The sequence below is a fragment of the Pseudoalteromonas sp. NH0006-46 genome, from assembly GCF_057547735.1.
Genome location: NZ_BAAJML010000001.1, coordinates 980,204 through 1,021,013 on the forward strand (window position 1 = coordinate 980,204; position 40,810 = coordinate 1,021,013).

The following is a 40,810-nucleotide window of genomic DNA, read 5'->3' on the forward strand; positions in this document are numbered from 1 at the left end:
TAGTCGATTTGCAAAGCCGCCAAAATACAGGGATTTTTCCTGATATGCGAAGCGGCCGCGAGTTTGTAATGGCTAATAGTAAGCATGGCAAAGTACTTAATTTATTTTCGTACACGTGCGGTTTTTCGTTAGCAGCAATGCAAGGCGGTGCCGATCATGTAATGAATATGGATATGAGTAAAGGGGTACTTAAAGTAGGTAAGCAAAACCATCAGTTAAATGGTTTTGACAAAGGGGTGAGTTACTTACCTCACGATATTTTAAAGTCGTTTGGTAAATTAAAAAAAGCAGCCCCGTTTGATTTAATTATTGTCGATCCGCCAAGTTTTCAAAAAGGCAGCTTTATTTTAACTAAAGACTACCAAAAAGTGCTTCGCAGGCTCCCAGAGTTACTTAATCAAACAACAAAATTGCTTTTATGTGCCAATAGCCCCGAGCTCTCAGAGGATGCATTTAAAGCCCTGATTGACGAGCACACACAAGGTGCGATTACATTCGTAGAACGCCTTGCACCTACCGACCGCTTTATTGAAATAGACAGTGATAAAAGTTTAAAAGCGCTCGTCTATAAAATGTCACATTCGCCTGATTAAATGAAACTCAGTAAACGACTGACTGCGATTGATGCGCTCATAACACGCCAGCAAAACACTATTTGGGATTGTTGCTGCGATCATGGCTATTTAGGTATGGCTTTGTTGAAGCGCTCAGCTGCCGATAAAGTCATGTTTGTTGATATTTTGTCTAATGTTATGAGCGATTTAGAAGCGCGATTAACCCATAATAAAAAATTTAGGGTGCCTGGTAATAAAAAGCCAGAATGGCGGGTCTTGTGTCAGGACGTTGGAAGTATAAAGCTGGATGATGTAAAAAATCAGGTCGTTGTTATAGCCGGTATTGGTGGTGAATTAGCGCTGCGTTTGGTGAAGCAGATAATAGCGAATAACTCGCCAGAGCGTTTAAAGCATGTGCGTTTTATTTTATGCCCAATTCACCATACTTATTTACTGCGCAGTGGTTTACACACGCTTAATTTGGGTTTGCATAGCGAGCAAATTATTAGTGACAAAAACCGTGTTTATGAACTCCTAGAGGTTAGCTTTAAAAGCAATCAACCGGTGAGTAAAACAGGTGATGTCATGTGGGACTTAAATGATAAACAGCATACGGCTTATATTCAACGACTACTAAATCATTATAATAAAATGCTCAATAAAGATGAGCTTTATTATCAAAAAGTTATAAGCGACTATCAAAGCCTTTACGATAGTTAAAAAAGCCCAATTTTGTCGGGCGGCTGTGATCTAATTACATAACAAAACACGTAATGTAAACACAGTTAATATCTTGCCCAGTGCGAGTTTATTTGGTTTATTTATGTCAGATAAAAATAGTCACCTAAATACGTTACTCAGTAACGACAAAAAATGGCAACATAGTTACGAGCAGCCAATCCCGTATGCGCCGCTTGTGCAATTAGCGAATAATAATTGGATAGTTCCACAGCATTTCTTACGTTACAAACATACCCTTGAAAGTGTGAACGAAGTGCTCGAAAGTATTGAGTTTTCGGCTCATTTTAGGGTGCTTGCCGCTCAAAAAGGTGATGAGATATACCTTCAAGTTGCGGTACTCAGCCCTGACAACTACAAAAAAAGTGGTCATCAAAATACCGACAAAGCAAAAAAACTGCTTTTTGGTAGACGCTGGATTGTAGAAGAAAACTTACCTACGTCAGAACTTATTCAAACGGCTTTTTTGGCTTTAAAAGTTGCGCGTGAGCACGAAGTGAGAGAGTTATTCCAGTTAAAACAAAATGGTGCAATAAGCACACCGTTTAATAACCATCACGATTTACCTGTCATGGCGCAAAACCCAGAGTTAGTTTTACACACGCACCATAGCGATAATATTAGCGATTTGGTGAGCCGCATTGTGTTTGCTGATTCGGCTGTTGAACTAACAGGGTATCAAGCCATTACTGACGAGCAACATTTGTATACAGTAAAATTGCATTGTGATGGCGCTCAGTTAAGCGAGTTTAACAATAAATCCATCGCGTTTCTGACTACGGGGTCGTCAAGTAACCATTTTTTACATGGTTTTATCACAGCCTTAGTTAACACGAGCAACGACTATGTGAGCGAGCAATTTAAATATCAAGGATTTGCCCGATTTAGTAAAAACGTGGCAGTAGAAAACATTGGTAAGTTAAGTATTGCAATGCGCTCCCCCAGTACAGTTGATTTGTGCTCAATGGGTAAGCAAGAAGCCAATCAATTAAACTTTGAAATAGACAGTGGGCGTGCACCTCAAGGGTGTGGACAAGCTATAGGTGGGTTTTTAGCAGCCCATGGAATAGAGCAACCAGAAAATGCCCATCTGTATCCAAATTACCTTTAATAAATTTAGCGAACGAGTAAGCGTTTAATAACGCTTACAGTTTATTGATTTCTTGTTTAACGTTAAAGCTTGAGTCAGTCACAATGGCTTCAAGTGTTTGTACACGTTCTCTTAGTGCAACCACTTCTGCTTTTGTTTCGGCAAGTTGTTTATGAGCGTCGCTATTATTGTTTTGCATTTTATGTTTAAACTCTAAATGCTTTTTATACATATCGTAAACCACACCCGAACCCACAGATATAAGCACAATAAGTACAATCATCGTAGTACCAGACATAACTATATTCCTTTTTAATTTTATTTATTAAAGTATACGCTTTCCCCACTTTAGTTAAAGCTGACAATTGTAACTTTATTTGTAAAGAGCTGTACGGTGAAATTAACCGCTTAATACTATGGCTAAATACGCATACACAAATACTTACGTGTGGTGTTCATACTTTATACAGTAACAGGGTTGTTTAATATGAAATTAATCGCCATATAGTTATTAACATATTATTTTATAAACTAATTTTATCAGTGAGTTATTATGCTAAATAATAAAATCCCCCCCGTTATCGTTGTTCTATTTTTTGCAGGCATTATGGCGCTCATAGCGCATTACAGTGTCATAGACTTCACTGTGTTTGTTGCCTATTTAGCGGCAAGTTTAGTTATTATTGGGTGTGTAAGTTGTGTTGCAGGTGTAGTGAGCTTTAAGTTAGCTAAAACCACGGTAAACCCAAATAAACCCGAACACGCTTCAAGGTTAGTTACCAGTGGTATTTATCGCTTTTCACGTAACCCAATGTATTTAGGGTTTGCATTTATTTTAGCTGGGTGGGGCGTGTGGTTAAGTTCGGTTTGGGCAATGCTAGGGGTTGTTGGCTTTATTGGTTATTTAACGTTGTTTCAAATACTGCCAGAAGAACGTGCGCTTACTAAATTATTTGGTGAAGAATTTACTACCTACAAAGCACGCGTAAGGCGCTGGTTGTAATTTTTAATTATACGCCGTGTAATTAAATGCTATGCAATAAAAAAGGCTATGTAACATAGCCTTTTTTATTTAAACCTAAATAACTATTTATTTGTTGCTAATTCGTATTCTAATGGGTCTGTAATATTATTAAGTGCGAATGCTTCTAAACGTTCTTGGCACGCACCGCATTTACCACAGGCCTTTTCACGGCCGTTATAGCACGTCCATGTTTGGCTGTAATCTAAACCCATTTTTATGCCATCGGTTAAAATATCAATTTTGGTGTTATTTAAATACGGGCTAAAAATTTCCACTGCATCGTAGTTTGCAATACGACATACATCATCCATTTTTTGCACAAATTCAGGACGGCAATCGGGGTAAATAGCATGATCTCCAGAATGAGCACCGTAATAAACTTGGCTTGCTTTAAGTGATACCGCGTAACCAACAGCAAGCGAGAGCAAAATCATATTACGATTTGGCACAATCGTGCTCTTCATGCTTTCTTCTTCGTAATGACCTTCTGGCACGTCAATGTTATCGGTTAACGACGAACCACCAATAAGCTGATTGATAGCCGAAATATCCACAATTTTGTGCGGAACATTAAGTTTTTCACACACTTGTGCAGCCACTTTAAGCTCTTTTACATGACGCTGACCATAGTCAAACGAAAGGGCATATACATCATGGCCTTGCTGCAGGGCTTTATTTAATACGGTAAATGAGTCCATACCGCCGGAATAAATAACAACTACTTTTTGCGTCATATCTGTTTTGCTCTTAGTTTTAATAGAGGTTTATATCAGGGCGCGATATACTACACGGCCGCAGCTTAAATAACAATTTTTGCACAGCGCTTTTTCGTCTTTAATAGTAGCAATTTGGCTACTAGGTAGTAAGTGAGATCTCTTTTGTACAAAATTAATGAAGTGTTTGAAACCATCCAAGGTGAAGCAAGTTTTACTGGCACACCCTCAATATTTTTGCGCCTGCAAGGCTGCCCAGTCGGTTGCTCGTGGTGTGATACTAAACAAACCTGGGATGTAGACAACGTATACAAAGTATCACTTGATGAAACCGTAGAAAAAAAAGCCGACTCAGATCATTGGGCTGATGCCAGCGCAGAGCAAGTACTCGCGTTATTTAAATCACGTGGTTATACCGCAAAGCACGTAGTAATTACCGGCGGCGAGCCATGCATGTTTGATTTAAACCCAGTATGTAACTTATTACACGAACATGGTTTTAGCACCCAAATAGAAACCAGCGGCACGTTTGAAATACTTGCCCCAGAGCAAACATGGGTGACCGTATCACCTAAAATAAACATGCGCGGCGGTTATGAAGTACTTACCAGCGCCATGAAGCGCGCTAACGAAATTAAGCACCCAATAGCCATGCAAAAGCATGTAGAAGAGCTAGAAGAGCTATTTGCTAAAACAGGGGTTAACCCTAAGCTTGTTTATTTGCAGCCAATAAGCCAAAAAGTATCTGCAACTAAACTCGCAATCGACACCTGTATTGCCAAAAACTGGCGCCTATCAATACAAGTGCATAAGTATTTAGGAATTAGTTAAAGCGCAAGAGCAGCTGTAAGTGCTCAAAGCGATAAGCTTCTCGGCATTAATTCGTAGGTTGGGTTGAGTGAAACGAAACCCAACACAGCAACTTCAATGCTCACTCTTTCCAAGCACTCTTTATATCAAACTCTAACAAGCTTATTTAAACACGTAGGTCGGATAAGCGAAGCGCCATCCGACAAGGCTAGTTAATTTCTTCCCCGCAGTGATAGCACTTATTTGTTGGCAAGCGATAGCTTGTAGCCGATTGCATTACTTGGTTTTTCTTACACTTTGGGCAGACGTAATTAATAACATTCACAATCAGTATGATTGCAAAAATAAAACCGCCAATATAAAACGGGTTTGCATAAAACAGATTACTTGCCGTCGAAAACTGAAACCCAATAATACATGTGATCAAAGCCACTAAATACGCTTTAAACCTAACTGCTTTTTTCAAATTTAAATCCTTATATTTTGTTCTTAATATGTTTTTATCAAATAGGTTGGTGTTTAGCCATACAAAGTTCTATTTTATATGAGCTTTTTGAAAGTGTTTCACTCAATGAATATGGAGATTATAAATGGGAAAGGAATTGCAGATAACAATTTCAAATGATGTAAATCTTACTCCTTTATTGATTGGTGATGCGAACGAGATATTGAAACTGGTGAATTCAAACCGTGCTAATTTAGCAAGGTTTCTTTATTGGGTTAAAGACGTAAATGATATCGCGTCTGCTCAAAAATACATCTCTGACAGGATAAACAGTGGGCAACATGGTGCGCGCTGGTTTAAAGTACACTTTAAGGGTGATTTTTGTGGTGTATTTGCCGTTAAATCAATTTGTTCTGACTCTGCTGTTGCAGAGTTAGGTTATTGGTTGAGTCAAAGTACTCAGGGTAATGGGGTTATTAGTCAAATTATTTCAAAAGCTTCAGAACTATTGGCGGATACTCATACTCAATTTATCGAATTTAAGTGTTTAGAGAAAAACGCGGCAAGCATAAACATTGCATTGAAGTCGGGCGCATTGATAGTGGATGTTATACCTAATTTTGCATTTGCCGATAATGTATGGCAAAACCTGAATATATACAGATCGATGTTAAAATAGAAATGTATACATAATGACTTCCATCAATAGCCTAATTATTAAGGTTGCAAAACATAATTTTTGACTAAGTATTCTTTATCCAGCCGATACTGAGTACATAACGGTTACCTTTTTCTATTTTCGATACTTGGTGCTCGCAGATATCAGGACGAAATAACTTGATTCGTTTTGTTTCAAATAGGGGGCTAGCGCAAATAAACTCTCCGCCTATATCCGCTTTTTTTAAAACAATATTTAGTCTGTAATGATGACCATCTTTAACATGATCAGTGTGCGGTGGTATTTCACTTCCTTTTGGAAACTTTAATAAATACACATCAAACTTTATGGGCCAAAATGCACCACAAAGCAGCATTTTATCATAGCCTGATTTTTGCCTGCCTCGTGACCATCGAAATAGCTTTTTTACAAAAGACATACACACTCCTTGATTTAGAAACTTTAATTCGCGCTTTTAATTGTTGCTTAAAGCATTATGCACATCGAATATGAGCACTTGGGGCTTATAAATTATCGAGCACCATTTGTTTTATTTTATGAGCTTTTACAAAGTGATCTAATTGATGGGTTTGAATCCACCAAGTAGCAGCTTCCATTAAAAGTTCAGGATTGTTGTTTTTATTAGCAAAAAAAGCATAGAAAGACAGGCCTACATTATCACCTTTACTGGCAATTTTTTTATCACACACTTCAATAATTTTAGTTCTTAATTCTGGTCTCATAAATAAGTAACCTAATAGATCGTATTGGGGAAACAAAAAGGGACAAACTGTAACTTCAAATTCAAAACTAGCAATTGTTTATTTATCTCTCGAAGATACTTTATTTAACCTGGATATTTAGTAAATAACATAAAAAAGCGCTGCTCTAGGGCAACGCTTTATGTATTTTTTTGGTCGTTATTTTCTAACTTATTCTGCCGCCAAATAATCAAGCACCACTTGATGATGATCTTTGGTTTTAAATTTATCAAATAAGTGTTTAATTTTACCGTCTTGGCCTACTAAAAATGTTAGGCGGTGAATACCATCGTATTCTTTACCCATAAATTTTTTGTAGCCCCATACACCAAATGCTTCTGCAATGGCGTGATCTTCATCGGCTAATAAATCAAAGTTAAGCTCTTTTTTAGTTTCAAAGTTTTTAAGGCGCTTAATTGGATCTGGGCTAATGCCTACAACACGCGTGTTAAATTTAGCAAGCTCGTCTTGTTGGTCGCGCAGGTTTTCTGCTTGTACGGTACAACCCGGAGTAGAAGCTTTAGGATAAAAGTACACAAGTACTTGTTGCTCTTTTAACAATTCACTTAAAGTGATTGTTTCGTCGTTTTGGTTTTGTAAGCTAAAAGCGGGTGCTGTATCACCAGCTTGTAATGGACTAATTGTGTTCATGCTATTTCCTTAACGAATGCGTTTAAAAATATAATCTACGTTTAGGGTATGAGAAAGGCTCTCAAAACTAATTTTAAATTTATCTATGTCTACATCTATTGGGATATTAAATTCTACTTCACAGCGCATTTTTGTGTCAGTTTCTTCGTTAAACGTATCTGACTTTAAGGAACAAATGCTGATGTGGTTATCGGCAAAAAAGCGTGTCACTTTGCTTAGTGTGCCCGGGGTGTCTATACCTGTGTATTCGAGCGTATAGCCGGCACAAAACTCGCCAGGGGTATGGCTTGTAGTGCGTTTCATCATGGTTAGCAGGCCAAGTTCCATTGCTTTGGTTGGTAACACGTGTTCAATGCGGCTTATGGCCGACATGTCACCATGCAATAACATTATAAAGGTAAACTCACAGCCTAAAATGGCAATGCGGCTGTCTATAATATTACAATGGCAGTCGCTGACTAATTGCGTAAGCTCACTGACAATACCCGGCCTGTCTTCGCCGATAGCGGTTAACACAATTTGATGATTTGAAAATGCAGTCATGGGTTAAAATACCTAAGTTACAAGGGTTATAACAACGCAATGGATAACACTACTAAATACACTCGAGGACGTGCTCGGCGGCGAAGTTTAACACAAAACGATGTGTAAACTATAATGCGGGCTAATTAAGCGCGTTTAAAGTACGGTGTTTCTTGTTTTTACTGGCACAGGAAAGTACCATAGCTAAAATTTGCTTATTTGCCCTTAGTTTTTTTCTAAGTTGAGGTGCTGAACTTTATTGCAATTAAGTAGCCAAATAAAAATGTAAAGTTAATATTGATTTTACACTGAACCAAATCGGCATAACCCACTCATATATTTGTTAAAACAATTAAAGGGTATGCTAAGGAGAAATATCTGTGCAGTATTGGATCCCAAAAGCACTTGCAGTAAGTGTATTGGTAAGTTTATCAGGGTGTAGTGTATTTGTTAACGATGCGCATAATGAACGTAATTACCGCGCATATGAACCAGTAAAAGCGCCAGCGTCTTTATCTCAGCCGGCTCAGGATCCAGTTTATAAAATGGAAGTAGGTCAATATAACAATAATCCAGACGCAACCAACTATCGTCCACCAGCTCAAGTACTCACTGTAGCAAAAGGCAGTTGGGTCGAAGAGGCGGATAATTTAGCACGCGTATATTTTGATAAAAACGATGGCATTGTTGATTTAGATGACTTTATTTGGGATTCAATAAATGCTGTTTTAGCTGAAAATAACACCGCTACAACCAAAGAAGACAAGTTACTTGGTATTATTGAAACCGATTGGTACGCAATTATTAAAACCGAAGAAAGCTGGTTGTGGGGCGATGAAAAGAACGATGACCTCCAACGTTTTAGATTTTCTATTGAAAAAAAATCGCATGAACGTACAGCCTCTTTACGTGCTGAATTAATAGATTTTAAAGGTGATACAACACTTACAGACTTGCTTAAGCAGCAACTAGAAGTGCGTGCACTTAACCAAGTTATTACTGAATTTGATTACCGCTATCGCCAACTTGAAGTTGATATGCGCAAGCGCCAAGGTATTATTTCTTTAGAAATGGGCTTTGACAATAAAGGCAATGCAGCACTGGTTACTGAGCAATCTTACGATGCGGTATTTGATCGTTTTTCAGGCTTTTTAGAGCGCTTGTCGTTTACTATTGTTGAAATAAATCAAGACACAGGTTTAATTACCGCCGATTATAAAGCACCAGAGAGCAGTATGTGGGATTCGATTTGGGGCGACGATGTTGCGCAATTACCAATTGATGAAGGCCAATACCAAATTTTAGTGAGTAAAACCAAGCAAGGTGGCACAAGCTTAACCTGGATGGACGATAAAGGCGAAACGCTTGAGCCAGGTACCATGAATGGTTTACAGCAAGCACTAGAAGCAGCACTTATTAAGCGCGGCATTAAAATATAAATAATAATACGTTTTACCACAAAAAGAGCGCTTAGCTCTTTTTGTGGTTTTTATAGGTTAAAAATATGTCTCAATTATCAACTTCACCTCAGTACGATTGGCGTACTTGGTTTGCGTTTCTTGTGCCTTCGCTAATTGGTGTGTTTTTGTTTATGACGCCGGTGTCAAGCGGTGAAGCAATGACCATACCTATTGCAATGATGGCTAAAGCCATGCAAGTATTTTTTGCAGATACAGCACAAGCCATTATTACTGCCATAATTTGTATAACGGGTTTATCTTCACTCATTGTCAGTGTTTTTAAGCCTCAAGTGATTTGTAAAGTACCACTGTTAAACCACTTATTTAATGTTAGTTGGATTTGGTTGCTTACACGTTTATTTGGTACTGCATTTGTATTAATGACCTTTTTGGGCGTGGGGCCGCATGCTATCACGTCTGAAAATACAGGGGCACTCGTGTTAAACGACTTACTTCCTGTGTTGTTTTCGGTGTTTATACTGGCAGGGCTTTTGCTCCCTTTGTTACTTAACTTTGGTTTGCTTGAGTTGGTAGGCACGTTATTAACTAAAGTAATGCGCCCGTTATTTGGCGTGCCAGGGCGAAGTGCCGTTAACTGTGTGGCATCGTGGTTAGGTGATGGCAGTGTAGGAATATTAATGACTGCGCGCCAATACGAAGATAAATACTACACACAACGCGAAGCCGCTGTTATTGGTACTACATTTTCTGCTGTTTCAATTACGTTTTGTTTAGTGGTTATTGGCCAAGTAAAGCTTGAGTATTTATTTGCTCCGTTTTATTTAACGGTGTGTTTAGCAGGGATTACGGCTGCTATTATTGTGCCGCGCTTGCCACCGCTTAGGTTTAAAAAAGATTTACTTATTGATGGCTCAGAGCCTGACGCAAACGCAGAGCTGGTGCCTGTAGGTAAAACATTAGTGGGTCACTCTTTAGATGTAGCGCTGGCCAAGGCAGATAAATCGCCGGGCGTAGTGGGGACATTAAAAGAAGGCGTACACAACGCACTTGATATGGTATTTGCTGTGTTACCCGTTGTTATGGCCGTGGGTACATTTGCATTAATTATTGCAGAATATACGCCGCTATTTCAATATTTGGGTATGCCGTTTATTCCATTTTTAGAGTTGTTGCAAGTACCTGAAGCTGAGGCTGCAGCACAAACAATCATGGTTGGTTTTGCCGATATGTTTATCCCTTCTATCCTTGCAGCTGGGACTATTGAGAGTGATGTAACACGCTTTATTATTGCTGCTATGAGTGTGACTCAGCTTATATACATGTCTGAAGTGGGCGCGTTGTTGTTAGGAAGCAAAATTCCAGTAAACATCGTTGAGCTGTTCGTTATATTTATTCTCAGAACGCTAATAACATTGCCGATTATTTCGTTAATGGCACATTGGCTAGTTGGTTAAGCTTATTATTTAAATTAAAAGCCCTGATTTATCAGGGCTTTTTTGTGTCTTGCTTGTTTTTTAAGTGCGTGTCTGATTTCTTAAATTCCATATTAGCACTGTGTTTTATTAGGGCAATATTACCTATCACAACGCCAAATACCATCACTACAATGAGTACTATTTGCCATGTTTGCATATTAATTTCTCATTTTTATTTTTTGGCTATTCTACTTTTTTAAACTGTAATTACCAGCAAAAACATCAGTTGGGTAGTTTACCTATTCGCTATAATATTTAATGATTGTGAGCGGCTAAACGTGTCGCTAACTGCGTTAAAAATTCTCTTTTAAAGTAACTATATAGCGACTCTTTTGTTTAGCTATCAACACATTTACCCACGGTTAAAATAGATCACTTAATTAAACGAATGGTTATTAAAAGCGCTTGGCAACCGATAAGGTCATAAAATCAAGTCCGGGGTTAGGTTTTTGAAAGCCCGCATTAGAGTAATGAATAATTCGTAAAGCAATGTGTGTATCGCCTAAGTCAGCAACGAGTCCAATACGATCTTCAAATTGATAATGGCTACTTAGGTTCTTACCACCAAATTGTGTTTCGTCAATGAGTGATACGCCAATGCCAGCTTCAACATAAAATGGGGTGTTATTAAAACTAAACGCTGGAAACTGCAATACAGGCGATACCGCTAATACTAAGTTGGATTGTGAGTGGTGGTTATGCGCAAATTCCCACAGGTTTACACTGGTTTCGATATAAAAACGGGCATCTCCAACTAAGTTTTGCATTTTTGGCATATGGTACTGATAGGCTAATTTTATGCCATTTATATTGCCAGTGCCTTTAAGTACATCGACTGCATAGCCATGGTTTGATTGTGCTAATACTGTGTTATTAATAAAAAGTGAGGCGATTAATAAAATAATTATTTTAAAGGAGGTTTTCATAGCTGCTCGCTGATAGTTGGTTTATCGAAAAAACAGATGATGAGGGTGGGTAGGTTGTAAATTCAAGGCAAGCTAAAACAGGGATGTATACTGCGTGTTAACAGGTTTTATTAACTTATTGAAATTTAGTCACTTAATTTATTGGTGCTTTTTAGGCATTAATAAGTTGCTTATTTGTGCCTGTTTTATTGAGTATAAATGACGTAAATTAGCGTTATATTAATCACACAAACAAACATATTATGAAACTTATTAAACCATTTTTAATTGCTATCGCACTTTTAAGCACATCGCTTTATGCACAAGCTCAGCAATCACCAGATATACTTTTAGAGTCTGTTGCAGACACCCTTTTTGCCGATATAGGTAAGGTGAACAGCAAAGGTAATGCCAGTAAAAGTGAAATGTCGGGAATTGTTGAAAAACGTTTAATGCCACACATTGATATTAAGTTTGTGTCTTTTAAATTATTAGGTAAACACATTAAAGGCATTGAGCGCCAACAAGCGGTTGATTTTATTGACGCGGTTGAGCATTACTTGACTGGTACATATGCCGGTGCATTAATGAAATACACAGGCCAAAAAGTGGTCTTTGAGCACAATAATGCACAAAGCGACTCAGAATATGCCACGGTTAATACGCAAATTATAGAACCTAACGCCCCCACGATTGATCTAAGTTTTAAGTTACGCCTAGGTAAAGACAATCAATGGAAAGTGTACGACATTGTTGCTGAAGGTATTTCGCTTTTAAGTGCTAAGCAAAAAGAGATCATCCAGCGCATTTCAGATGTAGGCATTGACCAAGTAATTAGTGAGTTAAAGAATAAATAATTAATCTTTTTGTGTGAAAAAGATCAAGCCCAGTTCCAACCTAAAAAGCAGCCAAGTAATTAGTTACTTGGCTGCTTTTATATTTTTGAATATTCATCTACTTTGTTCTAGCGTGGCGATCTGGGTGTGCTAGAATATTGCCTCTTTGATTAAGCGTGGTGTCAGCTGAAAGCTGTTATAACCTGACCACTTACCTAAGCTACACTGGAGTTGTGTTGTTTTAATGGAAAATGTACTGATTTGGCCAAAGGAATATCCGTTACTTATTAAAGGCCTTGTAGAGCAAAACGGTGCCTTTATTTTAGATGCATTAGAAGCTTGGCCTGCTTGTCGTTCTACCAATGAAGACGATGGTGTGTGTACCACTGTTTTGCCCCCTATTTATTATTTGGCCTGGTTAACCCCGCTTGAGCCTTTTGAAGAGTGTTATTTCCAACATATTTGTGAATACGACGAAGATGCACAAGCGTATATTGGCGCAATGAAAACTCATTTTTACGATAATGAATATACCCCAGAAAGCTTAGTGCTTTTGTTGTGCCAACGTTTAGAAAAATACGCAAGTGTTGCTGCACAAAATGCCGTTGAAACACCGCTTTCATTATTAAGCTTATTTTTTAGCAAACGCTATTTTACACTGATTGAACATGCGTTAAATAATGGCAGTAAGCTCAGCGCTGTTGATGCGTTATCACTTTGGAAAGAAGTTGATTTTAGAGATCGCTTAAGTCACTTTATACCAGAGTCAATTGCTGATCTAGCCGTGTTAAGTGAACTTGCAAGTGACAAAGTAGCAATGGGTAAAGACTATTTTACTTTATTAAAACAAGTGTCGCCTGATGTTGATTCTGTTGTTTTACTTGAGCAAGCATTACTAACACATTTGCGTAAAAAAACGGCTAAGCAAACAATGGCTATGCGTTTTATTGAGCAAGGAGCAACAGGCACATTAGCTGATGAAAACGGTAAAACTGCATTTATGTGGGCGGCAGAGCGTGGTTTTGTAAACGTGGTGCAAACCTTATTACCTCAGCAAGATAAAAAAGCGTCAGATAGCTTGGGTAACACTGCATTGCATTATGCTGTGCTCTCTAAAAATGAATCGTTAATGGTGATGCTAATTAAAGCCGGGTTTGATTTTAGAGCGCGTAATAACGAGGGGCTAAGTTGTTATAGGTTGGCTGTGAGTATCAAAGCGCAAAATCTAGTTAAATGCCTAGAGCGTGACTTTGGTATTAAAGAGTTATCGCCAGATGGGCAGTTTGATCGCATTAAAAAAGTACATGTGTTACATGCTATTGTGACGTTATTATTGCCTTTGCAGTTATTTTTCTTTTTTGACGAAGCGCTGACTATAAAAAGTGAACTTACGCTTGGTTTAACTATGGTAACGGTGATTTGTTTTTTCTTTGCTATGAGCTTAAAACGCTGCGCTTTGTATCCGCATATAAAACACCCTTGGGGTTTATTTGTATTGAGGGGCTTTTCACTTTTGAGTTTATTAGCTCAGCTTGGTTTAGCGGGTATCGTGACCTTGGCCGCACTGAGTGAATTGGTGTAAGTAGCTTATATGCAATTAAGTAATGGTTAAAAGCGCGTTTACTAGATAGTAAACGCGCTTTTTTATTTTATTTATTAAATTCGTTTGCGGCTTTTTCGTCGGCTAAATCTTCTTTCAATTTGCGAATTTTTAAGCCTAACTCTTGCCCGCGGTGTCTTGCATAATAAGTACATCCAATAAACATGAATGATGCGAATAATAACTCTAGCAACACCCAAATTAGCTCATTAGGTGCAACCCAAAGCATGGTTAAGCCATGAATAAAATAAAGCATAACAACAAAGTTTGCCCAAGCGTAGGTATATGTACTGTCTTTAATAATACCTCTAAGTGGAAGCAATAGAGGAATAATAGGTACAAATAACGACATAATATCGAGTGGGCCTTCTTGAGGCGGTACAAAATACATCCACAATGGCATTAAAATAAGTAGGCCAACATAACCAATTAAAGCAGTTCGCTGAAATTTTACGGTTATTGGCTTTTTTGCAGGATGGGGCACTGTGTTCATTGAAGTTTACTCGCAATTTTTGTCAGGCGAATGCCAACGCTTTGGCATATTTTAATCTCGTCTTTACTTAACTGAGCACTATTGTTACTACCAGCAACATGCGTAGCACCATACGGAGTACCGCCAGTTTGTGTGCCTAATAATTCAGGCACATCGTAAGGTACACCAAGTAACATCATTCCGTGGTGAAGTAAGGGTAATGATAAATTAAGCAGTGTGGCCTCATTACCCCCATGCATACTGCTTGACGATGAAAATACACACGCAGGCTTATCAATTAGTTGACCCTTTAGCCATAGCTCGCTGGTGGTTTCCCAAAATGCTTTTGCCTGAGACGCCATCATACCAAATCGGGTAGGTGTACCAAAAGCCAAGCCATCACACTGTATAAGGTCATCTTTGGTAATAACAATGTCGTGTGGGTTTTTAGCTACAAACGTTCTTAGTAGGGCTGTTGCGCCTTGTTGCTCTATTGATTCAGCTATTTCATGGGCCATTGCTTCAACTGAGCCATGGCTCGAGTGGTAAAGTACCACTATGCTTGTGCTCATTATAAAACGCTTAATACGTTTTCTGGTGGGCGGCCAATAGCGGCTTTACCATTGTGCTCAACAATAGGGCGTTCAATTAATTTTGGATGCTCAACCATTGCTTTTATAAGCGTGGTTTCGTTTGTTTCATCTTTAAGGTTGAGTGTTTTGTACTCGGTTTCTTTTGTGCGCATTAAGTCACGAGCAGAGCTAAAACCAAGTTGATCTATCAATGTGCTTATTTGGTCATGAGTTAAAGGCGTTTTTAAGTACTCAACAACGGTGGGCTCTATTGACTTGCTTTGTAAAAGGGCAAGTGTTTCACGCGACTTTGAACAACGCGAATTATGATAAATAGTAACAGACATAAAAGTTTCCATAGTGTGAATTGCCTCTATTTTAGGGCAACAGCTTGCAGACTTAAAGCCTTGCAAGCTCTTTTTGTAAACGGCGGTACTGGGTAAGTAATGCCTTTAATCGCTGCTGTTTTATTAGCTCTGTTGATTCTACGAAGTTAAGCGCTTTTTGGATTTCATCAGCGGCTTTCATGTAGGCACCGTATTGCGATAGCACGTCAGCGTTTGCCTCGTGGTAGGCTGCCAATTTATCTTGTTTTTTGTAGGCGTCAGCAAGTAGCTCCTTACCTAAGCTGTGCTCTGGTTTTTCTAATAAAAAACCTTTAAGCACGTTTTCGGCAAGTTCGTATTGCTTAGCCTCTAGTGCTGCATTTGCATAGTTGAGCGTAATTACTTGATTGTTAGGACGGTAATTATGTAGTTCAGCTAAAAATAAAACGGCGTCGTCTGCTTTTTTTTGCGCTATGAGTAAATCAGTTTGCGTATCAATATAAAATAAATTTTTAGGGTCGTTTTTTAATAGCTTACTTAAAATAGAGTCTGCTTCGTCAAGTTTTTCTTGGTCTAGTAAGCTTAACGCTAAACCATAATTAAGGGCTGTATTACTGTAGCTGTTTTCACGAAGTAATTTTCTAAATAAGGCTTCAGCGTTTTCTGGTTTGTTGTCGTAACGCGCGAGTACTCTACTTTTAGCAAGGTTAAATTCAAGGCTTGCAGGTAGGCGGCGCATTGGATACTGCTCTGCACGAAGGCGCACGTCAGACACTCGGCTTTCTGGAAGAGGGTGAGTGAGTAAGAATGCAGGTGGCTTATACTTATAACGAATTTGTGCAGCCAGCTTAGTTAAGAAGTCGCTAGATGCACGTGCATCAAATCCTGCATTGTTAAGTGTTTGCATGCCAATTCGATCAGCTTCTTGTTCAGCAGAACGGCTGTGCGTTAATTGGCTAAAAGCAGATTGTGTTTGGCTTGCTGAAATAATGGCAATACCAGCGTCTGGGGCAACAATAGTCGCTAAAATACCGGCTATCATCCCCGCTATGGTCATTGCACTGTTATCTTGCTGTTGCTGGATCCTACGTGCTAAATGGCGCTGAGTAACGTGGGCGATTTCGTGACCAAGTACAGATGCAAACTGACTTTCGCTGTCGGCTTGTGCAATTAGCCCCGTGTGAACACCTACATGTCCGCCGTAAAAGGCAAATGCGTTAATATCTGAGTTATTGATCCAAAAAAATGAAAACGGAAAACGAACATCGTTTGCGTTTGCAACGAGCTTTCTGCCAATGGTGGTTAGGTATTCATCTAATACGGGGTCGTTAATAATTGGAGAACCGCCGCGAATTTGCATCATCATTACTTCCCCAATCGCTTGTTCTTTTTCGAGGGGGAGTACTTGTAATGCAGAAGTTCCTAAATCAGGAAGATTAAAATTAGTTTGCGCCTTTAATGGCTCACTTACTAAAAGGCTAAATGTAAGGACGGCACTGCATAAAGAGATAAAGGCTGATTTTAGCTGCATCTTATTCCTTGTTTATTGGCTCGCCAATGGCAATTTTGGCTATGTCTATTTCGTCACTGCTTGCACGGCTGTCTTTTTCGCACAATTGGTAGAGTTCTTTTATTGAGACTCCATCAACCTTTATTACGTTCAACTCTCGCTGTAAAAAAGTAATAATTTTATGAACAACTTTGTGTGAGTGCAAAATAAGGGCTTTATCGGCTTTATCACCGCGTTCAAAGTAAAAACCAATAAACTTATGTAATTGATTTAACCTTAATAGTACTTTCATTGAATGCGGATCCCACACTCTAAATTCCATAAAGCGGTTATCTTTTATGTATTGGTCAACAACAATATCTTTTGCGTAGGGCAGTGCCCACAGCTCAAAGCCTCGGTCTGTAAATACCTGATGTAACGCAATTCGCGGTTTATGCTTGGTGTGGATCTCACCTAAGTCGTCCTCAAAGCCGTCGAGTATGTCTAGATTCCAGTTACGTCTGTCTATAAGTTGTTTTACGGCGTTATCAAATCCATGCTCTAAAACACCTTCAGACTCGCTAACCGAAGAGGCAACTAAATGATAAAAAGGAGGAAGCTCCCCCCAATTTATTTGTTTTTTAAACCAATTAATCTCTTTGAGTGTTGGATTACTTGGTAGATGCGCTTTATTATGCGTGCGAGACATTAACCTGTCCTTACTGCTAACTATGTATTACAGAATAAACCATTGCAGGCGTTGTTTTAAGAAAAAGTTACATTTGTTGATGTTTTTAGACTATTAACACACAGCAATGCGACTTATTATTCATTTTAATAAATCGGTAAAGCGAGTATGTTACACCAAGATTTACGAAGTTATAGATGTCCTCAACAGTTTGTTCAGTTTAAATTAGGGCTACGTGAAGCATTATCTTCACAGCAAGCCATCACTTTTAGTGTAAATAGTGATGAGAGCATGGATGATATTGAGCGATATTTAAAAAAATATGCTTACAGTTACAACTTAGATAAACAACAAGGTTTATTATTAGTGGAGCCATTACGTGTTTGAATATATAAAAACATGGTACGAAAGAAAATTTTCTGATCCTCATTCGGTCACCTTATTATTTTTACTACTCGTTTCTGTTGCCTTACTTTACTTTTTTGGCTCGTTAATTGTGCCGGTTTTAGTGGCATTAGTTATTGCTTATTTACTTGATTGGCCCGTTGTTCACTTAGAGCGTCTTGGTTTACGCCGTTTTACTGCTACGGTGTTCGTAATGCTTATATTTACAGGTATTATGCTCACTTTAATTTTAGTGATTGGTCCTGTTCTTTGGAAACAAACCAGCAATTTAGTGCAAGAAACCCCTCATATGTTAGAGCAAGGCAAGTCATATTTGATTGCCTTACCAGAGCAATACCCAAGTTTAATTAATGCCGACCAAGTACAAGGGATTGTTGCTACAGTTGAGGCTAAAGTCATTGAGTTTGGCCAAGTGGTTTTATCGTTTTCGTTAACGTCGTTAAAAGATGTTGTAGCGTGGCTAATTTACCTAGTACTTGTGCCGTTGCTGGTGTTTTTTATGCTTAAAGACAAGCTGGAATTAACGGGCAGTGTGGCTAAATTAATTCCACAACAGCGTCGTTTAATATTGCAAGTATGGAACGAAATGAACCAGCAAATTATGAATTACATTCGCGGTAAAGTGTTTGAAATTTTAATTGTAGGCGGTGTTTCGTTCATTGCGTTTACTTTTTTAGACTTACGCTACGCGGCCTTGTTAGGCGTTTTGGTTGGGTTTTCTGTGTTAATTCCGTTCGTTGGTGCTGCGCTTGTGACTATTCCGGTTGCTGCCGTGGCGTTATTCCAGTTTGGATTAGAAACCCAGTTTTGGACGGTTTTAGTTATTTATGGAATTATTCAGGCACTTGATGGAAATGTGTTAGTCCCCTTATTGTTTTCAGAAGCCGTTGACTTGAACCCGGTATTTATTATTGTGGCTGTGTTATTTTTTGGTGGCTTGTGGGGCTTTTGGGGCGTGTTTTTTGCTATTCCTTTGGCCTCTTTGGTTAAAGCATTGATTACAGCGTGGTCTTCAACGCAAGAAGAGCTAAATAATCAACTGACAGAAGGTTAGTTCAAAAAGGCATAGAAAACGCACCGTCAGTACTAATTGATTATTACTCAATACGTCTAAAGCTATGTAATATTGGTAATAAGATATATCTTTTAGTAATAAGGTGCGTTTTTAGATGTCTGACTCTTTATTAAACTCTGAGCAAGTTTACCTTGATGCAAACGCAACAACGCCTGTGTTGCCATGCATAGCCGATGTGGTTTCTCATACAATGCAAATTTGTTTTGGTAACCCTTCAAGCCCTCATATTACGGGTATTCAGGCCAAGCATTTATTAGAACAAACCCGCAAAAACGCACGTACTGTGATTGGGGCAATAGAGGGAGATATTTTATTTACCTCTGGCGCGACCGAAGGCATTCAAACCGCTGTTGTATCTACGCTTATTAACGCTAAAAATCATAATATTGCTAAACCCGTATTACTTTACGGTGCCACTGAACACAAAGCGGTTCCTAACACATTAAAGCATTGGAATAGTGTATTGGGCATTCATGCTCAAGTTTTGGCTATTCCGGTGGATTATAATGGCATTTTAGACTTAGCATTTATCGCTGAGCATATACCTAATGCGCTAATGATATGCACCATGGCGGTTAATAACGAAACGGGAGTTTATCAAGATTTAGATGCCATTGAACAAACTATTCGCTCTGGTAATACGAAAGTGTCTTGGATGGTAGATTGTGTGCAAGCGCTTGGGAAAAAACAACTCGACCTGAGCGCCACCACAATAGATTACGCGCCTTTTTCAGGCCATAAACTTTATGCCCCTAAAGGTATTGGTTTTTTATATATTCGTTCTGGCAGTGCCTATACCCCGTTTATAGCGGGTGGAGGGCAAGAAAGCGGAATGCGCTCTGGCACCGAAAACTTACCTGGTATTGCCGGTTTAAATAAATTGTTTAGTTTATTGCTAGATAAGTCAGACACCACATTTAAATCAATCGATGTGCTAAGTAATTACCGAGCTCAAATAAAAAACGCTATTGAAGAAACATTTGATGAAGTAACGTTTAATCATAGCTTTGAACACTCGGTACCAACAACATTAAACTTTGCTGTAAATGAGTTAACAAGCAAAGAAGTGATTGATTTATTTGATGCCGCTGGTATTCGTGTCAGTGGAGGCTCTGCATGCAGCACGGGCTCTTCAACGAGTTTTGTGCTTGATGCGATGGGAGTTAACCAATGGCAGAGTGAAAATGCAATTAGGCTATCATTCGGTCCCGCTGCCACTGCCGCTGAAATAGCAAATGCGTGTGCATCTATACGTGCATTAAAAGCCATTTTACAGGCTAATTGTTTAATAGTATCTGATAGTACAGCACCTCAACAAGATGTGTGCGCGCTCGGTTTAACGCAGTTTAGGCACCAAGGAGCGTGTTGTTGGTTATATGTAAATGCTAATAAACAAGCAGTTATTATAGATCCTATTGTAGAGCTCATACCGCGTATAGAAAAAATAGCCAATACACAAAACCTGACTATTAAAGGAGTACTTAATACGCACGTTCATCAAGAGCGAAGTTGTGCTGTAACTTTATTACGCAGTGTATTAGCAAGTCGATGCGACGAGATTGCAGTAGATAAACTAGGTTGGCCGAAAAATGCAGCTAATATCGACCTAAATAACGAACGACTAGAAAAAATAGCCACACCGGGGCACAGTGAAGACAGTGTAAGTTATGTTTTAAAAAGTGAAGATAACCACATTAATTATTGCTTTTGTGGTGATCTAATATTACCCGGTGGCTTGGGTAACACTTCTTTAGCTGGTGGCAATGCCAAGGCTATGGCTTATTCTATTTTAGCACTTGCTGAGCAATTAGATGAAACGAGTGTGATATGTTCAGGGCACGATTATTTGCAATGCTTTGCAATGAACTGGGCCGCAGAGCAACAACAAACACCTTTATTAAACCGATTAATAAATCGCCAAATTAGTATTGATGAATTTGTAATTAAAAAACAGCTTAATGATGAGGCAAAAGAAAAATCAAGGTTACAATTATGTGGTTATGTTACTGCGTTGCCTGAGTTAAATATTCAGCAATTAAATTTTGATAGTGCAAAAGCCATGCTCAGTGATAATGACACTTATTTGATTGATACCAGAGAGCCTTACGAACATGGTGCACATAATGTATCGCAACTTTTTCACACTAGCGAAACAAAAACACTTAACATACCGCTTAGTCGTATGGCTAACGCGTTGATGGAAGGTCAGCTAAGTAAACGCGGTAAATACATATTGTTGTGTCGTAGCGGTAATCGCTCAAGGCTTGCTGCTGCTAACCTAATGCAGCTAGGGTATCGAACAGTGTATAATTTAGAAGGTGGTTTGGCATTGAGCCTTTAAAATACAATACTTATAAGGTTTGCATAAAATCGGCTTCAGTAGCCGATTTTTTATTTATTCACATAAATGTCATAATTATTAAAAAAGTACTGAACGTTTAGTAAAATTCACGAATACACCAACTTAACCGATTAAGCTTTGTGGGTGCCTTTGAAATTGCGGGGAAAATAATTTGCAAAATATTTATGATACCGGTGTCAAAAGGTGAAAATTGGGTTATCATCTGCGTATAAAATAGTTAAAGCAGCGCTTATTTTTCGTTTATGGCTACACTATTGGCATTTTATTTTAGTGTATTTAGAACGTGTTAAGCAGTTTTACAACATAAAAAGAATATATAAATCAACCGGTTAAATTTTTTAGAGGATTTTTAAATGTCGAACCGAACGCAATTAGCAAGTTGGCAAGCCCTTGAACAAAGTGCTGCTAAGATGAAACAAACACATCTTAAAACGTTATTTGCACAAGACGGTGGCCGCTTTTCTCAGTTTTCAACTCAGATCCCTGGTGTTTTATTCGACTACTCTAAACAATTAATTGATAACGATGTTTTTGCTAATTTAGTGTCACTTGCTAAAGAGTGCGAAATTGCTTCTTGGCGAGATAAAATGTTCAGCGGCGAGAGAATTAACATCACCGAAGAGCGCTCTGTTTTGCATACTGCATTGCGTAACCGTGCGCATACTCCATTAATTGTTGATGGAGAAAATATAACGCAAGCGGTTGATAACGAGCTTGCTAAAATTAAAGTATTTGTTGAAAAAGTGCGAAGCGGCCAGTGGCTTGGTTATACGGGCAAAGCGGTAAAAGACGTTGTTAGTATTGGGGTAGGCGGGTCGAACCTAGGTCCTCAAATGGCAACTGAAGCATTAAAAGCATTCGCAGATGACACTTTAAAAGTGCACTACGTATCAAATGCCGATGGTGTACAAATTGCTTCGGTACTTAAAAATATTGATCCCGAAACAACATTATTTGTTATTTCGTCAAAAACATTTACTACATCAGAAACTATGACGAACGCTAAAACAGCGGTGGATTGGTTTTTAGAAACAACAAAAGATGAAAGCACAATTGCGAAACACTTTGTTGCAGTAAGTACAAATTTAGAAAAAACAGCTGCCTTTGGCATTGCTGATGAAAACGTATTCACTATGTGGGATTGGGTTGGTGGTCGCTTTTCATTATGGAGTGCGATAGGCTTACCCATTGCGTTGTACCTAGGCTATGATGCATTTGAAGATATACTAACAGGTGCTTTTGAAGTTGATGAACACTTTAAAAATGCGCCGCTTGAGCAGAATATTCCTTTAATAATGGCTTTGTTAAGCGTGTGGAATACCAGCTTTTTAGGGTACACGTCGCAAGCTATTTTACCTTACGACCAATCTCTTCACATGTTACCTGCGTATTTACAACAAGGTGAGATGGAAAGTAACGGTAAGCATGTTAACTTTGCAGGCGAAACAGTACCGTATACCACGGTTCCAATAATTTGGGGTATGACTGGCATTAACGGTCAGCACGCGTTTTATCAATGCCTGCACCAAGGCAACGTGATTGTTCCTGCGGACTTTATCGCATCTGTAAAACCACAAATACATGTTGATAAGCATCATGACATTTTATTATCAAACTTTTTTGCTCAAACGGAAGCAATGATGAGTGGTGTTGATGCAGAACAAGTTACAGCCGATTTAACGGCTAAAGGTAAATCGCAGGCGCAAATTGATGAATTACTAAATCACAAAATTCATCAAGGAAACCGCCCAACAACATCAATGCTGCTAGACACAGTAGATGCTAAAACGGTAGGGCGTTTAATTGCGTTATATGAACACAAGATTTTTTGCCAAGGCATAATATTAGACATTTGCTCATTTGATCAGTGGGGTGTTGAACTTGGTAAAGGGTTGGCATCTAAGATTGAAAGTGAGCTGACCGATGATAATGTAAATCACGATCACGATAGCTCAACAAGTGGATTAATGGCGTACTACAAGCAACATCGTACGCAGTAAAGATTTAGCCTACGTAATAGTAGGTAAACCGAGTACCTTTGAACGGGTAGCGCTGGAGTGCTTAGGGTCTGTATTTTTGTGAGAGGAGATACAGAATCCTAAGGCTCATTTAAAAAAGCGTAGATGATAAAAAAACAATAATACATCATCAATAAAGAACAATTCAGCAGGCTTTTTTAACACATTATAAAAGCTATCATAATCCAAGTAATAAACAGGCATACCCACGAGCTTATTTTAGGACGGGGTATCACAACGTAGAGAGTAACTATGCTTAATCCTTTTGATATCATAATTTTTGGGGGCGGTGGTGATCTTGCGTTACGCAAATTACTACCTGCAATGTATCGAGCATATCAAGAAGGGAATTTACCTGAAGGCTCACGCATCCTGCCAACAGTTCGTGAAGAAAGCAAACGTGCTGAATACATAGAAACAGCGCATAAAGCACTCCAAGAGTTTTTAAGTAAAGGTGAATTTAACGCCAAAGATTGGAAAGCATTTTCAAATTATTTAGTGCCAGTGGTGAGTAATGTTACTGAAGCTGACGATAACTGGGATGTGCTTAAAGGTATTTTAGATGAGCACGATAGCACTAAATCTCGTGTGTTTTATTTATCTTTACCACCAGCCGTTTATGGCAAGTGCTGTGAAATTCTCTCTATAAAAGATTTGATTACGCCAACATCGCGTGTAGTTGTTGAAAAACCAATTGGTTACTGTGGGGAATCTGCAGAAGTAATAAACGCTAAAATTGCTGAGTTTTTTGAAGAAGACCAAATCTTCCGTATAGACCATTACTTAGGTAAAGAAACTGTACAGAACTTAATGGCACTGCGTTTTTCAAACTCATTATTTGAAAATATGTGGGATGCTAAGTCGATTGATAATATCCAAATTAGCCTTTCAGAAACAGTAGGTCTTGAAAGCAGAGCAGGGTTTTATGACAAAGCCGGCGCACTTCGTGACATGGTTCAAAATCACTTGCTACAGCTTTTATGCCTTGTTGCAATGGAAGCGCCTAATAAGCTTAACGCTAATAGCATTCGTAATGAAAAACTAAAGGTGCTAGAAGCACTTCGACCACTTATTGACTCTGACGTTGATAGTAATATTGTGCGTGGCCAATATGTACCAGGGGATTTAAACGGTAAAATTGTACCTGGTTACTTGGAAGAGTTAAACGAGGGCGCTAGTAAAACAGAGACCTTTGTTGCTATACGTGCACACATAGATAATTGGCGTTGGGCTGGCGTACCATTTTACCTCCGTACAGGTAAACGTATGGCAAAACGCTGTGCTGAAATTGTGGTTGAGTACAAAAAAGTATCGCACAATATTTATGAAGAAAATGTTGGCAACATAGAACCAAACCGCTTAGTTATTCGCCTTCAGCCAGAAGAAACGATTCAGCTAACGCTTATGTCAAAGCGCTTAGATAACCTTGAAATGCAATTAGAGCCGGTAACTATGAACATTGAGTTATCACAAGCTTACAGCAATGGTTTTCATTCTGATGCATACAAACGTCTAATGCTTGATGCGGCTGCGAATAACCCATCGTTGTTTATTCATCGTGATGAAGTTCGCCAAGCATGGAAATGGATTGATCCGATAGTTGAACGTTGGCAAGAAAAAGGCAAGCCTGCACTTTACCGTGCTGGTACGTGGGGTCCAGATGATGCCGATGAGTTATTAGCAGAGAACAACCACCTGTGGTTTAACACAGGTGATAAGGCATAATTATGGCTAAATTAGTTGAAAAATTTTTTGATGATAAAGATGCACTAACAAAAGAGTTATCGGCAACTTTAGAGCAATCATTATTAGATGGCATTAAAGACGATGGTCGCGCTGTACTGATGGTATCGGGTGGTTCATCACCTGCTGCAGCATATAAGCATTTATCAACCCTTGATTTAGATTGGCAAAACGTTGATGTAGCCATGGTTGATGAACGCTGGGTTGAGCCAAATCACGAAAAAAGTAATGAAGCATTTATTAAAAGTACGTTGTTGCAAAACTTTGGTAATGCAGCCAACTTTATAACAATGAAAAACGACGCTTCTACTGCACAGCAAGGTGCTGAAAAGTGTGAAGCCGCATACAGTGCGCTGAAAACGCCTTACGATGTAACTATTTTAGGTATGGGGCCAGATGGTCACACTGCGTCTTTATTCCCTCATGCAGATGGGTTAGAGCATGGTTTAACAACCACTCAAACGGTTTGTGCGATTAACGCAATTCAAAGTGACGTAACGGGTAGTATTACCGAGCGAATGACGCTTACTCTAAATGCAATAGCCAACTCTAAAGTGGTTAAACTACTTATCAGCGGCGATGAAAAGCTTGCTGTGTACAAGCAGGCTAAAGCTGGTGGTGATGTTAACGATATGCCACTGCGTGCAGTACTTAATCATCCGAGCATCAATATCGAAGTTTATTGGGCCCCATAATTTAAGTAAATTTGCATTGCTTACCCCATTTTATAAAGGCAGCTAAATTAGCTGCCTTTTTATTTGCCTAAATATTCTTCACTATGAGCGTGGTTGTAGACAGAAGTCTGTTAACTTTTGTAAATAAGCCACCTCCCTTTGTATGCTAAATAACCGTGTAACGCTTTATTTTTAAGCATGTTTTAAAATTATTACTTGTATGTTTTTTGACAACATGCAGATTTATTTAAATTTTATTTTTAGATGGCTTGTGTCATAAAACTTTCCCTTCCTTTTTTACCTCAAAAGCATTAGCCTTAAGGCATTAACAATGAAACTTATAAATTTAAAAACGGAGCAGTAACATGGCGGAGCAACAAGTACAGCCTTTACACAACGAAAAACATGCCAACATTAAAATTCAAAACGGCATCAATGTAGATTTCATGAAAACTCAACATTTAGTGCCTGTAGTTGCACATGAGTTTGCACGCGTAGCAAATGAATTTCCTATGTCGTTTGTTAAAAATAACGAAGCAGGTACTTTCCAAGCAGTTGCAATGTTTGGTTTAGAGCCAGGCGAGAACTTATTTGTTGAAGGCGATAAGTGGACAGCTTCTTTTGCACCAATGGCCTCTACACGTTACCCACTTGGTTTAGTTAAACACCCAGAACAAGACCAATTTGGTATTGTTATTGATGAAGCAAGCCCGCTTGTAAGTGAAACAGATGGCAATGCATTATTTGAAAATGGTGAAGAAACAGATTACTTAAAGCGTCGCAAAGAGTCGCTAGTGTCTTTCATTGAGTTTTCTCAGGTAACCGATGCATTCACTAAATTTCTTGCTGATAAAGAGCTACTCATTGCTCAAACGTTAACAGTAGACATTAAAGGCGAGAAAAAAGACATCAACGGTATCTACCTTATCGACGAGAAAAAACTAAATGAGCTAAGCGATGAAGACTTCTTAGAACTTCGTAAGCGCGGTTATTTAGCACCAATTTATTCTTTCTTAACGTCTACTCACCAAGTAGCACGTTTAGCGCGTTTAAAAGCTAAACAAGCTTAATTTTAAACACGTTAATAATAAAAAGCGCCTTAAGGCGCTTTTTTTATGTCTTTAAACTTACTTTAGTTGAAATTTGCTTTTTAACCGTTCACATTAGTTTTAATACTTTGATGAGAAAGGCAGTCATGAAAAAAATAATCTTATTATCTATTTTAGCCAGTGCATGTATAGGATTTACTCACAGTGCATTAAGTAAAGAATCTCCGCTTGCCATTGCAATTCATGGTGGCGCAGGAACAATTGATAAAGCAAAGTTTACCCCCGAACAAGAAAAAGCTTATCGTGCTAAATTATCTGAGGCCGTTGAGGCAGGTTACAGCGTACTAGACAAAGGCGGGGAAAGCTTAGATGCGGTGACTGCTGCAATTACAGTATTAGAGCAGTCTGAGTTTTTTAATGCCGGACGCGGCGCAGTATATACATACAATGGTGGGCACGAGCTTGACGCGTCAATTATGGACGGACGTAACCGTCAAGCAGGGGCTGTTGCAGGTGTAAAACATGTAGAAAGCCCAATTAAGCTTGCCCGTTTAGTTATGGATAACTCAGTGCACGTTATGCTCAGTGGTCAAGGTGCTGAGGAGTTTGCAAAAGAGCAAGGTATTGAACTTATCGAAAATAATTTATTTGATACCAAACACCGTTACGATGCACTGCTTAAAGCAAAAGAAAAGCTTGATAAAGCCAAGGCAACAAGTAAATCATATCAAGCCGCGCACAATGCGCTTCCTAATAACTTTAAAATGGGCACCGTTGGCGCTGTTGCCCTTGATAAAAATGGTAACTTAGCCGCTGGTACATCAACCGGTGGAATGACTGCAAAGCGTTATGGTCGTGTTGGTGATGCACCCGTTATAGGTGCAGGTACGTTTGCTGAAAATGAATCATGCGCGGTATCGGCGACCGGCCACGGTGAATATTTTATTCGCTACAATGTGGCAAGTGATATTTGCGCTCGTGTTAAATACCAAGGCAGTACAATCGCGCAAGCCGGTGATGAAGTAATAAACAAAGTATTAAAGCCAATAGGTGGCACAGGCGGTGTGATTATTATCGACACGCAAGGCAACATTAGCTTACCGTTTAATACGTCGGGGATGTATCGCGCAAGTAAATCGAATACGCAAGCAACTTATGTAGGCATTTTTAAAGGAGAATAGAAATATAGCCTTGTACATGTGATTAAATGTCAAACAACTGAGCGTTTAATGATTTGTAGGATTAACCCCAGCCGTTAATTTTGATACAATTATGGCTCTTTAACATATTTTATAAGGTATGCGGGTGGTTAACCTAGGTCAGTTGTTTGGCGAGCTAAAAACGTGCTTAAAAAAAGATCAATTCATCTTTAAAAAACGCCTTCACGGCGCTAAAAAAATCGTCGACGAGACTAAACAAGCCAATGCGCTTGAAAAAATTGCCGCAGATATAACCCGCAGCCAACAATCAAAAGAAAAACGCTTAGCAAATTTGCCACAGGTAACATACCCAGAACAGCTGCCTGTAAGCCAAAAAAAACAAGCCATTAAAGACGCGATAGCAAATAATCAAGTTGTTATTATTGCTGGTGAAACAGGATCGGGAAAAACGACACAAATACCTAAAATGTGTTTAGAGCTTGGCCGCGGCGTTGATGGTTTTATTGGCCACACGCAACCGCGTAGGTTAGCCGCTCGCACCGTTGCAAACCGTATTGCCGATGAGATGAAGTGTGAACTAGGTCAACAAGTGGGTTTTAAAATCCGTTTTAGCGATCAGGTTTCTAACAATACATACATTAAACTGATGACTGACGGTATTTTACTTGCCGAAATTCAGCAAGATCGTTTTTTAAATCAATACGACACTATCATTATTGATGAGGCCCACGAGCGTAGTTTAAACATTGACTTTATTTTAGGGTACTTAAAAAACTTGCTGCCTAAGCGCCCTGATTTAAAAATTATTATTACTTCAGCAACCATTGACCCAGAGCGTTTTTCTAAACATTTTAACGATGCGCCAATTATAGAGGTATCGGGTCGTACTTTCCCCGTTGATGTTCGCTACAACCCAATTAGCGATATTAAAAAAGACGATATGGAAGCCGAAGGCGACCAGTTACAAGGTATTTTTGATGCAGTTGATGAGCTATGTGCAGAAGGCCCCGGCGACATACTCATATTTTTAAACGGTGAACGTGAAATTCGCGACACTGCAGATGCGTTGAGCAAACGTAATCTTAAGCACACCGATGTATTACCGCTGTACTCGCGTTTATCAAATGCAGAGCAAAACAGAATATTTGCGCCGCACTCTCGCCGTCACATTATTTTATCGACTAACGTGGCTGAAACGTCACTGACCGTGCCAGGCATTCGCTATGTAATAGACCCAGGGACTGCGCGCATTAGCCGCTATAGTTACCGCACAAAAGTACAGCGTTTACCCATAGAGCCTATTTCACAAGCAAGTGCTAATCAGCGGATGGGCCGTTGTGGGCGTGTTGAAGCGGGTATTTGTATCCGTTTATATTCAGAGGATGATTTTTTATCTCGCCCTGAATTTACCGACCCTGAAATACTGCGTACAAACTTAGCCTCTGTTATTTTACAAATGCTTGCTTTGGGCTTGGGCGACATGGCGCAATTTCCATTTGTTCAAGCGCCAGACAGTAGAAATATCAGCGATGGCTTAACTCTGCTTGAGGAGTTACAAGCAGTAAAGTCGGCTAAGCGTGATAATAAAACCGCGTTAACGCAATCGGGTAGAGAGTTAAGCCGATTACCCGTTGATCCGCGTTTAGCTAAAATGGTTTTAACAGCGCATAAGCTAGGTGCACTGCGTGAAGTTATTATTATTGTGGCTGCTTTATCCATTCAGGACCCACGTGAACGCCCTCAAGAAAAGCGCGCGGCAGCGAATGAAAAACACGGTCGCTTTGATGATCCAGATTCAGACTTTATTGCCTTTTTAAATTTATGGAATTACTTAGAAGAGCAACAAAGTGAGCTGACAAATAGTCAGTTTAGAAAGTTATGCCAAAAAGATTTTTTAGCTTATATGCGGCTGCGTGAATGGCAAGATATTGTTTATCAAATAAGTATTGTGTGTAACGAAATGGGCATGAAGGCATCCAGTGATGCTGCTGATGGCGAAGCAGTACATAAAGCCTTACTAAGCGGTATGCTTAGCCATATTGGTTTTAAAGACGAAAAACAAGCTTATAAAGGTGCGCGTAATAGTCAGTTTCATATTTTTCCGGGTTCGGGTTTATTTAAAAAAGCGCCTAAATGGATTATGTCAGCAGAGCTTGTTGAAACGAGTAAATTGTATGCGCGCACTAATGCAAAAATCGATATCAATTGGGTTGAATCCTTAGCCCAACACCTGGTAAAACGCAGCTATTCTGAGCCCCATTGGGAGAAAAAACCTGGAGCTGTTATTGCCTTTGAGCAACAAACTTTATACGGATTGTTAGTTGTTAATAAACGCCGCTGTGTTTATAGCAATATAGACCCTAAGGTTAGCCGAGAGCTGTTTGTGCGAACTGCACTGGTTGAACAAGAACTTGGTTTAAACGAGCGTTTTTTACAGTTTAATCGTGAGTTAATTGAAGATATACAAGTCCTTGAAAACAAGTCGCGCCGCCGTGATATTTTAGTTGATGAACAAACCTTATTTGAGTTTTACGATAAAAAAATACCAAAAGAAATTAATAATCGAGCCGCTTTTTTAAAGTGGTATAAAACCCAAAAACAACAAAACAAACACTTTCTACACATGACTCGGGATGAGTTAATGCGCCATGGCGCAAACAGTATTACAGAATTTGATTATCCAGATACGTGGCAGCAAGATAATTTAATATTACCGCTTACGTATCACTTTGACCCAGGTCAAGCGGTTGATGGTGTTGCTGTACAAATCCCTGTTGCATTATTAAACCAAGTGCAAGAAACCGGCTTTGATTGGCATATTCCTGCCTTCAGGCACGAATTAATAAGTGGTTTGATTAAATCACTGCCAAAGTCACTTCGTCGTAACTTTGTACCGGCTCCCAATTATGCAGACGCTGTACTTGCAGCGGTAGAGCCAATGCAAGGCACTTTACTTGACGCACTAACCATACGCTTATTGCGAATGACTGGTGTGCGCGTTGACCCTGAGGCGTGGGATTTAACATCACTTGCTCCTCATCTACGTTTACAATTTGAGGTGCGCGATGAGAACAATAAATTACTGGCTCGCGGTTTAGACCTTACGAAGCTCAAAGCAGAGCTTCAAGGAGAGGTAACCGAAACACTTTCAAAAGTAGCTGATGATGGCATTGAAAAAGCAGACCTAACACAATGGAACTTTGGTGAACTGCCTAAGTCTTACGTTAAAAAGCAAGGCCAGTATGAAATAAAAGCGTACCCAGCGCTGGTGGATAAAAAATCAAGTGCTGCGGTTGAGCTATTTGATAACGAAATAAAAGCACAGGTTGCTCACCAACAAGGTCTTCGCCGATTGGTACTATTAAACGTGCCTTCACCAATTAAATATTTACAACAGAATCTACCTAATAAGGCTAAGTTGGGATTGTACTTTAATCCATTTGGAAAAATAGCTGACTTAATTAACGATTGCATTGCTGCCGGCGTTGATAGTTTGTTACTTAAGTATGGTGACATTAGAACAAGCGCTGAGTTTGAAAACGTTAAAGAAGAGATACGTGGCGAGCTAGGTGATGCCGTAGTCGACATAGCAATACATGTTGAACAAGTTCTCAGTATTGCACATGCGCTGCATAAAAAAATGAAAGGGCGGGTTGATTTAACCATGATCACCGCTCATGGCGATATTAAATCGCAACTTGAGTCGTTAATTTTTAAAGGGTTTGTTAGTCAACATGGCGCGACTAAACTCACTGATTTAATTCGTTACTTAAAGGCGATTCAAAAGCGATTAGAAAAACTTCCGGTTGATCCTAATAGAGACAGGTTGTGTGTACTTGAGCTTGATAAAGTGGCCACTGAATATAAAAAACTAACGAATAAAATACCCAAAGGTATGCCGATACCCAGCGACATAGAAGCGATATTTTGGATGCAACAAGAGTTTAGAGTCTCATTATTTGCACAAACGTTAGGAACGCCTTACCCTATTTCGTCTAAACGAATTTTAAATGCTATAAAAGAAATAGAATAATGCTTGCATTTATTAAGAAGGTTAGTACCTTAAAGGTAGGATTTATTTTTGTTTTGAGAAGGAAACGACATAAGCATGTCCTCGGTGATTGAACCAAAAACAAAACGGCTGCTAGTAGTCGATGACGAGTATTTTAATTATGAAATGCTTGAATCTGCACTAGAGTCTAAATTTGACGTTAGTTATGCTGACTCTGGTCAGAATTGTCTTGCGTCTGCAATTGCCAATCCTCCTGACATTATTTTACTTGATGTATGTATGCCAGGTCTTGATGGTTATGATACATGCAGAATGCTAAAACATACGCCAGAAACTAAAAACATTCCTGTGGTTATGGTATCAGGCCTTGAATCTGAGCTTGAGAAAAAAATGGGGTTTGACGCTGGATGTGATGCTTATGTAGTGAAACCATTCGCTATAAGCGCACTGTTAGAGCAAATAAACACAATAGTTTAGAGGGAATTATGTTCACAGAAGATAAACGAAACTATAGACGCATGCAGGTAAACGCTACTGCAATGCTTACAACTATTGAGCCAGTCGCAGGCTTAACATATACCGCTGAATGCGTAGACTTAAGTGCAACGGGTTTATCGCTGCATTTAGATGATTTGCTAGAGCCTGATACACTTTTGTCTGTTGATATCGCGTCAACTCATCCAAGTATTGCTCCGTTAAAAGCGACCGCTAAGGTAATACGTGCCAGCAAAGAAGATGATGGCACAATTACAGCAGGGCTTGAGATAATAGAGTTTAATTAACCAATTAAATGTTAATTAATAAACTTTACAAATAAGCCCTTTTAAGTAAAAGCCTTCAGGGTAGCTGCCCGCAATGGGGTGGTCAGCTGCTTGGTTTAAACGTTCCATTATTAATAAGTCTTTTCCAGCATCCAGTGCTGCGTCTGCAACTACTTTTTGAAATAAATTTTGTTCCATTAAACCAGAGCAAGAGAACGTTAATAGTGTGCCGCCCGGCTTTAATATTTGCATAGCGATCATATTGATATCTTTATAGCCTCTGCATGCACCTGTTAGCTGTGCCTTGTTGTCGGCAAATTTAGGTGGGTCCATAACGATAGTATCGAATTGTTTACCTTCGTCTCTGTATTGGCGTAAAAGTTTAAATACATCTTGTTTAACAAAATCGACTTTATTTAGATCTAAATTATTATGCTCAACATTACGTTTTGCGGTATCGAGTGCCGGTTGTGATACGTCAACATTAGTAACATGCTTACAGCCACCGCGAAGCGCATAAAGTGAAAACGTACCTGTGTAGCTAAAGCAGTTAAGCACGGTTTTATCTTTTGAAAAACGTTCAAGTGCTGCTCGGCTATCGCGTTGATCTAGATAAAACCCGGTTTTATGGCCTTCTAAAATATCTACCTCGAGCTTTAAACCATTTTCTTCAATAAGTACAGGTTGTGTTGGTTCAGAGCCCCAAAGTATACCTTTAATTGGCTCCAGACCTTCTTTTGTCCGCACGTCTACGTCTGAACGTTCATAAATACTGCTGCCAGGAAATATAGCCATCAGTGCGCCTACAATTTCACCTTTATGACGCTCAGCTCCTGCACTTAAAAGTTGGCATACGAGGACATTATCAAATTTATCGATTGTCACACCCGGTAAGTAATCAGACTCAGCGGCACATAATCGGTAACCGGTTAATCCACCTTCTTCAATTACTTGACTACGAGCTTCTAATGCACGGCGTAAGCGTCGCTCAAAAAAGTGTTGATCAATGATTTCTTTTTCGTCAAAGCTCCACACACGAGCTCGAATTTGAGAGTGCGGGCTGTATGCTGCTGTTGCTAAATATTTACCTTCACTATCATGGATTGTAACTGTGTCGCCAAGCCCAGGTTTACCTTTGATCTTTTTAATGGCTTTTGAAAATAACCACGGATGTTTTCTTTTTAATGATTTATCGCGACCAGCTTGTAGGTAAACGGCAGATGACATAAGACTTCTCTGTTGTAGTAAATAAGCGCTGTATTTTAGTCAAGGCAAGGTCAACATACAATGAATGTTTTGCATGTAAACTGCAAAGCACGGTAAAGTATGGTTAATTCAATGTGTTAATAAATTTTTGGAAAATACCTTGGTTGAAACTACGTTAACTCCGTCATTACAATTACTTTCTGAGCAATGCCGTGACTTTATTAAATCGCTTATACATGCCGATGTAGCCCATGATATTACCCATATAGAGCGTGTGGTTAGAGTGGCGATACAGCTTTGCAACGCTGAAAAAGCTAATATGGCTGTTGTGCTACCCGCAGCATGGTTGCATGACTGTGTCGCTGTTGCTAAAAACCACCCTGACAGGGCCAAAGCGTCGACTATGGCAGCAGATAAAGCAATTGGGTTTTTACAAGGCTTAGGTTATGACGAAGGCTTGTTTGAAGATATTCATCATGCAATAGCAGCACATAGTTTTAGCGCCAATATTAAAATTAAAACGGTTGAGGCACAAATAGTACAAGACGCAGACAGAATGGATGCCTTAGGCGCTATTGGTATTAGCCGTTGCATGAAAGTAGGGGGATCTATTAATCGCCTACTTTATAGCCCTGATGATCCATTTTGTACAACTAGAAAGCCAGACGATAATAAATATACTCTAGATCATTTTTTTATAAAACTTTTAACTATTGCCAAGAGTATGAATACCCCCTCAGCGAAAGAGGAGGCGAATAGACGCACCCACTATATGCATGCATTTTTAGAGCAGTTAAGGTCTGAGGTAGGTGAATAGTATGAGTAACAAAACAATCCCTTTTTTGTCAGGAATTGACCATTGCCATATTAATGTAGATAACTTGCCCAGCGCAGTAGTGTGGTTTGAGCGAGTTCTTGGCTTTAAGGTTATAGAAGAACTTGCCTTTTGGGATGAAACCGGAAAAGGCCCATTAACGTTACAAGATAAAAATGCGACAACACGGTTAGCATTGTTTGAAGGTCAAGTTCGTAGCAAGGGAATAGCGTTTGCTGCAACTGGGGAGCAATTTATTGCGTGGCTTGCGCACTTTAAAGCAATGGATGTAAAAGCAGTATTGGCCGACCACGGTGTTACGTTTTCAATGTATTTTAAAGATGAAAGCGGTAATAGCCATGAAATAACATCTCATGATTATGAATACATAAAGGCGTTTTATCCAGATGTTGAACAAGGTTCGCACAGCGCTAAAAAGTTTTAACTTTCTTGATTCCTTTGTTTAATAGTGAGTATTTCGTCCAGTTTTTCAATTAATAAGTCAATAACAGCTGGGTCGAAGTGGCTACCTGCTTGCTCTTTCATATGTGAAATTGTCTTTTCTACACTCCACGCGTCTTTGTAAGGGCGCTTCGAAGTCAGTGCGTCAAATACATCTGCAACAGCAATAATTCTACCTTCAATGGATATTTCATCACCTTTTAAACCATATGGGTAACCAGACCCATCCCACTTTTCGTGATGCTCAATTGCTAACTTGTGAGCAAGTTGTAATAGCGGGGAAGATGAGTTAGCTAAAATCTTTGCGCCAATTAAGGCATGCTCTTTCATGTGTTCAAACTCTGTGACAGATAATTTTCCGGGTTTTAATAAAATTGCATCAGGAATACCTATTTTTCCAACATCATGCATAGGCGCTGCTTGATGCAAGAGCTCTGCTTGATTTTCTGACATGCCAATTCCTAAGGCAAGAACTTTACTATACTGACTCATGCGAACTATGTGTTCACCCGTATCGGTATCTTTATACTCAGCTGCACGCCCTAAACGTTGAACTAAATCTACATGTGCCTGCTTTAATTGCTCAGCTTGTACTAATGAAAGGTGTGTTTTAACACGCGCTCTTACAATAGCAGGGCTTATTGGCTTGGTTATGTAGTCAACAGCACCCAATTCAAAGCCTTTATACTCGTCACTTTCGTCACCAAGCGCAGTGACAAAAATAACGGGAATATGCGCTGTTTTTGGATTACTTTTAATGTGCTCACATACTTCAAACCCATTCATGTCTGGCATCATTATGTCGAGTAGAATAAGCTTAGGTAACTCTTTTTCAAGTAAAGTTAAGGCCGCTGTTCCAGATTTTGCAAACGACAGTCGGTACTGATCGCCTAATATTTCACGCATCACTTTTAGGTTTGCCGGCTCATCATCAACAATTAATACTCTGGGACTTTGTGCAGAAAAAATCATTTATATACTCATATATCGTTTAGCTTTTTTAGTAATTCGTTTAACTTAACCTGCGCATTATCAAAATCAAATTCATCAAAGGCATCGGTTATTGCTTTAATATTACTTACCAATGAACCATTTGAACAACTTTGAAGGCCACTAAGTGCAGTGTCATTAAATTCAGCATTTCTTGCGAATTCGATGAGTGTTTCACACAATAATTTTAGTTCAGTGTTGGAAATAACTGTTTGATTATTTTCAGGATTACTGAGTGGTTCAGTTTTTTTGACCGTTAACAACTTAGAAATAGTAACCAACTCAGCTTTTATTGCTTTTAAAATATCATCAACGCTATCACCTTGCTTAATAGCTTGCTCTAAGTTGGATAAAAGCTTCATCAACGCAATTAGGCCCAAATTGCCAGAAATGCCTTTTAGTGTATGTATTAAACTATAGCTACTTTGAGAGTTTAGCTGAGGCTCATTTAACAAAAGTTCAAATCGATTATCACTATCGTTTGTAAATTTAGTAATTTCAGTTAGTTGTTTAGATTTAGAGCCCCACAAGGCTAACCCTTTTTTAAAGTCGATATGTTTAGCATTAGGGTCAGTTTGCGCAATTTCTATCTCTTTAGAAACGCCTAAACCCAACACTTGCGCGATTTCTTGGTTTAGCTGATTAATATCAATCGGCTTATTTGCAAACCCATTCATCCCCGCTTTTTTGGCCGAAAGTTTGTCTTGCTGCAAAACACTGGCTGTTAATGCAATGATTGGGGTGTTTTTCAATTTTTTTTGCTTTTCTAGTTCTCTTATTCTCATAGATGCTTCAATCCCATCACATTCCGGCATATGGATATCCATTAAAATCACATCAAAATCGTGTTGTTGGAAAGTAGCAATGGCCTCAAAACCGTTACTCGCTTTCGTAACCGCATGGTGATCTCTTGAGAGTAATAACGAGAGAAGCTCTGTGTTTTGTTCTATATCGTCAACGACTAATACTCTTAGCGCAGGCAATTGTGTGTGAAGGCCATCAAAATGATCAATTTTATTTTCATCACCCACCTTTAGAGGAAGCGAAAAATAAAAGCAGGTGCCTTTATTTAATTCACTGACTAAATTTATAGTCCCCCCCATAAGTTCAACTAATTGTTTACTTATGGTTGTACCAAGCCCCGTTCCACCAAAGCGACGTGTTGTTGTTCCGTCGGCTTGAACAAAAGGCTGAAAAATAGCGCTTACTCTGTCCGGTGCAATACCAATACCTGTGTCTTGTACTTCAAAAAATAAGTGCCCGTTTTGCGTCGTACTCACTGTTATGGTTATAGAGCCGCGCTCTGTAAATTTAATCGCGTTGCCAATCAGGTTGGTTAATATTTGTCTTAACCTGTCAGGATCGCCGTAGTAAGTGTTTTGCACTGACTCTTTAATAGTTAGGTTGAGTATAAGAGCTTTCTTTTTTGCCTCTAACCAAAAGGTTGAAATAATACTGTCTATAACTGGTTTAAGGCTAAAATGTACCGCTTCTATTGTTAGCTTGCCACGCTCTAATTTTGCTGAATCGAGTACTTCGTTAAGTAAGCGAAGTAGTGAACGGGCTGCATTATTGACAGTAACAAGGTGCTTTTGCTGGTCATGATTTAGCGGTGTATCCATAAGCAAGTCGCTAAAACCGATAATTGAGTTCATAGGAGTGCGTATTTCGTGGCTCATATTAGCCATAAATGATTGCTTAGCTTGTGCGGCTTCCTCAGCTTGAAGTTTGGCTTTTTCGAGTTTGTCTTCGTATTCTTTACGCTCGGTGATATCAATAAGTACGCCGTCTATCCACTGAGCTTGATCTTGGTTATTATAATAAAAGCTACCTTGGTCTAATAACCATAACACTTTGCCATTTCTGTGACGAATTCTATACTCGATAGAGTATTGACGTTTATCTTGGACTGCTTTTAATACTGCATCCATAACGGCTTGCTGATCTGTTTTTAGAATAAGATCATTAAACTCTAAGCAATGCTCAGTAAATTCATCTGATTGGTAACCTGTTAGCTCTAATATACTTGGGCTTATAAATAACATACTCCAATTTTCATCTAGCCTACATCTGAATACAGCACCCGGCATATTATTTATTAAAGAGCGGTACTTTTGCTCTTTTTCAACAAGGCTGCGTTGTAATTCGCGCTGTTCGGTCAAGTCGGTAATGTAACCTACGTATAGAGGAGTTTGTCCGGGCTGGTTAACTTCGCCAATACCGATACGAATAGGGAAAAGATGACCTTCTTTATGCTTTGCAAAAATTTCACGGTTAACACCAAGGACCTTCTCAGAGTAAGTATTTTCAGCATTGGCAAGGTATTGATCGTGATGCTTTGCAATTTTATCATCCATTAACATTTTTATGTTTTTGTTTTTAACTTCATGCTCTTGCCAGCCAAAAATATGGGTGGCTGAGGTATTAAAACTTAAAATAATACCTGCATGGTCAATGGTGACTATTGCGTCAATTGCGGTTTCTAGAATGGCATTTAACCGAGACTCATCGGCAGATTTTTCCTCTAACAACATTTTATAACGAACCATGCCATTGATAACGGCAACCACACTTGTAATAGCTATCGTTGCGGTTGCGACGGCTATTGCAACAAATGTAAGACCTGCAGACGCATTAACATCGGTAAATAGTAAAGGCGATGTTGCAACAAAGCGTGTTGCAGCCATGCCCATATAGTGCATTCCTGCAACAGCGAAGCCCAAAATAATAGCGCTTATGGTACGGCTTTGTAGCGCTGTTAATTTCGGGAAAACCTTAGTAAGGTTAAACCGGCTATACAGGGCGATAAATGATAAAGCGACGGCAACAAAGAGCGATAAAACAAAGGTAAGTGGGTCGTAGCGTAACAAAGGCGCCAACTCCATAGCGGCCATGCCGCTGTAATGCATTGTACCTATGCCAGCGCCTAATAATACAGAACATAAACCAAGTATTTTGAAGGTCGTCTTATTGTTAATTAAAATAGATACAGCAAATTGGCAAGCAAAAAAAGCAGGGAGAAAAGATAAAATAGTGATTGTTGGGTCGTATTTGATATTTGTGCATAGAGAGAAGGCCAGCATACCGATAAAGTGCATACTCCAAATGCCTGCTGAAAATATTGCTGCGGCAGTGAATTTTGCTAAACGCCTATAATTATAAAATTTTGTTTCTTTTGCTAAATCAATGAGCCTAGTTGTAAAAAAAGAGGCGAATATCGCTATTAAAATAGATATAGATACTAAAAGTGGGTCATATACCCCGTTGATAATCAGGCTAGGGTCATGGTCTGTTACAAAAAACGCAGATAGCATATTGGCTCAAAAATTAGTCTTTAAGTGAGTAGTTTAATATAATTATCATATAAATAAATAGTTAATTGACGAGTGCGGTATAAAAAGTGAGTTCGTTTCAATTTTTTAACGTATAGTTTTCAAGTTATTATTTTTTATATTTATTTTAAGTAAAGTTAATAATTAAAATGAAAAATAAGCAGTGTAAAAACCAATAGCGTTTATCTATTAAATAGCGTTAAAACGGGCCAAAGAATTAAATTAATGAGAGAAAGTAGTGTTTGATTATCAACTTAAAAAAAGTAAGCGCAGAAAGACAGTGGCTATAAAAATATATAATCAAACAGTAACCGTATACGCACCTCATTATGTGCCGTTAAAACAAATCGATAGTTGGTTACTCGAAAAGCAACATTGGATAGAAACACAATTAAAAAAGCAGCTTAATGTAATAGACACTAAACAGTACCCAATTGAGCAAAATAAAATAAAGATTTTTTCTGAGTCGGTTGAATTAATTTTTCGTGAAGGCCCATCATCTGACGTGAAAGAGCATAATAACGCGCTATTTATTACACACTCTAGTCGTGTAAAAAATTATAAAAATAAATATGAGGGTTTAATTAAACGCTATTTAGAAGAAAAGTTAGCGGCTTATGTGGAAATGCGTATAGCTTTTTATTGTGAAAAAATGGAAGAGGCGTTGCCAAAAAAATTAACGTTAGCTGTTTATAAGCGTCGTTGGGGCAGTTGTAACAGTAAGCGAGAATTGTCGTTTAATTTACATTTAATAGGAGCACCTCATAGAATTATTGATTATGTAATAGTGCATGAGCTTGCTCATTTAAGGTATTTAAATCACAGTAAGCAATTTTGGGACAGAGTAGAGATTTTTTATCCAGACTATAAAGCTGCATCCAATTGGTTAAAAACTAATGGCATGAGTTTACTGTGGGTGTTTTAAGCTATTTTGAATATAGGAATATAGGAATATAGGAATATAGGAATATAGGAATATAGGAATATAGGAATATAG

At 38.9% G+C, this 40,810-nt stretch carries 41 protein-coding genes (1 of these 41 only partly in view); 24 read left to right on the top strand and 17 right to left on the bottom strand.

Features of this window, described 5'->3' with window-relative positions:
• The 3 genes from AC27I2_RS04595 to AC27I2_RS04605 form a co-directional block, all read left to right on the top strand.
• Positions 1-593 carry the 3' portion of a class I SAM-dependent methyltransferase gene (locus AC27I2_RS04595; protein WP_487203564.1) on the top strand. The gene continues 346 nt to the left of window position 1, outside the view, so 593 of the gene's 939 nt are visible here — the last part of the coding sequence; its start codon lies off the left edge, out of view; it ends in the stop codon at positions 591-593.
• Entirely contained in the window at positions 594-1,274 is a 681-nt protein-coding gene (locus AC27I2_RS04600; RefSeq protein ID WP_487203565.1) for a tRNA (adenine(22)-N(1))-methyltransferase TrmK, read from the top strand.
• 103 nt (positions 1,275-1,377) lie between these two features.
• Entirely contained in the window at positions 1,378-2,403 is a 1,026-nt protein-coding gene (locus AC27I2_RS04605; RefSeq protein WP_487203566.1) for a hypothetical protein, read from the top strand.
• 34 nt (positions 2,404-2,437) lie between these two features.
• Here AC27I2_RS04605 and AC27I2_RS04610 read toward each other — a convergent pair whose 3' ends face one another.
• Entirely contained in the window at positions 2,438-2,680 is a 243-nt protein-coding gene (locus AC27I2_RS04610; RefSeq protein WP_006792318.1) for a hypothetical protein, read from the bottom strand.
• A 255-nt stretch (positions 2,681-2,935) separates the two neighbouring features.
• Here AC27I2_RS04610 and AC27I2_RS04615 point away from each other — a divergent pair, with 255 nt between their 5' ends.
• Complete coding sequence (locus AC27I2_RS04615; protein ID WP_487203567.1) at positions 2,936-3,385, top strand: methyltransferase family protein; 450 nt, start codon at positions 2,936-2,938, stop codon at positions 3,383-3,385.
• A gap of 83 nt (positions 3,386-3,468) precedes the next feature.
• Here AC27I2_RS04615 and queC read toward each other — a convergent pair whose 3' ends face one another.
• Positions 3,469-4,140: a 7-cyano-7-deazaguanine synthase QueC gene (gene queC, locus AC27I2_RS04620; RefSeq protein ID WP_138530891.1), complete on the bottom strand. Its 672-nt coding sequence runs from the start codon at positions 4,138-4,140 to the stop codon at positions 3,469-3,471.
• A 144-nt stretch (positions 4,141-4,284) separates the two neighbouring features.
• On the opposite strand from queC, the gene queE reads away from it, so the two are divergent.
• Entirely contained in the window at positions 4,285-4,950 is a 666-nt protein-coding gene (gene queE, locus AC27I2_RS04625; RefSeq protein WP_487203609.1) for a 7-carboxy-7-deazaguanine synthase QueE, read from the top strand.
• Positions 4,951-5,137: 187 nt separating this feature from the next.
• On the opposite strand, the gene AC27I2_RS04630 is transcribed toward queE, so the two are convergent.
• Entirely contained in the window at positions 5,138-5,395 is a 258-nt protein-coding gene (locus tag AC27I2_RS04630) for a hypothetical protein (protein WP_487203568.1), read from the bottom strand.
• 124 nt (positions 5,396-5,519) lie between these two features.
• Between AC27I2_RS04630 and AC27I2_RS04635 the strand changes: the two genes are divergently transcribed.
• Positions 5,520-6,053 carry a GNAT family N-acetyltransferase gene (locus tag AC27I2_RS04635; protein WP_487203569.1) on the top strand — a complete coding sequence of 178 codons (534 nt, stop codon included), beginning with the start codon at positions 5,520-5,522 and terminating at the stop codon, positions 6,051-6,053.
• A gap of 64 nt (positions 6,054-6,117) precedes the next feature.
• Here AC27I2_RS04635 and AC27I2_RS04640 read toward each other — a convergent pair whose 3' ends face one another.
• The 4 genes from AC27I2_RS04640 to AC27I2_RS04655 all read right to left on the bottom strand — a co-directional run bounded on the left by AC27I2_RS04640 (position 6,118) and on the right by AC27I2_RS04655 (position 7,987).
• Positions 6,118-6,471, bottom strand: a complete 354-nt coding sequence (locus AC27I2_RS04640) for a 2OG-Fe(II) oxygenase (protein ID WP_219423425.1) — start codon at positions 6,469-6,471, stop codon at positions 6,118-6,120.
• Positions 6,472-6,556: 85 nt separating this feature from the next.
• Positions 6,557-6,775: a DUF6500 family protein gene (locus AC27I2_RS04645; protein WP_487203570.1), complete on the bottom strand. Its 219-nt coding sequence runs from the start codon at positions 6,773-6,775 to the stop codon at positions 6,557-6,559.
• Positions 6,776-6,964: 189 nt separating this feature from the next.
• Positions 6,965-7,444 carry a thioredoxin-dependent thiol peroxidase gene (bcp, locus tag AC27I2_RS04650; protein ID WP_058404144.1) on the bottom strand — a complete coding sequence of 160 codons (480 nt, stop codon included), beginning with the start codon at positions 7,442-7,444 and terminating at the stop codon, positions 6,965-6,967.
• Positions 7,445-7,453: 9 nt separating this feature from the next.
• Entirely contained in the window at positions 7,454-7,987 is a 534-nt protein-coding gene (locus tag AC27I2_RS04655) for a glycine cleavage system transcriptional repressor (RefSeq protein WP_058404145.1), read from the bottom strand.
• 359 nt (positions 7,988-8,346) lie between these two features.
• Here AC27I2_RS04655 and bamC point away from each other — a divergent pair, with 359 nt between their 5' ends.
• Together bamC and AC27I2_RS04665 are read left to right on the top strand one after the other, a co-directional pair.
• Positions 8,347-9,405 (top strand): NlpB/DapX family lipoprotein, encoded by a 1,059-nt coding sequence (gene bamC / locus AC27I2_RS04660; protein WP_058404146.1) that lies wholly within the window; start codon positions 8,347-8,349, stop codon positions 9,403-9,405.
• A gap of 65 nt (positions 9,406-9,470) precedes the next feature.
• The gene (locus tag AC27I2_RS04665) at positions 9,471-10,841 is read left to right on the top strand and encodes a YjiH family protein (protein WP_487203571.1); all 1,371 of its coding nucleotides are present in this window, start codon (positions 9,471-9,473) and stop codon (positions 10,839-10,841) included.
• Between the two features lie 31 nt (positions 10,842-10,872).
• Here AC27I2_RS04665 and AC27I2_RS04670 read toward each other — a convergent pair whose 3' ends face one another.
• Entirely contained in the window at positions 10,873-11,019 is a 147-nt protein-coding gene (locus AC27I2_RS04670) for a DUF2897 family protein (RefSeq protein ID WP_082653601.1), read from the bottom strand.
• A gap of 238 nt (positions 11,020-11,257) precedes the next feature.
• Entirely contained in the window at positions 11,258-11,788 is a 531-nt protein-coding gene (locus AC27I2_RS04675; protein WP_138530905.1) for an acyloxyacyl hydrolase, read from the bottom strand.
• Between the two features lie 242 nt (positions 11,789-12,030).
• Here AC27I2_RS04675 and AC27I2_RS04680 point away from each other — a divergent pair, with 242 nt between their 5' ends.
• Together AC27I2_RS04680 and AC27I2_RS04685 are read left to right on the top strand one after the other, a co-directional pair.
• Positions 12,031-12,624, top strand: a complete 594-nt coding sequence (locus AC27I2_RS04680; protein ID WP_058552714.1) for an MlaC/ttg2D family ABC transporter substrate-binding protein — start codon at positions 12,031-12,033, stop codon at positions 12,622-12,624.
• 223 nt (positions 12,625-12,847) lie between these two features.
• Positions 12,848-14,185 carry an ankyrin repeat domain-containing protein gene (locus AC27I2_RS04685; RefSeq protein WP_058404149.1) on the top strand — a complete coding sequence of 446 codons (1,338 nt, stop codon included), beginning with the start codon at positions 12,848-12,850 and terminating at the stop codon, positions 14,183-14,185.
• Positions 14,186-14,252: 67 nt separating this feature from the next.
• On the opposite strand, the gene AC27I2_RS04690 is transcribed toward AC27I2_RS04685, so the two are convergent.
• The 5 genes from AC27I2_RS04690 to AC27I2_RS04710 are packed head-to-tail and all read right to left on the bottom strand — an operon-like array spanning position 14,253 to position 17,771.
• Positions 14,253-14,696, bottom strand: coding sequence for a DUF2069 domain-containing protein (locus AC27I2_RS04690; RefSeq protein WP_487203572.1), 444 nt, complete (start codon positions 14,694-14,696; stop codon positions 14,253-14,255).
• Entirely contained in the window at positions 14,693-15,247 is a 555-nt protein-coding gene (gene wrbA / locus AC27I2_RS04695) for an NAD(P)H:quinone oxidoreductase (protein ID WP_487203573.1), read from the bottom strand. The genes AC27I2_RS04690 and wrbA overlap by 4 nt, the downstream gene beginning before the upstream one ends.
• Complete coding sequence (arsC, locus tag AC27I2_RS04700) at positions 15,247-15,594, bottom strand: arsenate reductase (glutaredoxin) (RefSeq protein WP_487203574.1); 348 nt, start codon at positions 15,592-15,594, stop codon at positions 15,247-15,249. Before arsC ends, wrbA begins: the two co-directional genes overlap by 1 nt.
• Before the next feature lie 52 nt (positions 15,595-15,646).
• The gene (bepA, locus tag AC27I2_RS04705; protein ID WP_487203575.1) at positions 15,647-17,104 is read right to left on the bottom strand and encodes a beta-barrel assembly-enhancing protease; all 1,458 of its coding nucleotides are present in this window, start codon (positions 17,102-17,104) and stop codon (positions 15,647-15,649) included.
• A gap of 1 nt (position 17,105) precedes the next feature.
• Positions 17,106-17,771: a hypothetical protein gene (locus tag AC27I2_RS04710; RefSeq protein ID WP_138530907.1), complete on the bottom strand. Its 666-nt coding sequence runs from the start codon at positions 17,769-17,771 to the stop codon at positions 17,106-17,108.
• A 147-nt stretch (positions 17,772-17,918) separates the two neighbouring features.
• Here AC27I2_RS04710 and AC27I2_RS04715 point away from each other — a divergent pair, with 147 nt between their 5' ends.
• From AC27I2_RS04715 to AC27I2_RS04765, 11 genes are all read left to right on the top strand, one after another.
• Positions 17,919-18,137, top strand: a complete 219-nt coding sequence (locus tag AC27I2_RS04715; RefSeq protein ID WP_487203576.1) for a sulfurtransferase TusA family protein — start codon at positions 17,919-17,921, stop codon at positions 18,135-18,137.
• A complete protein-coding gene (locus AC27I2_RS04720; protein WP_487203577.1) occupies positions 18,130-19,209 on the top strand; it encodes an AI-2E family transporter in 1,080 nt (359 codons plus the stop codon). Before AC27I2_RS04715 ends, AC27I2_RS04720 begins: the two co-directional genes overlap by 8 nt.
• 115 nt (positions 19,210-19,324) lie before the next feature.
• Complete coding sequence (locus tag AC27I2_RS04725; protein WP_487203578.1) at positions 19,325-21,571, top strand: aminotransferase class V-fold PLP-dependent enzyme; 2,247 nt, start codon at positions 19,325-19,327, stop codon at positions 21,569-21,571.
• A gap of 374 nt (positions 21,572-21,945) precedes the next feature.
• Positions 21,946-23,592 carry a glucose-6-phosphate isomerase gene (gene pgi / locus AC27I2_RS04730; protein ID WP_487203579.1) on the top strand — a complete coding sequence of 549 codons (1,647 nt, stop codon included), beginning with the start codon at positions 21,946-21,948 and terminating at the stop codon, positions 23,590-23,592.
• Between the two features lie 270 nt (positions 23,593-23,862).
• The gene (zwf, locus tag AC27I2_RS04735) at positions 23,863-25,335 is read left to right on the top strand and encodes a glucose-6-phosphate dehydrogenase (RefSeq protein WP_487203580.1); all 1,473 of its coding nucleotides are present in this window, start codon (positions 23,863-23,865) and stop codon (positions 25,333-25,335) included.
• A gap of 2 nt (positions 25,336-25,337) precedes the next feature.
• Entirely contained in the window at positions 25,338-26,048 is a 711-nt protein-coding gene (gene pgl, locus AC27I2_RS04740) for a 6-phosphogluconolactonase (RefSeq protein WP_487203581.1), read from the top strand.
• A 344-nt stretch (positions 26,049-26,392) separates the two neighbouring features.
• Positions 26,393-27,097 (top strand): SapC family protein, encoded by a 705-nt coding sequence (locus tag AC27I2_RS04745; protein ID WP_487203582.1) that lies wholly within the window; start codon positions 26,393-26,395, stop codon positions 27,095-27,097.
• A 125-nt stretch (positions 27,098-27,222) separates the two neighbouring features.
• Positions 27,223-28,257: an isoaspartyl peptidase/L-asparaginase family protein gene (locus tag AC27I2_RS04750; RefSeq protein WP_487203583.1), complete on the top strand. Its 1,035-nt coding sequence runs from the start codon at positions 27,223-27,225 to the stop codon at positions 28,255-28,257.
• A gap of 124 nt (positions 28,258-28,381) precedes the next feature.
• On the top strand, positions 28,382-32,269 hold the full coding sequence (gene hrpA / locus AC27I2_RS04755; protein ID WP_487203584.1) for an ATP-dependent RNA helicase HrpA: 3,888 nt from the start codon (positions 28,382-28,384) through the stop codon (positions 32,267-32,269).
• A gap of 75 nt (positions 32,270-32,344) precedes the next feature.
• On the top strand, positions 32,345-32,725 hold the full coding sequence (locus tag AC27I2_RS04760) for a response regulator (protein ID WP_058404674.1): 381 nt from the start codon (positions 32,345-32,347) through the stop codon (positions 32,723-32,725).
• Between the two features lie 8 nt (positions 32,726-32,733).
• The gene (locus tag AC27I2_RS04765; protein WP_039036718.1) at positions 32,734-33,030 is read left to right on the top strand and encodes a PilZ domain-containing protein; all 297 of its coding nucleotides are present in this window, start codon (positions 32,734-32,736) and stop codon (positions 33,028-33,030) included.
• A 15-nt stretch (positions 33,031-33,045) separates the two neighbouring features.
• On the opposite strand, the gene AC27I2_RS04770 is transcribed toward AC27I2_RS04765, so the two are convergent.
• A complete protein-coding gene (locus tag AC27I2_RS04770; RefSeq protein WP_058404676.1) occupies positions 33,046-34,236 on the bottom strand; it encodes a class I SAM-dependent methyltransferase in 1,191 nt (396 codons plus the stop codon).
• A gap of 139 nt (positions 34,237-34,375) precedes the next feature.
• Between AC27I2_RS04770 and AC27I2_RS04775 the strand changes: the two genes are divergently transcribed.
• Positions 34,376-35,032 (top strand): HD domain-containing protein, encoded by a 657-nt coding sequence (locus AC27I2_RS04775; protein ID WP_487203585.1) that lies wholly within the window; start codon positions 34,376-34,378, stop codon positions 35,030-35,032.
• 1 nt (position 35,033) lies between these two features.
• Positions 35,034-35,474 (top strand): VOC family protein, encoded by a 441-nt coding sequence (locus AC27I2_RS04780; RefSeq protein ID WP_487203586.1) that lies wholly within the window; start codon positions 35,034-35,036, stop codon positions 35,472-35,474.
• Here AC27I2_RS04780 and AC27I2_RS04785 read toward each other — a convergent pair.
• Positions 35,471-36,463, bottom strand: a complete 993-nt coding sequence (locus AC27I2_RS04785) for a response regulator (protein WP_487203587.1) — start codon at positions 36,461-36,463, stop codon at positions 35,471-35,473. The two genes, AC27I2_RS04780 and AC27I2_RS04785, sit on opposite strands and share 4 nt — an antisense overlap.
• Positions 36,464-36,471: 8 nt before the next feature.
• Complete coding sequence (locus tag AC27I2_RS04790) at positions 36,472-39,795, bottom strand: MHYT domain-containing protein (protein ID WP_487203588.1); 3,324 nt, start codon at positions 39,793-39,795, stop codon at positions 36,472-36,474.
• 256 nt (positions 39,796-40,051) lie between these two features.
• On the opposite strand from AC27I2_RS04790, the gene AC27I2_RS04795 reads away from it, so the two are divergent.
• Positions 40,052-40,738: a M48 family metallopeptidase gene (locus AC27I2_RS04795; RefSeq protein WP_487203589.1), complete on the top strand. Its 687-nt coding sequence runs from the start codon at positions 40,052-40,054 to the stop codon at positions 40,736-40,738.
• Positions 40,739-40,810 lie beyond the last annotated feature (72 nt).

What these genes read in the sequence shown, in the direction of transcription:
- AC27I2_RS04725 (WP_487203578.1), top strand. Translation starts at nt 19,325, where the DNA reads ATGTCTGACTCTTTATTAAACTCTGAGCAAGTTTACCTTGATGCAAAC.
- AC27I2_RS04610 (WP_006792318.1), bottom strand. Translation starts at nt 2,680, where the DNA reads ATGTCTGGTACTACGATGATTGTACTTATTGTGCTTATATCTGTGGGT.
- zwf (WP_487203580.1), top strand. Translation starts at nt 23,863, where the DNA reads ATGCTTAATCCTTTTGATATCATAATTTTTGGGGGCGGTGGTGATCTT.
- bcp (WP_058404144.1), bottom strand. Translation starts at nt 7,444, where the DNA reads ATGAACACAATTAGTCCATTACAAGCTGGTGATACAGCACCCGCTTTT.
- AC27I2_RS04655 (WP_058404145.1), bottom strand. Translation starts at nt 7,987, where the DNA reads ATGACTGCATTTTCAAATCATCAAATTGTGTTAACCGCTATCGGCGAA.
- AC27I2_RS04765 (WP_039036718.1), top strand. Translation starts at nt 32,734, where the DNA reads ATGTTCACAGAAGATAAACGAAACTATAGACGCATGCAGGTAAACGCT.
- AC27I2_RS04640 (WP_219423425.1), bottom strand. Translation starts at nt 6,471, where the DNA reads ATGTCTTTTGTAAAAAAGCTATTTCGATGGTCACGAGGCAGGCAAAAA.
- AC27I2_RS04670 (WP_082653601.1), bottom strand. Translation starts at nt 11,019, where the DNA reads ATGCAAACATGGCAAATAGTACTCATTGTAGTGATGGTATTTGGCGTT.
- pgl (WP_487203581.1), top strand. Translation starts at nt 25,338, where the DNA reads ATGGCTAAATTAGTTGAAAAATTTTTTGATGATAAAGATGCACTAACA.
- AC27I2_RS04675 (WP_138530905.1), bottom strand. Translation starts at nt 11,788, where the DNA reads ATGAAAACCTCCTTTAAAATAATTATTTTATTAATCGCCTCACTTTTT.
- AC27I2_RS04770 (WP_058404676.1), bottom strand. Translation starts at nt 34,236, where the DNA reads ATGTCATCTGCCGTTTACCTACAAGCTGGTCGCGATAAATCATTAAAA.
- AC27I2_RS04780 (WP_487203586.1), top strand. Translation starts at nt 35,034, where the DNA reads ATGAGTAACAAAACAATCCCTTTTTTGTCAGGAATTGACCATTGCCAT.
- AC27I2_RS04600 (WP_487203565.1), top strand. Translation starts at nt 594, where the DNA reads ATGAAACTCAGTAAACGACTGACTGCGATTGATGCGCTCATAACACGC.
- AC27I2_RS04715 (WP_487203576.1), top strand. Translation starts at nt 17,919, where the DNA reads ATGTTACACCAAGATTTACGAAGTTATAGATGTCCTCAACAGTTTGTT.
- pgi (WP_487203579.1), top strand. Translation starts at nt 21,946, where the DNA reads ATGTCGAACCGAACGCAATTAGCAAGTTGGCAAGCCCTTGAACAAAGT.
- AC27I2_RS04685 (WP_058404149.1), top strand. Translation starts at nt 12,848, where the DNA reads ATGGAAAATGTACTGATTTGGCCAAAGGAATATCCGTTACTTATTAAA.
- AC27I2_RS04665 (WP_487203571.1), top strand. Translation starts at nt 9,471, where the DNA reads ATGTCTCAATTATCAACTTCACCTCAGTACGATTGGCGTACTTGGTTT.
- arsC (WP_487203574.1), bottom strand. Translation starts at nt 15,594, where the DNA reads ATGTCTGTTACTATTTATCATAATTCGCGTTGTTCAAAGTCGCGTGAA.
- AC27I2_RS04615 (WP_487203567.1), top strand. Translation starts at nt 2,936, where the DNA reads ATGCTAAATAATAAAATCCCCCCCGTTATCGTTGTTCTATTTTTTGCA.
- AC27I2_RS04635 (WP_487203569.1), top strand. Translation starts at nt 5,520, where the DNA reads ATGGGAAAGGAATTGCAGATAACAATTTCAAATGATGTAAATCTTACT.
- AC27I2_RS04750 (WP_487203583.1), top strand. Translation starts at nt 27,223, where the DNA reads ATGAAAAAAATAATCTTATTATCTATTTTAGCCAGTGCATGTATAGGA.
- AC27I2_RS04760 (WP_058404674.1), top strand. Translation starts at nt 32,345, where the DNA reads ATGTCCTCGGTGATTGAACCAAAAACAAAACGGCTGCTAGTAGTCGAT.
- AC27I2_RS04710 (WP_138530907.1), bottom strand. Translation starts at nt 17,771, where the DNA reads ATGTCTCGCACGCATAATAAAGCGCATCTACCAAGTAATCCAACACTC.
- AC27I2_RS04790 (WP_487203588.1), bottom strand. Translation starts at nt 39,795, where the DNA reads ATGCTATCTGCGTTTTTTGTAACAGACCATGACCCTAGCCTGATTATC.
- AC27I2_RS04745 (WP_487203582.1), top strand. Translation starts at nt 26,393, where the DNA reads ATGGCGGAGCAACAAGTACAGCCTTTACACAACGAAAAACATGCCAAC.
- AC27I2_RS04690 (WP_487203572.1), bottom strand. Translation starts at nt 14,696, where the DNA reads ATGAACACAGTGCCCCATCCTGCAAAAAAGCCAATAACCGTAAAATTT.
- queC (WP_138530891.1), bottom strand. Translation starts at nt 4,140, where the DNA reads ATGACGCAAAAAGTAGTTGTTATTTATTCCGGCGGTATGGACTCATTT.
- AC27I2_RS04680 (WP_058552714.1), top strand. Translation starts at nt 12,031, where the DNA reads ATGAAACTTATTAAACCATTTTTAATTGCTATCGCACTTTTAAGCACA.
- wrbA (WP_487203573.1), bottom strand. Translation starts at nt 15,247, where the DNA reads ATGAGCACAAGCATAGTGGTACTTTACCACTCGAGCCATGGCTCAGTT.
- AC27I2_RS04645 (WP_487203570.1), bottom strand. Translation starts at nt 6,775, where the DNA reads ATGAGACCAGAATTAAGAACTAAAATTATTGAAGTGTGTGATAAAAAA.
- AC27I2_RS04605 (WP_487203566.1), top strand. Translation starts at nt 1,378, where the DNA reads ATGTCAGATAAAAATAGTCACCTAAATACGTTACTCAGTAACGACAAA.
- bepA (WP_487203575.1), bottom strand. Translation starts at nt 17,104, where the DNA reads ATGCAGCTAAAATCAGCCTTTATCTCTTTATGCAGTGCCGTCCTTACA.
- AC27I2_RS04785 (WP_487203587.1), bottom strand. Translation starts at nt 36,463, where the DNA reads ATGATTTTTTCTGCACAAAGTCCCAGAGTATTAATTGTTGATGATGAG.